The organism is Thermocrispum sp. (assembly GCF_002919275.1).
Taxonomy (GTDB): Bacteria; Actinomycetota; Actinomycetes; order Mycobacteriales; family Pseudonocardiaceae; genus Thermocrispum; species Thermocrispum agreste.
Genome location: NZ_PKFA01000020.1, coordinates 1 through 50,926 on the forward strand (window position 1 = coordinate 1; position 50,926 = coordinate 50,926).

At 69.4% G+C, this 50,926-nt stretch carries 47 protein-coding genes and 1 pseudogene; 22 read left to right on the forward strand and 26 right to left on the reverse strand.

Annotation, left to right across the window (positions count from 1 at the left end; genetic code table 11):
- Nucleotides 1–91: 91 nt before the first annotated feature.
- The 3 genes from CXP56_RS04340 to CXP56_RS04350 form a co-directional block, all read right to left on the reverse strand.
- The gene (locus CXP56_RS04340; protein ID WP_028847023.1) at nt 92–736 is read right to left on the reverse strand and encodes an MBL fold metallo-hydrolase; all 645 of its coding nucleotides are present in this window, start codon (nt 734–736) and stop codon (nt 92–94) included.
- Between the two features lie 441 nt (nt 737–1,177).
- Complete coding sequence (locus CXP56_RS04345; RefSeq protein WP_286899941.1) at nt 1,178–2,503, reverse strand: S8 family peptidase; 1,326 nt, start codon at nt 2,501–2,503, stop codon at nt 1,178–1,180.
- 224 nt (nt 2,504–2,727) lie between these two features.
- Nucleotides 2,728–3,726: an NAD-dependent epimerase/dehydratase family protein gene (locus tag CXP56_RS04350; protein WP_028847024.1), complete on the reverse strand. Its 999-nt coding sequence runs from the start codon at nt 3,724–3,726 to the stop codon at nt 2,728–2,730.
- A 164-nt stretch (nt 3,727–3,890) separates the two neighbouring features.
- Between CXP56_RS04350 and CXP56_RS04355 the strand changes: the two genes are divergently transcribed.
- The 5 genes and pseudogenes from CXP56_RS04355 to CXP56_RS18990 all read left to right on the forward strand — a co-directional run.
- The gene (locus CXP56_RS04355; RefSeq protein ID WP_051309971.1) at nt 3,891–4,361 is read left to right on the forward strand and encodes a L,D-transpeptidase; all 471 of its coding nucleotides are present in this window, start codon (nt 3,891–3,893) and stop codon (nt 4,359–4,361) included.
- Nucleotides 4,362–4,955: 594 nt separating this feature from the next.
- Entirely contained in the window at nt 4,956–5,195 is a 240-nt protein-coding gene (gene purS / locus CXP56_RS04360) for a phosphoribosylformylglycinamidine synthase subunit PurS (RefSeq protein ID WP_028847026.1), read from the forward strand.
- Nucleotides 5,192–5,872, forward strand: coding sequence for a phosphoribosylformylglycinamidine synthase subunit PurQ (gene purQ, locus CXP56_RS04365; protein ID WP_028847027.1), 681 nt, complete (start codon nt 5,192–5,194; stop codon nt 5,870–5,872). Before purS ends, purQ begins: the two co-directional genes overlap by 4 nt.
- Nucleotides 5,869–8,148 carry a phosphoribosylformylglycinamidine synthase subunit PurL gene (gene purL / locus CXP56_RS04370; RefSeq protein WP_286899947.1) on the forward strand — a complete coding sequence of 760 codons (2,280 nt, stop codon included), beginning with the start codon at nt 5,869–5,871 and terminating at the stop codon, nt 8,146–8,148. Before purQ ends, purL begins: the two co-directional genes overlap by 4 nt.
- 511 nt (nt 8,149–8,659) lie before the next feature.
- A pseudogene (locus CXP56_RS18990) lies at nt 8,660–9,289 on the forward strand (HAD family hydrolase); the annotation flags it as partial.
- Between the two features lie 102 nt (nt 9,290–9,391).
- Here CXP56_RS18990 and mgtE read toward each other — a convergent pair.
- Complete coding sequence (gene mgtE / locus CXP56_RS04375; protein WP_286899950.1) at nt 9,392–10,723, reverse strand: magnesium transporter; 1,332 nt, start codon at nt 10,721–10,723, stop codon at nt 9,392–9,394.
- 394 nt (nt 10,724–11,117) lie between these two features.
- Between mgtE and CXP56_RS04380 the strand changes: the two genes are divergently transcribed.
- Nucleotides 11,118–11,750 carry a hypothetical protein gene (locus CXP56_RS04380; protein ID WP_156899132.1) on the forward strand — a complete coding sequence of 211 codons (633 nt, stop codon included), beginning with the start codon at nt 11,118–11,120 and terminating at the stop codon, nt 11,748–11,750.
- 118 nt (nt 11,751–11,868) lie between these two features.
- On the opposite strand, the gene CXP56_RS04385 is transcribed toward CXP56_RS04380, so the two are convergent.
- The 4 genes from CXP56_RS04385 to CXP56_RS04400 all read right to left on the reverse strand — a co-directional run bounded on the left by CXP56_RS04385 (nt 11,869) and on the right by CXP56_RS04400 (nt 16,119).
- Entirely contained in the window at nt 11,869–12,342 is a 474-nt protein-coding gene (locus tag CXP56_RS04385) for a hypothetical protein (protein WP_286899992.1), read from the reverse strand.
- A 570-nt stretch (nt 12,343–12,912) separates the two neighbouring features.
- Complete coding sequence (locus CXP56_RS04390) at nt 12,913–13,905, reverse strand: hypothetical protein (RefSeq protein WP_286899953.1); 993 nt, start codon at nt 13,903–13,905, stop codon at nt 12,913–12,915.
- 465 nt (nt 13,906–14,370) lie between these two features.
- Nucleotides 14,371–15,210, reverse strand: coding sequence for a lysozyme (locus tag CXP56_RS04395; protein ID WP_028847031.1), 840 nt, complete (start codon nt 15,208–15,210; stop codon nt 14,371–14,373).
- Between the two features lie 189 nt (nt 15,211–15,399).
- Nucleotides 15,400–16,119: a lysozyme gene (locus tag CXP56_RS04400; RefSeq protein ID WP_286899955.1), complete on the reverse strand. Its 720-nt coding sequence runs from the start codon at nt 16,117–16,119 to the stop codon at nt 15,400–15,402.
- 301 nt (nt 16,120–16,420) lie between these two features.
- Between CXP56_RS04400 and CXP56_RS04405 the strand changes: the two genes are divergently transcribed.
- The 6 genes from CXP56_RS04405 to purM all read left to right on the forward strand — a co-directional run bounded on the left by CXP56_RS04405 (nt 16,421) and on the right by purM (nt 22,567).
- A complete protein-coding gene (locus CXP56_RS04405) occupies nt 16,421–16,801 on the forward strand; it encodes a sterol carrier family protein (protein WP_169725224.1) in 381 nt (126 codons plus the stop codon).
- A gap of 870 nt (nt 16,802–17,671) precedes the next feature.
- On the forward strand, nt 17,672–18,556 hold the full coding sequence (locus CXP56_RS04410; protein WP_286899957.1) for a Sco1979 family transcriptional regulator: 885 nt from the start codon (nt 17,672–17,674) through the stop codon (nt 18,554–18,556).
- 669 nt (nt 18,557–19,225) lie between these two features.
- Entirely contained in the window at nt 19,226–19,462 is a 237-nt protein-coding gene (locus CXP56_RS04415; RefSeq protein ID WP_028847035.1) for a DUF397 domain-containing protein, read from the forward strand.
- On the forward strand, nt 19,446–19,832 hold the full coding sequence (locus CXP56_RS04420; protein ID WP_028847036.1) for a hypothetical protein: 387 nt from the start codon (nt 19,446–19,448) through the stop codon (nt 19,830–19,832). The genes CXP56_RS04415 and CXP56_RS04420 overlap by 17 nt, the downstream gene beginning before the upstream one ends.
- Nucleotides 19,833–19,984: 152 nt before the next feature.
- Complete coding sequence (gene purF / locus CXP56_RS04425) at nt 19,985–21,451, forward strand: amidophosphoribosyltransferase (RefSeq protein WP_502694562.1); 1,467 nt, start codon at nt 19,985–19,987, stop codon at nt 21,449–21,451.
- A 36-nt stretch (nt 21,452–21,487) separates the two neighbouring features.
- A complete protein-coding gene (gene purM, locus CXP56_RS04430; protein WP_286899963.1) occupies nt 21,488–22,567 on the forward strand; it encodes a phosphoribosylformylglycinamidine cyclo-ligase in 1,080 nt (359 codons plus the stop codon).
- A gap of 240 nt (nt 22,568–22,807) precedes the next feature.
- Here the strand turns inward: purM and CXP56_RS04435 are convergent, their stop codons facing one another.
- The gene (locus tag CXP56_RS04435; RefSeq protein ID WP_028847039.1) at nt 22,808–22,999 is read right to left on the reverse strand and encodes a DUF3073 domain-containing protein; all 192 of its coding nucleotides are present in this window, start codon (nt 22,997–22,999) and stop codon (nt 22,808–22,810) included.
- Nucleotides 23,000–23,201: 202 nt separating this feature from the next.
- Here CXP56_RS04435 and CXP56_RS04440 point away from each other — a divergent pair, with 202 nt between their 5' ends.
- Nucleotides 23,202–24,107 carry a DUF8083 family protein gene (locus CXP56_RS04440; RefSeq protein WP_286899968.1) on the forward strand — a complete coding sequence of 302 codons (906 nt, stop codon included), beginning with the start codon at nt 23,202–23,204 and terminating at the stop codon, nt 24,105–24,107.
- Nucleotides 24,108–24,134: 27 nt separating this feature from the next.
- Here the strand turns inward: CXP56_RS04440 and CXP56_RS04445 are convergent, their stop codons facing one another.
- Both CXP56_RS04445 and ygfZ read right to left on the reverse strand, forming a co-directional pair.
- Nucleotides 24,135–24,689 (reverse strand): RsiG family protein, encoded by a 555-nt coding sequence (locus CXP56_RS04445; RefSeq protein WP_028847041.1) that lies wholly within the window; start codon nt 24,687–24,689, stop codon nt 24,135–24,137.
- A gap of 72 nt (nt 24,690–24,761) precedes the next feature.
- Nucleotides 24,762–25,913 (reverse strand): CAF17-like 4Fe-4S cluster assembly/insertion protein YgfZ, encoded by a 1,152-nt coding sequence (gene ygfZ / locus CXP56_RS04450; RefSeq protein WP_038044675.1) that lies wholly within the window; start codon nt 25,911–25,913, stop codon nt 24,762–24,764.
- A gap of 36 nt (nt 25,914–25,949) precedes the next feature.
- Here ygfZ and CXP56_RS04455 point away from each other — a divergent pair, with 36 nt between their 5' ends.
- On the forward strand, nt 25,950–26,783 hold the full coding sequence (locus tag CXP56_RS04455) for an aminodeoxychorismate lyase (RefSeq protein WP_028847089.1): 834 nt from the start codon (nt 25,950–25,952) through the stop codon (nt 26,781–26,783).
- Here the strand turns inward: CXP56_RS04455 and CXP56_RS04460 are convergent.
- The 5 genes from CXP56_RS04460 to CXP56_RS04480 all read right to left on the reverse strand — a co-directional run bounded on the left by CXP56_RS04460 (nt 26,780) and on the right by CXP56_RS04480 (nt 31,628).
- On the reverse strand, nt 26,780–27,394 hold the full coding sequence (locus CXP56_RS04460) for a heme-binding beta-barrel domain-containing protein (RefSeq protein WP_028847043.1): 615 nt from the start codon (nt 27,392–27,394) through the stop codon (nt 26,780–26,782). The genes CXP56_RS04455 and CXP56_RS04460 overlap by 4 nt on opposite strands.
- A 119-nt stretch (nt 27,395–27,513) precedes the next feature.
- Entirely contained in the window at nt 27,514–28,362 is an 849-nt protein-coding gene (locus tag CXP56_RS04465; protein WP_286899974.1) for a CAP domain-containing protein, read from the reverse strand.
- A 153-nt stretch (nt 28,363–28,515) separates the two neighbouring features.
- Nucleotides 28,516–29,832: an amidohydrolase family protein gene (locus CXP56_RS04470; protein ID WP_038044676.1), complete on the reverse strand. Its 1,317-nt coding sequence runs from the start codon at nt 29,830–29,832 to the stop codon at nt 28,516–28,518.
- A 164-nt stretch (nt 29,833–29,996) separates the two neighbouring features.
- Nucleotides 29,997–30,791, reverse strand: coding sequence for a tRNA (guanosine(46)-N7)-methyltransferase TrmB (gene trmB, locus CXP56_RS04475; RefSeq protein ID WP_425426118.1), 795 nt, complete (start codon nt 30,789–30,791; stop codon nt 29,997–29,999).
- Nucleotides 30,792–31,037: 246 nt separating this feature from the next.
- Nucleotides 31,038–31,628 (reverse strand): hypothetical protein, encoded by a 591-nt coding sequence (locus CXP56_RS04480; protein ID WP_286899980.1) that lies wholly within the window; start codon nt 31,626–31,628, stop codon nt 31,038–31,040.
- A gap of 218 nt (nt 31,629–31,846) precedes the next feature.
- Here CXP56_RS04480 and CXP56_RS04485 point away from each other — a divergent pair, with 218 nt between their 5' ends.
- From CXP56_RS04485 to CXP56_RS04515, 7 genes are all read left to right on the forward strand, one after another.
- On the forward strand, nt 31,847–33,415 hold the full coding sequence (locus CXP56_RS04485; RefSeq protein ID WP_038044679.1) for a dynamin family protein: 1,569 nt from the start codon (nt 31,847–31,849) through the stop codon (nt 33,413–33,415).
- 178 nt (nt 33,416–33,593) lie between these two features.
- Nucleotides 33,594–34,121, forward strand: coding sequence for a nucleotide exchange factor GrpE (grpE, locus tag CXP56_RS19135; RefSeq protein ID WP_502694563.1), 528 nt, complete (start codon nt 33,594–33,596; stop codon nt 34,119–34,121).
- The gene (locus tag CXP56_RS04495) at nt 34,118–35,992 is read left to right on the forward strand and encodes a dynamin family protein (RefSeq protein ID WP_286899982.1); all 1,875 of its coding nucleotides are present in this window, start codon (nt 34,118–34,120) and stop codon (nt 35,990–35,992) included. The genes grpE and CXP56_RS04495 overlap by 4 nt, the downstream gene beginning before the upstream one ends.
- Nucleotides 35,993–36,114: 122 nt before the next feature.
- Entirely contained in the window at nt 36,115–36,807 is a 693-nt protein-coding gene (locus tag CXP56_RS04500) for a DUF6802 family protein (protein WP_245566587.1), read from the forward strand.
- A gap of 398 nt (nt 36,808–37,205) precedes the next feature.
- The gene (locus CXP56_RS04505) at nt 37,206–39,029 is read left to right on the forward strand and encodes a phosphoenolpyruvate carboxykinase (GTP) (RefSeq protein ID WP_028847050.1); all 1,824 of its coding nucleotides are present in this window, start codon (nt 37,206–37,208) and stop codon (nt 39,027–39,029) included.
- A gap of 301 nt (nt 39,030–39,330) precedes the next feature.
- Nucleotides 39,331–39,516, forward strand: coding sequence for a hypothetical protein (locus tag CXP56_RS04510; RefSeq protein ID WP_286899983.1), 186 nt, complete (start codon nt 39,331–39,333; stop codon nt 39,514–39,516).
- Between the two features lie 270 nt (nt 39,517–39,786).
- Nucleotides 39,787–40,686: a hypothetical protein gene (locus CXP56_RS04515; RefSeq protein ID WP_051309983.1), complete on the forward strand. Its 900-nt coding sequence runs from the start codon at nt 39,787–39,789 to the stop codon at nt 40,684–40,686.
- A gap of 16 nt (nt 40,687–40,702) precedes the next feature.
- On the opposite strand, the gene CXP56_RS04520 is transcribed toward CXP56_RS04515, so the two are convergent.
- The 8 genes from CXP56_RS04520 to CXP56_RS04555 all read right to left on the reverse strand — a co-directional run bounded on the left by CXP56_RS04520 (nt 40,703) and on the right by CXP56_RS04555 (nt 45,554).
- Complete coding sequence (locus tag CXP56_RS04520) at nt 40,703–40,825, reverse strand: hypothetical protein (RefSeq protein WP_286899986.1); 123 nt, start codon at nt 40,823–40,825, stop codon at nt 40,703–40,705.
- Nucleotides 40,826–41,024: 199 nt separating this feature from the next.
- Nucleotides 41,025–41,486: a 50S ribosomal protein L9 gene (gene rplI, locus CXP56_RS04525; protein WP_028847053.1), complete on the reverse strand. Its 462-nt coding sequence runs from the start codon at nt 41,484–41,486 to the stop codon at nt 41,025–41,027.
- Between the two features lie 11 nt (nt 41,487–41,497).
- On the reverse strand, nt 41,498–41,746 hold the full coding sequence (rpsR, locus tag CXP56_RS04530; protein ID WP_028847054.1) for a 30S ribosomal protein S18: 249 nt from the start codon (nt 41,744–41,746) through the stop codon (nt 41,498–41,500).
- A 47-nt stretch (nt 41,747–41,793) separates the two neighbouring features.
- Complete coding sequence (locus CXP56_RS04535) at nt 41,794–42,273, reverse strand: single-stranded DNA-binding protein (protein WP_028847055.1); 480 nt, start codon at nt 42,271–42,273, stop codon at nt 41,794–41,796.
- 6 nt (nt 42,274–42,279) lie between these two features.
- Entirely contained in the window at nt 42,280–42,606 is a 327-nt protein-coding gene (gene rpsF / locus CXP56_RS04540) for a 30S ribosomal protein S6 (protein WP_084609082.1), read from the reverse strand.
- A gap of 448 nt (nt 42,607–43,054) precedes the next feature.
- Nucleotides 43,055–44,008 (reverse strand): hypothetical protein, encoded by a 954-nt coding sequence (locus CXP56_RS04545; protein ID WP_156899134.1) that lies wholly within the window; start codon nt 44,006–44,008, stop codon nt 43,055–43,057.
- A 77-nt stretch (nt 44,009–44,085) separates the two neighbouring features.
- Nucleotides 44,086–44,982: a hypothetical protein gene (locus CXP56_RS04550; protein WP_028847058.1), complete on the reverse strand. Its 897-nt coding sequence runs from the start codon at nt 44,980–44,982 to the stop codon at nt 44,086–44,088.
- A 125-nt stretch (nt 44,983–45,107) separates the two neighbouring features.
- The gene (locus CXP56_RS04555) at nt 45,108–45,554 is read right to left on the reverse strand and encodes a hypothetical protein (protein ID WP_286899989.1); all 447 of its coding nucleotides are present in this window, start codon (nt 45,552–45,554) and stop codon (nt 45,108–45,110) included.
- Between the two features lie 173 nt (nt 45,555–45,727).
- Here CXP56_RS04555 and CXP56_RS04560 point away from each other — a divergent pair, with 173 nt between their 5' ends.
- Nucleotides 45,728–46,498 (forward strand): deoxyribonuclease IV, encoded by a 771-nt coding sequence (locus CXP56_RS04560; protein WP_028847060.1) that lies wholly within the window; start codon nt 45,728–45,730, stop codon nt 46,496–46,498.
- Here the strand turns inward: CXP56_RS04560 and CXP56_RS04565 are convergent.
- Both CXP56_RS04565 and CXP56_RS04570 read right to left on the reverse strand, forming a co-directional pair.
- Entirely contained in the window at nt 46,456–48,180 is a 1,725-nt protein-coding gene (locus tag CXP56_RS04565) for a glycosyltransferase family 87 protein (RefSeq protein WP_425426120.1), read from the reverse strand. The genes CXP56_RS04560 and CXP56_RS04565 overlap by 43 nt on opposite strands.
- A 169-nt stretch (nt 48,181–48,349) precedes the next feature.
- A partial coding sequence (locus tag CXP56_RS04570) for a transglycosylase domain-containing protein (RefSeq protein ID WP_286899991.1) occupies nt 48,350–50,926 on the reverse strand: 2,577 nt, incomplete at its 5' end.

Genomic DNA, 50,926 nt, shown 5'->3' on the forward strand with positions numbered 1-50,926 from the left:
CCGCATAGCCGCACGACCCGCGAGGATGCGCAACCGACCCGGCTTTTACGCGGCAACCTTCGGCGGCAGCGCTAGGTGCCGCTCAGACCGCTCAGACTCGCTGAACCTCCAGCGCTTGGCCTGCGCCGAGGACACGAACCTCGGTGCCTTCCGGCGCGAGATTGGTGAACAGCCCATAGTGCATCGCCGGATTCACCAGCACCGCCTCGTGGATCGGCACTGCGATGCGCGGCTTGACCGCCCGCAGGAAGTCGACGGCCTCAGACGCTTTCAGCCACGGCGCAGCGGTCGGCAGGCCGAGAACGTCGATGCGATTCTGCGGGACCCGGAACGAGTCCCCCGGGTGGTAGAAGGCACCACCGTCGAAGACGTAGCCCACATTGCTGACCGTCGGGATATCCGGATGGATCACCGCGTGTTCGCCGCCGACCACGTGCACCGAGGTTTCGCCGAACTGCAGCGACTGCCCGGGATAGGCGGTCTCGCTCTCCAGCCCGAGCTTGCTGACCAGTTCCTGGGTGCCCGCGTCGGTGATCAGCCGTGCCGACGGGTTCGCCTCCAGCAGACCCGGCAGCTTCTCCGCGTCGATGTGGTCGAAGTGCTGATGGGTGATCATGACCGCGTCCAGGTCACGCAACTGCTCGAACCCGGAGGAGAACGCGCCGGGATCGATCAGCACGCGCGCCGTCTCGGTCTCCACCAGAACGCACGAGTGTCCGTAGTGAACGATGCGCATCAGGCCGTCCTCGCTGGCGGGGGCATTGCTGGCAGACCTCCAGGCTAACGGGGCACCCCGGTGGAGGCGAGCCCGCCGATTGCGTGGCAATGCCACGCCACCTCGGCGCCGTGCACCGGCCACCGAAGAGCGCGGGTGCCGCAAAGCGCCCAGCTCGCCTGTGCCGAGCGCCTTCACGAAGCGACAGCTCTTCCGATGGCCGGCGACTCAATGGGCGGCACCCACCGGACGGGACCAGGATTGCTCGTGCAGCTGCGGGCGGCTTGCGCTCCCGAAGGCCCGACCCGGACCCGTCGTGCGCGAGGCCAAGCGGGACACCTTGCTCACCATCACCGGCCGCCCCCGGGCCCGACCTGGCGCGCGAGGCCAACCAGTTCACCAGGGTGCACGGGTCGGCGCGGGTCACGGTCCCGACCCGGCGCGCGAGGCCAACCGGCCCGCCTACCGCCTGGTTCGCACTGCCTTGGCCGCGTCCACTTCCCCTTCGCCGTAGAAGGAATTGAGTTCCTTCCCGCCGGTGCAGCGGTCGTCGTCGGGACACGGGACATCCCGCGCCTGCTTGCGCAACAGGGCTGCCAGCTCGGCCGGGCCGGCGTCCGGGTGGACGCTGGCCAACAGCGCCACGACTCCCGCGACATGTGGCGACGCCATCGACGTTCCGGCTTTGTAGCCGAACCCACCACCGGGGACCGTCGAGTACACGCCGCGATCCTGGCCGCCAAACGGGTCACCACCGGGAGCAGCCACGTCGATCTTGGCCACGCCGTAGTTCGAGTACGACGCCTTCACGCCGGCATCGCCGGTGGCGGACACCGTGATCACGCCGGGGATCTCGGTCGGGATGTCCAAGCAGGAGTTGCCGATCGGGCGGTTCTTGATCGGTGTGGAGTCGTTCGGGCTGGTGCTGTCGGTCGTCTTGTTCGCCAGGTCGTAGTCGGAATTCCCGGCCGCCGCGACATGCAGGACGCCGCGGTTCTGGGCGTAGCGCACCGCGCGCCGGACGCCGTCCAAGATCGCGGCTTGGTCGACATCGTTCGGGCAGACGAACTGCCACGGGTCGGTGTAGTAGCTGTTGTTGGTGACGTCGAACCGCTGATCGCCGGCGAACATGAAGGCGCAGACGGTGTTCTCCGGGAAGAACAAGCCGGTGGGCTCCTCGGCGATGCGCACGGACGCGATGCGTACGCCGGGGGCAACGCCGACCACGCCGACGCCGTTCTTGGCCGCCGCGATGGTTCCGGCGACGTGGGTGCCGTGCGAGCCGGTGTCCCGCCAGGCGCCTTCCCGCCGGTCGAGCCTGCCGTAAGCGCAGGATGCGGACTTGCCCGCGACGAAGTTCTCCTTCAGGTCGGGGTGCTGGTCGTCGACCCCGGTGTCGAGGACGCCTACGACCACGTCACGGGAACCCGTGGTGACCTTCCACGCCTCATCCGCGCGGATCTGCTCCATGTCCCACCGCAGCCGCTCCTTCTCGGTGGGCTGCTGCTGGGTGGGCGCCTTCGGGATCGGCGGGTCGTAGGCCTGCCTGGGCACGTCGGACGTGCGGGTCGCGCCGACGGCCTGAACACCGCGGACCGCCCGCACGGCGTCGGCGAACTTCTCGCCCTTGGCGTGGGCGACCACCACGCCGATTTTGTCGTACGCCGCGAACACCGTGCCGCCGTTGTCGACCACCGCCTTCTTCGCCGCCTCGACGTCGGCTGGGTCCGCCAGCACGAAGTAGGAGCGCAGCCCCTTCTCCCAGTCGGCCTTCGTCACCTTCGCCACCGGGGTGCCGGTGAGGTGGTGTCCGGTTGCCGCGGCCGGCGCAGCGCTCACCGGAGCGGTGGCGGCCACGCACAGCGCAGCACTGAGAGCGGCAGCGGCGGCCGCGGAGCCGACGCGGCGCGCGGGGCTCGAAGCTCGCATTCGGGTCCTCCAGAACTACGGTCGGCTCACGCCTGTTCGCAGTCAGTTTTCCCGGTCACGGACGGCTGCGCGGGGACCGTGCGTCAATTACCCACGATCGAGATCAACTCTGCCTCTTCGACAGGGGTCAAGCCCGCCTTGCGATCCCGGTCCACCCCCAGCGCCCGCTCGTGATCCAAAGCAGCACGCGCGGCGTCGGCCACCGGCCGGTGCCGCAGTCCGGCTTCGGTGGCCGGCTCGGCGTCGTGGTCCAACATCCCGTACACCTCGTCCGGCGCCCAGACGGGCAACGAGCGCGGGCCTGACCAGGGCCTGACCTCGGCGGCACGCAGCTTCTCCGGCGCGGCGGGCACGAGCTCTCCCGCAAAGCCGACGGCGTCGGCGATCTCGGCCAGCAGGGAGGGCAACGGCACGGCCGGAGTGATCGCGTCGAACACCCCGCCGAGTCGCTGCTCGGCGGCGTCGACCATCCAGGCCGCCAGGTCACGCACGTCGACGTATTGCGCAGGCTGATCCGGCACGTCCGGCACCAGCACTTGACCGCCACGCGCGAAACGCATGGGCCAGTAGCCGAACCGGTCGGTGTGGTCTCCGGGGCCGCTGATCAGGCCCGGCCGCACGATGAACGCGTCCGGGAAGGCGTCCAGGACCGCGTTCTCGCTCGCCACCTTGATCCCGCCGTACAGCTGGGGATCGGCCTCGCGGTCGGCAAGCGTGGCGTGCTCGCGGCGCGGTGGCAGGAGCGGGGCTCCCGGCCGCTGCCCCCGCTTCCGGTGATCGGCATACACGTTGACGGAGGAGACGAACAGCCAATGGCCGGTCGTGCCCGCCAGCACCCGCAGCGCGTCTGCCGTCCAGGTGTAGGACAGCAGTGATGTGTCGACCACCGCGTCGAACCGCTCGCCGACCAGCTGGTCGAGGGTCGACGGGTCGTCTCGGTCGATCCGCACCAGGCGGGTGCCGTCCGGCACCGAGCCGGATTCGCCACGGGCGGCACACAGCACCTCGTGCCCACGGCGGGCCGCTTCGGCCGCCACCGCGCGGCTGAGGAACACCGTGCCGCCGAAGATCAAAAGCCGCATGACCCGAGCTTGCGCCCGGGTCCCCGGCGAAGTCCACCGAATGTCGCTGACAGCAGATCGAACTGCTGACAGCAGATCGCTCTGTACGCTACGCGTCCGTAAGACTACGCTGTGACGCACAGATGCTGTGATCGACTCGGAGGGCGCGGAGGGGAGGCCCCGTCATGATCTCCACGGTGCGGAGGGCAGCGGCTGCGGTGGCCGCTGTGCTGGTCGGCTTCGCGACGATGCTCGCCGTGGCGCCGTCCGCAGCCGCGAAGGGCACCGATTACGGCAGCTGGCCGTGCAGCAGGGTGTGGGCTTCCCGGGCGTGCGTCGATCTCAGCGCCAAGCGGGCGTGGCTGAAGTACAAGAACTCGAGCACGATCTACGGCCCGGTGCGCATCTCGTCCGGAAAGCCGGGCTATCGCACGCCGACCGGCACGTTCACGGTCAAGTACAAGCGGAAGAACTACTGGAGCAAGCAGTACAACGGGCCGATGCCCTACTCGGTGTTCTTCACCTGGCAAGGGCATGCATTCCACTACGGCAGCGTGCAATCCCAGTCGCACGGCTGCGTTCGCCTTACCCAGACACCCGCGCGCAAGTTCTTCTACCACTTGCAGGTCGGCGACAAGATCCAGATCGTCCCGTAGGCACCCGGCGGCAAGACAAATTGGTGCTGGTCGTTGCGTCCAGCGGTCGAGATGCCCCACGGTCAGTGCGCGTGCATGGGCGGTTATGACCTGACAACGGATCGACGGCCGTCACCAGCGGTGAAGATCGGAGGTGGTCACCGAACTTCGAAGCATTGGGATCAGTGGTGAACGTCGCATATTGATTGGCGGCGAACGTCGCGCATTGTGGGTTGTCTCCGACAAGTAGGGCTGGTAGCTGTCACCGAGCTGCGTGACCTGCCAATGCGATGAGCCAGGAACCGGCGCGGTGCGAATCGGCCGCACCGGCCGAGCTCACCTTCACCACGCCGAACAGGGAGAGTCCAGCGCCGCCGATGTGGACGCTGTCACTGCTCCAATTGCGGGACCGATGCCACCATCACCCGGTCGCGGCTGGCAGCAGGCGTGCACGGCTCGCGAGTCGCGCGACCGACGCCGGGTCGGCCGCGGGAGCAGCTCGCGTGCCGGCGCGGCAGCGGTCCGCCTCACACCCGTGGGCGGCGAGCTCGATCCGAACCGCCCAGGTCGGCTAGGCTCGAGCCGTCCCCTTCCCCGCCATTCTCGGGAGTTCGTGTGGCTCGGGTCGTTGTCGACGTCATTCCCAAACCGGAGATCCTCGACCCTCAGGGTCAAGCCATCGTCAAGGCACTGCCGCGCCTCGGCTTCACCGGTGTGCGCGACGTACGGCAGGGCAAGCACTTCGAATTGGAAGTGGATGACGAGGTGGACGACGCCACCTTGGAGAAGATCGCCGAAGGATTCCTGTCCAACCCCGTCATCGAGGATTACGTGGTGCGGCGGGTGGAATCGTGAAGATCGGCGTCATCACTTTCCCCGGAACACTGGACGATGTCGACGCCGCCCGTGCGGCGCGGGCCGTCGAAGCGGAGGCGGTGCCGCTGTGGCACGCCGATGACGATCTGCGCGGCGTGGATGCCGTCGTCGTGCCTGGCGGCTTCTCCTACGGCGACTACCTGCGCGCCGGGGCGATCGCACGGTTCGCGCCGATCATGCAGTCGGTCGTGGACGCGGCCCGCCGCGGCATGCCGGTGCTGGGCATCTGCAACGGCTTCCAGATCCTCTGCGAGGCCGGCCTGCTGCCCGGCGTGATGCTCCGCAACGTCGGCCTGCACTTCGTCTGCAAGGACCAGTGGCTGCGGGTGGAGAACACCGAGACCGCGTGGACCACGCGGTTCGAGCCGGGCGCCGAGATCCTGATCCCGATCAAGAACATCGACGGCCGTTACACCGCGTCCGCCGAAACCGTGCGCGAGCTGGAAGCCGAGGGCCGGGTGGTGTTCCGCTACGTGGAGGGCAACCCCAACGGCTCGATCAACGACATCGCGGGCATCTGCAGCCCGGACGGCCGCGTGGTCGGCCTGATGCCGCACCCGGAGCACGCCATCGACGCGCTGACCGGCCCGTCGGACGACGGCCTGGGTGTCTTCTACTCCGTGCTGGACGCGACCCGCTCACTGGTGACGGCATGACCGAGATCGACACCGTCGACAAGGCGGCCACCGACCCCGACCGCCCGCAGCCGTACGCCGAGCTCGGGCTCAAGGACGACGAGTACGCCCGCATCCGCGAGATCCTCGGCCGCCGGCCCACCGAGGCCGAGCTGGCCATGTACTCGGTGATGTGGAGCGAGCACTGCAGCTACAAGTCGTCGAAGGTGCACTGGCGGCACTGGAAGGAGAACACCACACCGGAGATGCAGGCCAAGCTGCTGGCCGGCATCGGCGAGAACGCGGGCGTGGTCGACATCGGCGACGGCTGGGCGGTCACGTTCAAGGTCGAATCGCACAATCACCCGTCCTATGTCGAGCCGTATCAGGGCGCGGCCACCGGCGTCGGCGGCATCGTGCGCGACATCCTCGCCATGGGCGCCCGCCCGCTGGCGGTGATGGACCCGCTGCGGTTCGGCGCGGCCGACCACCCGGACACCAAGCGCGTGCTGCCCGGCGTGGTGGCGGGCATCGGCGGCTACGGCAACTGCCTCGGCCTGCCCAACATCGGCGGCGAGGTCGTGTTCGACCCGTCCTACCAGGGCAACCCGCTGGTCAACGCCATGTGCATCGGCGCGATGCGGGTGGAGGACCTGCAGCTGGCCAAGGCCTCCGGGGTGGGCAACAAGGTCATCCTGTTCGGCGCCCGCACCGGCCTGGACGGCATCGGCGGGGTGTCCGTGCTGGCCTCGGAGTCGTTCTCCGACGACGAGGACGTCGCCTCGCGAAAGAAGCTGCCGTCGGTGCAGGTCGGCGACCCGTTCACGGAGAAGGTGCTGATCGAGTGCTGCATGGAGCTGTTCGCCCAGCGGCTGGTGGTCGGCATCCAGGACCTGGGCGGCGCCGGGCTGTCCTGCGCCACGTCGGAGCTGGCCTCCGCCGGTGAAGGCGGCATGCACATCGAACTGGACAAGGTGCCGCTGCGCGCCAAGGGAATGACCCCGGCCGAGGTGTTGTCGTCGGAGTCGCAGGAGCGCATGTGCGCGATCGTGCGGCCCGAGGACGTCGACGCGTTCATGCGCGTGTGCCAGAAATGGGACGTGCTGGCCACGGTGATCGGCGAGGTCACCGACACCGGCAGGCTGGTCATCACCTGGCACGGCGAGACCGTGGTGGACGTTCCGCCACGGACGGTGGCGCACGAGGGCCCGGAGTACCACCGGCCGATCGCCCGCCCGGCCGACCAGGACGAGCTGCAAGCGGACGACCCGGCGAAGCTGCCGCGCCCGTCGACCCCCGAAGAGTTGCGCGAAACGCTGCTGCGCCTGATCTCGTCGCCGAACCTGGCGTCGAAGGAGTGGGTCACCTCGCAGTACGACCGCTACGTGCGCGGCAACACCGTGCTTGCGCAGCCCTCGGACAGCGGCATGATCCGCATCGACGAAGAGACCGGCCGCGGGGTGGCGGCGTCCACCGACTGCAACGGCCGGTACGTCAAGCTCGACCCGTACGTGGGCACGCAGCTCGCGCTGGCCGAGGCGTACCGGAACGTGGCGACCACCGGCGCGACACCGCTGGCGGTGACGAACTGCCTGAACTTCGGCTCGCCGGAGGACCCGGGCGTGATGTGGCAGTTCGAGCAGGCCGTCAAAGGCCTGGCGGAAGGCTGCCGCGAGCTGGGCATCCCGGTGACCGGTGGGAACGTGAGCTTCTACAACCAGACCGGTTCCACCGCGATCCTGCCGACCCCGGTCGTCGGCGTGCTCGGCGTGATCGACGACGTGCGGCGGCGCATCCCCACCGGGATCGGTGCCGAGCCGGGCGAAACGCTGATCCTGCTCGGCGAGACGCGCGACGAGTTCGGCGGCTCCGAGTGGGCGCACGTCGTCCACGGACATCTCGGCGGCCGCCCGCCACAGGTCGACCTGGCCAGGGAGAAGCTGTTGGCGGAGATCCTCGTCGCGGGCTCCCGCGACGGCATGCTGTCGGCCGCGCACGACCTCTCCGAAGGAGGCCTGGCGCAGGCTCTGGTGGAGGCGGCGCTGATCGGGCAGACCGGTGCGCGGATCATCCTGGACGAAGACCAGGATCCGTTCGTTCAGCTGTTCTCCGAGTCGGCGGGCCGGGTGCTGGTCGCGGTGCCACGCACCGAGGAACTGCGGTTCACCGAGATGTGCACCGCGCGCGGGCTGCCGTGGCGGCGCATCGGCGTCGTCGACCCGGAGTCGAACGCCCTGGAGATCCAGGACGTGGCGACCTTCCCGCTGGACGAGCTGCGGCAAGCCTGGGAAGGCACGCTTCCGGCCCTGTTCGACTGACGCGAAGGCACAAGCGAAACCTCGGCGGCCCGGCCGTGGGGCTCAGCCTCGCGGCCGGGTGTCGTGTGTCGGCTTGCAGGCGCTCCAGCTCCAGGGCGAGCATCGAGCGGTCATGTGTCGGATTCGTGTTCACCTCCGAGGCCCAGCCTCTCGTTACGCCCTTGGCGTGACGTACCAGCGATGCCGTGTCCGCCAGCAGCACAGCCAGTTCTGCAGCGCGGTCGGCCGTCAAAGTCCTCACGTCACGGGCCGTGCCGTCCAACGCCCACTGCCTCTGACGGAACACGACGGCCAGCACCACGTCCTGTCCGCGGAGCATGCTCCTGGTGCACGCCAAGCGCCCGGCCACATTCCGGATCTGGCACACCCATGTGGGGCTTGATGGGCAAAGACGCCGTGCTGTCGCACCTCGCCATCCACCCCGATGACGACGACGTCGGGTCACAGTTCGTCAAGCAGTCGCGCACCTGGTTCGACAGTGTGTGGAACACCGTTGCACGGGGCTGTCCGAATGACCGCCGCGGCTCGACTGATCAGGTCGGCCAACTGCGTGCTGCTCGACTTCGACGGTCCGGTGTGCTCGGTGTTCAGCGGCATACCGGCTCCCGATGTCGCCCGCCGACTGCGTGCCGAGCTGACCGGCCCGCTGCCGCCCGCCGTGACGGAGGCGTCTGATCCGTTCGTCGTCCTTCGATACGCGGCCACCCAGGGGCGAGCCGACGACATCGACGCCTTGCTCACCTCGCTCGAGGTGCGATCGGTACAGGCGGCCAAACCGACCGACGGCATTGCTCACCTGCTTTCCGCACTCGCGACCGTGGGTGTCCCCGTCTGCCTCGTGACGAACAATTCCACGGCAGCAGCTCGGACCTTTCTGGACAAGCACGATCTCGGTCGTCATGTCGACACTGTGGTCGGGCGGGTGCCCGGCCGGCCTGATCTGCTGAAGCCGCATCCACACCTCGTGCGTACCGCGATGGCACGCCACGGGATGCGGCCCGGACAATGCGTGTTGGTAGGCGACTCCGTCAGCGACGTCCAGGCCGCTCGAAACGCCGGAACACGGGTGATCGCCTACATCAACAAACCCCACAAACGCGCTCGGCTACATGCCGCAGGCCCGGACGCGACCGTGGCCTCCATCGCCGAACTGACCCGAAGTCTGCCCACCCCGACCTGGGTTCCAGCGCGGCCCGCACGCGGCAACGTCCTGCCCGGCGAAGTCGGCCGAGCGTGCGGCGACTCAAATACCCAGCACCGCTCGGGCGATCAAGAAGTAGATGATCAGCCCGGTGGCGTCGACCAGGGTGGTCACCAGCGGCGCGGAAACCACCGCCGGGTCGATGCCGACGCGCTTGGCCAGCAGCGGCATCGTCCCGCCGATCATGGCCGCCCAGACACAGATCACCACCAGGGACAGCGCCACCGCGACGGCGATGGACGTGCTGGCGACCAGCGCAGCGAAGGCGAAGGCCACCGCGGCGAGCGCAACCCCTACCAGGAGCCCGACGCGCGATTCGCGGAACGCCACTCGGATGACGTCGCCGCTGCGAAGCTCACCGACGGCGAGCGCGCGCACGGCAGCCGTTGCCGCCTGCGCGCCGCTGTTGCCGCCAGTGCCGACGAGCAGCGGTATGAAGGCGGCGAGCTGAACGACCTGGGACAACGTCGATTCGAACGCTTCGAGCACGCCGACCGTCAGCGTGGCCGCGATGATCAGCAGCAACAGCCAGACAACACGTGAGCGGGCGAGCGAGAGCACGCTGACCGCCATGTAGTGGCCGGACCACGGCGTGGTCCCTGATTGGCGGGCGACGTCCTCGGTGTCCGCGGCCTCGATCACCTCGAGCGCGTCGTCGACCGTCAGCACGCCGACCACCCTGTTCTCGCTGTCGACCACGGTCAGCGCGAGAACGTTCAACTCCTGGATGAGGCGGGCCGCGTCCTCGGCACTGTCCGTGGTGTGCGCGCCCGGTTCGTCCTCGTGGGCGAGTTCGCTGACGGTCTGGTTCGGATCGGCGAGCACGAGCTCCCGCAGCGTCACATATCCCAGATAGCGCCGGCTGTCGTCGACCACCGGAAGCGTGTAGATGGTCTCCACCTCGGGTCCTCGCCGGCGCACCAGCTCGAGCGCCTGCCGCACCGTCAAGCCCTGGCGCAGCACCAGCACCTCCGGGCTCATGATGCGGCCGACCGTGCCGTCCTCGTAGCCGAGCAGGGCCGCGGTCATCTCCCGTTCCCGCGGCGACAACCCGGCAAGCACCCGGCGGGTGAACTTGGCGGGCGCCTCGCCGAGCAGGATGGCCCGGTCGTCCGGAGCCATCGCCTCGACCAGTTCGCGGAACGTCTTGTCCCGGAGGCCCTCCAGGATCTTCTGCTGGTCCACCGGCTCCAGTTCTTCGAAGACCGCGAGGGCCTTGTCCTTGTCCAGCAACCGGAACAGCAGGACCGCATCAATGGCGTCCCGGCGAGCCAGTTCGTCCGCGACGACGTGCGGCGGGTGCTGCTTCAGCCACCGCTGCATGCCCGCGACGTCGTTGCCGGCCACCAGCTGCTGCAGCTCGTCCACACCCATGGTTCCTCCGCGTGCCTCGCGGTGCCGACATTACGGCGGTCTTCGCCGATCCGCCCGGCGCCTGTCCCGGGATGTGATCAACACAGAGCACTGCTTCACGCGCAGGAGTGCACCGCCGCACCTGCGACGCAGCATTGCCTCACGCACAGGGATGGCGTTGCGGCGGCACCCCACCGGACGGCGGCCCGGCAAGCACTGCTTCACGCACCGGGTGGCGTACTTCGCGGCGCAGTGATGCCCGCGCTTCCCGTCCCGGGGGAAGGCGTCCGGCGAGGGGACGACGCACTCGATCGTGATCCGCCCTCCCCATTCCGGGGGGCGTGCCCTGCCGTCGGCGATCACGCGTGATTCACTCATAACTCGCAAAGGGAACAAACATCATAGGAGAGCACGCATGCGGTATTCGACCCGGTTCGTTGCCGCCGCTGCCCTGTCTGCGGCTTTGACCTTGCTGACCGGCTGTGAAGACCGGCCCGCGGCCGGCTCAGGCGCGGAGATCGTCGACGGCAAAGCCTCCGGCGGCAGCGGGAACCACGAGGCACCAGCCGTCGATCCCGGGCAGGCCGAAGACGGCGAAGCAGCACCGGGTACCCGCGACAACCCCCTCGAACCGGGCACCAAGATCAAAGTCGGCGACTGGACCGTCGCGGTCACGGACGTCACGCTCGACGCGACCGACAGAGTGCTCAAGGAGAACGAGTTCAACGAGCCTCCGGCCAAGGGCCGTCAACTCGTCATGTTCACCGTGCAAGCCACCTACGAGGGCAACGACTCGGGTACCGCGATCGTCGATTTCCGCTGGGCGATCGTCGGAGGCAAGGGCAACACTTTCGGCACCGGCGCGGAAGACTACTGTGGCGTCATTCCGAAGCCGCTCGACGAGACCGGGGAGACCTTCCCGGGCGGCACGGTCACCGGGAACGTCTGCATCTCCGTCCCCACCGAGCAATTGGACGGGGCGACCATCCTCGTCGAGCCGACGTTCAGCCTCCGCGAAGGCCGGACCTTCTACGCGCTGAAGGAATGACCGCCCCCGTGATCGACGCTCGCGCGTAGCGAAACAAAGTGATGCCCGCGTCGCCCGGTCGGCGACGCGGGCATCACCGAATCTCCGGTTTTTCAGTTGAACGAAAATTCTCCTGTTGTCAGCCGAACTCGAATTCGCTCACACACCACTCGCCGTCGGCGTCCGGGAGCCGGAGCGTGATCAATCCAGTCGCATCCTGCGCACCGAGCTTGCCTGTCAAGTTCGTCTGGATGCGCTCCGGATCCACGATCGCCCGGCCCAAGACGATGTAGTGCTGCATCCCGGCCACCCGGTCGGCGATCACCCTGGCCCACCTCAGCGTCGATGTATTCGCCTTGGCGGCCGCGGCGTTGCCATTGCTGATCTCTGACAGGAATCTCCCGCGGGTCTCCTTGGCGACCTCAGGAACCTCGTCCTCCTCACTCGGTATCGTCCCCTCGGCTGCACGTTTCTGGCCAACCGGCTCCTTGGCCGAGCCGCCCGATTGGCCAGAGCTGGTCTGCCCGCTCTCACCGTCGCTGCTGCCACCGGACAAGAAGAAGCCGGGCGCAACGAACCCGGTGATACCCAGTGCCGCCAGCGCTACCACCACGGCAACGACAGTGACGATCAGCGGTGCTTTGGACTTCTTCGGCGGCTGAGGCGGATAGCCACCGGAAGCCCCGCCGCGGGAAAGCCGCCAGCCGGGGGACAGTGCTGCCCATGGGGCGCACCCTGACTTCGGCAAGCCGCCCTGGCCCTGCGGATACGGCTGCTACGCCGGCCCCCGAGGCTGGTTGTGCGGACCGTACGGATTGGTCATGACATTCCTCCGCGTGCGCCGGAGACGAAAAGGAAACCACCGCGACCAGCCCTGGGACCACCGGCTTTCTCGGTGTCCTCTGGTGTGCTCGTGGCCTGCCGAGGATTCAGCGGATTCGATTCCACCGACGTCAGAGCAGTTCCCCAGTTCATGCCGAGCTTGCGTGCGCGTGGCAGGTTGTCTGGCAGTCCGGCACCCGGCGACGGGCGAGCGCCCGGCCGTCGGAAAGCACGGCAACACCCGAGCCAAGGGAAAGGCACGGCAAACACCCGGCCTTCGCGGAAGGCACGGCAAAACGAATGCCCGCACCGCCTCGTCGGCGGCACGGGCATTCGCTGATCGTGGCCGGAGCGCAGCGACCTATCCGATCGTGGCGTAGAACAACATGCTCACGCACCACGTGGCGCCGTCGTCCGGGCTCATCATGGAGAGGACGCCGCTCGCCTTCTTGCCGCTCATCGTTCCCCCCAGGTCCGCGCGGACACCCGAGTCGATGTCCTGCGTCGCTTCGAGAACGATGTTGGCCCCGTTGTCCACCACCTTCTGCACGTCCTCCTTCAGGTATTCGGCGGCCGCGCAGAGCATCGCACTGGCACCTTCGGCGTCCCCGGCGTTCACCTTGTTCACGAACTCGGACATCGCGGCCTTGCCGACCGGCGGCGCCTCGTCGAATCCCCCTTGCGGACCGTCCGGCATCCTCGCGGGCGGCGCGGGACTTTGCCCCGGGTTCATCGCGGGCCCTTCGGCATGACCGCTGAGCCGGGCGTCGCTCCAGCACCACTTGTCACCCTGCTTGGTCATGATGCCGGTGACGTTCGCCGCACCCTTGGCCGTCACCGCGTGCACCTCGGCCATCGCTTCGGTAGGACCGGTTTCCCGGGCCTGGCCGGTCAGCTCCACGGACTGGATCTGCGGCACCATCTTGATGACGTCGTCCACGTTCGGTCCGGTCTGCTGGCACTTCAGGCCGAACAGCGCGTCCACGTTCTTGTTGTTGATCTCCGCCACGATGCGCTCGGCCAGCGCCTGCGGGCTGGATGTGGGGTCGGTCTGCTGGCCACCGCCGCCACTGTCCTTGTTGCCGTCGGACTTCTCGTCGTCGTCGGAGAGGAAGAAGCCGGGGGCCACGAACCCGGTGATGCCGAGTGCGCCCAAGGCGATGACCACGACGGCGACGATGGTCACGATCACCGCCGTGTTGGACTTCTTCGGTGGCTGGGGTGGATAGCCGCCACCTGCGGGGAAGCCGCCGGTGGCGGGGTACTGCTGCTGGCCGTAGGGCTGTTGGCCCTGCCCTTGTGGGTAGGCGCTCTGCGGCTGGCCCTGGCCGTATGGAGCATTCGGTTGTGTCATCTCGTTCCGATCAGTCGATCCGATGAACTCGCGAACCGTGCGCTTGGCGATGGCACGAGCTCGCCGAACGTGACCGCGAACCGGCCAGGGACTATCCGGTGACTGCCCTGGCCGTCGGCACCGGGAGGCAGGCCCCGGTCGCCGGCGCGCGGGCACCGGGGGTCGTCACATGGTCCTCCACGTGCTTGCGCCACGAACTGTGCTGGCGGGTCAAGGAACGAATCTGTTCCTGATACCGCCGTGTCGGATTCTGCCTGGCGGCCGCGAGCGGCGAATCACGGACAGGCGAAACGTGTGCGCTTGCGAAGCGGCGGCGGTGATGAGCGGAACGCCCCGGGAGTGACCACGACGGCATCCACGGCGGGCGCCACCAGCGAGGCCGCTGCTGCGCGAGGGAGGCAAGCGCCGAGCAGCAAAAGGCCCGCTGGGTGCAGGGAACCCAGCGGGCCGTGCGTCGCGCGGAGATCAGCCGTTGTTGGCCAGCACCCGCAGACGCTCGATGGACCCGTTCCACCGGTCCTGGTCGATCGGGCTCGAGGTGTACTGCCAGAACGACCACACCGACCATCCCGACGGCAGCGTGCCGACCGAGCTGCTGTAGCGCGCCACCCACAGCGGCACCGTCTTCTCCAGGCCGTGACCGCTGCCCACGCACTGGTTCCACCAGCTGGTCGAGGTGTAGATCACCGGCCACCGCCCGGTGCGCTGGTAGTACGTGTCGTGGAACTCCTTGATCCACTTCTGCATCTGCGCCTTCGTCAGGCCGTAGCACGTCGAACCGTAGGGGTTGTATTCCATGTCCAACGCGGCAGGCAGCGTTTGGTTGTCACGCGACCAGGCGCCCCCGTTGTCGGCCAGGAAGTTCGCCTGCGCTTTCCCGCTCGAACGGTCCGGCAATGCGAAGTGATAGGCGCCGCGGATGAATCCGCGGTTGTACGAGCCCACGTATTGCTGGGCGAAGTACGGGTTCTTGTAGGTGGTGCCTTCCGTGGCCTTGACGTAGGCGAACCGCTTGCCCTGGTTCCACCAGTAGTTCCAGTCCACGTTGCCCTGCCAGCCGCTGACGTCGATTCCGTAGACGGTGGCCGCCGCGGAGACGTCCTTCGGCGTCATCGGGCCGGCGTCCACCCGTTCGTGCTTGCGGATCTGCGAGCCCATCGGGTGGTCGTACTTGGCCACGTACCGGTCGATGTCGGCGGAGGTGGTCGGTGTCGCGGTGGCCGGTCCGCTGAACGCCACCGCAACTGCCACACAGCCCGCCGCGACGGCGGCAATACGCAGCCGTCGGGATGTGATTGTCTTCATTGGAGTGTCCTCCGTGCCCTCGTCTTGTGGCGGTAGCAGGCCCGCCGAAAGTGATTCTCGGCGATAATCTTCCGCTTGTCAGCAGTTGCCGCAAATTTCTACTGCGCGATGACAGAGCGGCAGAAAAATTAATGGTGAATTACCATTTCTACACCCGGATGGAGTAGAACCGTGCGCGGTGCGTGGCGATCACCACCCGGTGGCGAGTCTGCGCAACGTGCGCATCGAAGAGTGGAAGTAGTTCTGATCCCCCGGCAGCGAACCGGAATCGGAGAACTGCCAGAACGTGTGCCGTTCCCATCCCTTGGGCAGCGCGCCGATGTAGGTGTTGTACCGGGCGATCCACAACGGACTGTGCGCGAACGCACCGGAGTTGCCGGTGCACAGCTTCCACCAGCTGGTAGAGGTGTAGATGACCGGCAGCCGCCCGGTCCGGTCGGCGTAGACCCGGACGAACGCCCGGATCCACGAACGCATCTGCCGTTGGGTCAGGCCGTAGCACTTGTCCGTGCCGTAGGGGTTGTATTCCATGTCCAGCGCGCCCGGCAGGGTGCGGCCGTCGTTGCGCCACTGGCCGCCGTGCCGGACGAAGAACTTCGCCTGGGTACCACCACCGCTGAGGTCGGGCCGGGCGAAGTGGTAGGCGCCGCGGATCAGGCCGGCTCTGGCCGCACCGTCGTACTGCTGGGAGAAGTGGGGATTGCGATAGCCGGTGCCTTCGGTCGCCTTGACGTAGCTGAACTTCGCGCCCTTCTCCGAGACCAGGTACCAGTTGACCTCTCCTTGCCAGCCGCTGACGTCGTTGCCGAGCGGCCGGTGCAGCTTCGGCGGTTTTCCGTGCAACCCGCCCTCGTACTTGGCGATCTGGGATCCCGCGTAGTGCTCGTCGGCGTTCGCGTAGGGATCCATCGGATGGGCGGTACGGTGCCCGTCCGCAGTGGACGGCCGTGCAGACACCGGCGCGATCGGTTCCCGAGGAGCCGACGACACCGCATCACCGGCAGCAGCCGTCGCGGCCGGGGCGAGAGCGGTGGCGATCAGCGAGCAACTTGCCACAGCGGCAAGGGCGCGTCGGACGGGCAGCAGCACGGGCCCTCCCCTCGGTGCAGCGGTTGCACGAATCCTTTTCACGATGAATCCGCTGCCCTGATCCGGCGACTCGAGGTCACCTGAAGGACTGACGGTCGGGCCGGCCAGGCATGCTGGGGCCATGGCAGTGACTTCGGATCCAGTGCGCTTGCGGCAAGCCATGCAGGCCGTGGTGGAGTGGCTGGACGCCGACCCGGACGCGCCCGCGCCGCCCCGTGCCCAGCTGGCCGAAGCCGTGCGGCTGAGCCTGCGTGCCTTGGCCGCGGACGCGCCGGGGCGGTCGGTCGAGGTGCGCGTCCCGCCATTTGCGGCCGTGCAGTGCATCGAAGGCCCCCGGCACAGCAGGGGCACGCCGCCGAACGTGGTGGAGATGGCGCCGCGAACCTGGCTCGAGCTGGCACTCGGCCGAGTCCGGTGGCAGGAAGCGGTGGCCAGCGGTGCAGTGACCGCGTCCGGTACCCGCGCGGATCTGAGCGCGTGGTTGCCGCTGGTGCGGCTGTGACGCGGCGGGTCGCCGCGACCGCGTTCTTTCGGACCGCTGCTGACCACGTGCGACGCAATGTCGGGTGCCGGTGAGCGGCTTGAGTCGCGGACCGTCCGCCCACAGTCGACGCACCGAGTCCCGGCCTGACCAAGCTCCCCGTCCGTCGGTTCGGCTGCTCCAGATCGCGCATCGGGCGGAACGATCCCGCGTGAGGCTGTTCGCCATGACGTGCTGGATCCGTTCGGCAGCCGCGTGTTCGTTCGCCGGGGCTGGAAAGTTCGCCGGGGCTGGAAAGTCCGTGATCCCCACGCAGGGGCCGGATTCGTGGCCATCGAGGTCGACCGCAAGCCAGCAACCCCGTGATCCCCGCGCAAGAGCCGGATCCTCCGCGACCGCCTCGGCCAGCTCGCGGGTCGCCCCGTGATCCTCGCGCAGGAGCTGGATCTGCATCATCACCGGCCAGCTGTCCACCGGTACGCGTGATCCCCGGCGCAGGACCCGGATGCCACCACCGACCACCGCCTCCGGCTGTCTGCCCCTGCGTGATCCCGCACACGACCCGGATGCCACCTTCGAGGCGGCCAGGGTGTCGCACCTGGCGCGATCGGCGTACAGGACCCGGATGGCCGGGCGACTTCCACCCTGCCTGATCGCGGCGGGACGGAGGTGCGTCGCCAGTGCCCGGCCACGGCGGACAGCGACCCGCAGGCGGCACGGGGGTGGGAGCGGTGGCCGGCATCCTGCGACCGTCACACTGTTCAGCGGTCCAGGTCACGCGAAGGGTCTTCGGTCGAGCTCGCTGCGTGACGAGTCGGCTCCCTTGACCGAAATGCCCGCTGCGGTACGCTGAGTTGTCTGTCAACCGCATGCTGCGACGAAAGGATGGCAATGCCACCGCAGCTCGGAGACGATGCCGAGCCGCCCCAAGGTGGTGGACCGACCGTCCGTCGGATGGTTCTCGGCGCGCAGTTACGCCGCCTTCGCGAGGCCGCCGGCATCACCAGGGCGCAGGCCGGTTACGCCATTCGTGGTTCCGAGTCGAAGATGAGCAGACTCGAGCTGGGCCGCGTCGGATTCAAGAAGCGCGACGTCGCAGACCTGCTGACGCTGTACGGCGTGCACGACGAGAAGGACCGCGAGCAGCTGCTGGCGATGGCCGCGGAGGCCAACAAGCCGGGCTGGTGGCACCGGTACAACGACCTGCTGCCCTCCTGGTTCACCGACTACGTGGGCCTGGAGGAGTCGGCGAGCCGGATTCAGACGCTGGAGATGCAGTTCGTGCCCGGCTTGCTGCAGACAGAGGAGTACGCGCGGGTCATCGCCTGCCACGGCCGCAAGGAGTGGATCAACGAGGAGGTCGAGCGCCGCATCGCGCTGCGCATGCAGCGGCAGCGCATCCTGTCCAGGCCGAACCCGCCCAAGGTGTGGGCGTTCCTCGACGAATCGGTGCTGCATCGGCCGATCGGCGGGCCGAAGGTGCTGAAGAAGCAACTGGAAGTGTTGCTGGAGTGGACCAGCCAGCCGCACGTGACGGTGCAGATCCTGCCGTACGAGCGCAGCGGGCACGCCGCCGAGTGCGCGTTCACCATGCTGCGGTTCGCCGAGGCGGAACTGCCGGACGTGGTCTACATCGAGCACCTCACCGGCGCGCTGTACCTGGACAAGCCCGAAGAACGCGAGCCGTACAGCAGGGCGATCGACCGCCTCGCCGTGGACTGCGAGACCCCGGCAGCGAGCAGGGCGATGATCGAGAAGGCACTCGCCGCCCTCTGACACCCACCCCGCAGATCACCGTGATTCAGCGCCGAATGGCTGGCGCGAACCGCTCCGTTCGACAGACCTCGTGAGGGTCACTGCGGTCCCACGCCGAATGACCTGGTGCGCGGTCCTTCCACCGACCAGCTGGTGAAGGCAACCGGCCGAACAGCTGCGCAGGCAACCCGGCACCACGATCACCGGCCGACCCGCATCCCGGCCCGTCTAGGCGCCTTCCATGGTGAAGTGGATGTTGCGGTGCAATCCGTGGTGCGTGCGCCGGGCACTGCCAAACAGCCGCGACCGGCACCACGTACCGCCGCCCGAACGGCCGAATGACTCGGACCTGCCGTGCGGACATCCCGCCGTGGGGCCGATCCGCCCGCTTACCGGCCGCACCGACTGTCCGCAGAGACGCTGATCGTTGTCCCGATCACCCCGCCGTCCGAGCCACTCGCCCCCACCGACATCGAGCCCGATTTGCCGGATTTTCGGCAGGCGGATGGCCTTTGCCTGGTGCTTGTGGGTACGCCGGCGGTGAACGACCGGGCAGGTTTATCAAAAAGTAGTGAAACTCCCCCGCATATCGTCTGTCGCTCTCCGGGTCGATCATGTTACTGTGCGCTCGCACAGCCAGATGCACGTGCATCTGCAACCTCCGAACGTGAGTCGGGAAGGTAGGGGATCATGGCGAAGAGGGTGTACAACGGCATGCCGGCCACCGAGCTCGACGTGCAGTGGCGGAAGAGCAGCCGTAGCGGCGCACTGGGCAACTGTGTCGAGGTGGCGCGGCTCGACTCGGGTGCGATCGCGGTGCGGAACTCTCGTTTCCCCGACGGCCCCGCCCTCATCTACACCCCGGCCGAGATCGCTGCGTTCGTCCAAGGAGCCAAGGACGGCGAGTTCGATGACCTCGTCAGCTGAGGAACCCGAGTACTCGACGCAGTTACGACAGCTCGTTGCGCGGGGCTTCCGCTTCGTCCACCCCACCGACGCCTCCGGTCAGCTGGCCGCGGTGGTCGGCGTCCGGGTGCACGACGGGGTGATCGACGTCGTGCGGCTGGAAGCCGAGGACGACGTCAGCGCCATGCGGATACCCGCCGACGAGGACGACGTGATGGCCCCGCGCCGGGTGTTGTGGCAGTCATCCGGCGCGGTGACCCGGGTGCTCGCCGATGTGCTCGAGCTTCCGGACGATCCCGGTGACCAGGACGACGACCAGGGGAACGTGGTCCGCGGTTGCTGGGTTCCGGTGGACCACCGGACGTCCAAGTGGGTCCCGGCCAGCGCGTGACATGCACGACTGACGCCGCTCGAACGGCTCCTGCGCGGACGGAACGCCCGTACACTGGCCTGGACCGGTCGCCTCCGTTCGCGCAGGAGCTGTGAGAGGTGTCGAGCACAGACGCTAACCATCTTGAGCCCGAGCCGCGGGAGGAATGCGGCGTGTTCGGTGTCTGGGCTCGGGGTGAAGAAGTCGCCAAACTGGCCTACTACGGCCTCTACGCATTGCAGCATCGCGGCCAGGAAGCCGCGGGCATCGCGGTGAGCGACGGCTCGCAGATCGTGGTCTTCAAGGACCTCGGGCTGGTCTCCCAGGTCTTCGACGAGAAGGTGTTGTCCTCGCTGGAAGGCCACATCGCCGTCGGTCACTGTCGCTACTCCACCACCGGTGGCGGCCGGTGGGAGAACGCCCAGCCGTCGTTCCAGACCACGCACGCGGGCAGCGGCATCGCGCTCGGCCACAACGGCAACCTGGTCAACACCGCCGAGCTGGCGGAGCGGGTGCGCGAGCAGGGCCTCGAGTCCGGCAGCCGGGCGACCACCGATTCCGACCTACTGACCACGCTGCTGGCGGGCGCCGCGGCGGACAAGGGTGTCGAGGCCGCCGCACTGGACCTGCTGCCGACCGTGCGCGGCGCCTTCTGCCTGGTGTTCGCCGACGAGAACACTCTCTACGCCGCGCGCGACCCGTACGGTATCCGGCCGCTGGTGCTCGGCCGCCTGGAGCGCGGCTGGGTGGTCGCCTCGGAAACCGCGGCACTGGACATCGTCGGCGCCTCGTTCGTGCGCGAGGTGGAACCGGGCGAGCTGCTGGCCATCGATTCCGACGGGCTCCGCTCCAACCGCTTCGCCAACCCGAACCCGAAGGGCTGCTTGTTCGAGTACGTCTACCTGGCCAGGCCGGACACCACCATCGCAGGCCGCAGCGTGCACGCCGCCCGGGTGGAGATCGGCAGGCGACTGGCCAAAGAAGCACCCGCCGACGCCGACCTGGTCATCCCGGTGCCGGAGTCCGGCACCCCCGCCGCCATCGGCTACGCGCAGGCCAGCGGCATCCCGTACGGGCAGGGGCTGGTGAAGAACGGCTACGTCGGCCGCACGTTCATCCAGCCGTCGCAGACCATCCGGCAGCTGGGCATCCGGCTCAAGCTCAACCCGCTGCGGGACGTCATCCGCGGCAAGCGCCTGGTGGTGGTGGACGACTCCATCGTGCGCGGCAACACGCAGCGCGCCCTGGTGCGCATGCTGCGCGAGGCGGGCGCGATCGAGGTGCACGTGCGGATCGCCGCGCCGCCGGTACGCTGGCCGTGCTTCTACGGCATCGACTTCGCCTCCCGTGCCGAACTGATCGCCAACGGCACGGACCTGGAAGGCATCCGGCGGTCCATCGGAGCCGACTCGCTCGGCTACGTCTCGCTGGAAGGCCTGGTGGCCGCCAGCGAGCAGCCGCGCAGCAGGCTGTGCGCCGCGTGCTTCGACGGCGACTACCCGATCCCGCTGCCGGACGAGGCGAAGATCGGCAAGCATCTGCTCGAGGACATCGAGAAGGGCGTGCGTGGACCGGACGGCGCCTCGTCTTCGGCGGTGTCGAGCGGGTACGGTGCCGAGGACGCCCTCCAGCGTCCCTGAGACCGCCAGATGAAGTCCCATGACGGAAGGCCATCGGTGAGCACACCGACCGACGCATCACGATCCACGTACGCAGCCGCAGGTGTCGACATCGCCGCGGGGGAAGAAGCCGTCGAACGCATCAAGCCCTACGCGCAGCGGGCGACCAGGCCCGAGGTACTCGGCGGGCTCGGCGGGTTCGCCGGCCTGTTCCAGCTGAAGCTGGACCGGTGGACCGAGCCGGTGCTGGCGTCCTCCACCGACGGGGTGGGCACCAAGATCGCGATCGCCCAGGCCATGGACGTCCACGACACGGTCGGCGTCGACCTGGTCGCGATGGTGGTGGACGACCTGGTGGTGTGCGGGGCCGAGCCGCTGTTCCTGCAGGACTACATCGCGATCGGCAAAGTGGTGCCGGAGAAGGTCGCGGCCCTGGTGAAAGGCATCGCCGACGGGTGCAAGCAGGCCGGTGCGGCGCTGCTCGGCGGCGAGACGGCCGAGCACCCCGGCCTGATGGAGCCGCATGCCTACGACCTGTCCGCGACCGGTGTCGGCGTGGTGGAAGCCGCGGACATCCTCGGCCCGGAGCGGGTCCGCCCCGGTGACGTGGTGATCGGCATGGGCTCCAGCGGCCTGCACTCCAACGGCTATTCACTCGCCCGCAAGGTGCTGCTGGACGACGCCCGCCTGCCGCTGACCGGCTACGTGGAGGAGTTCGGTCGGACGCTCGGGGAAGAGCTGCTCGAGCCGACCATGATCTACGCCAAGCACTGCCTTGCCCTGGTAGCCGAGACGGAGATCCGCACGTTCGCCCACGTCACCGGGGGTGGGCTGGCGGCCAACCTGGAACGGGTCATGCCGCGCGGCCTCACCGCGGTGCTGGAGCGGGCGACCTGGACACCGCAGCCGATCTTCAAGATGATCGCCCAGCGCGGCAAGGTCGACACCGCCGAGATGGAGCGGACCTTCAACATGGGGGTGGGCATGGTCGCGGTCGTCGCACCGGACGACGCCGAGCGTGCACTGGCTGTGCTGACCGCGAGGCACGTGCCCGCGTGGATTCTCGGCCAGGTGCAGCGTGCCGAGGACCCGGACGACCCGCGCGCCGAACTGCGCGGCGCTCATCCGCGCTACTGACGCGCGCAGCCCATACGGTCCGAATTCACTGGACGACGGTGACGAGGGATGTGCCGTCGTGCGCTCCGCGAGCACACGACGGCACATCCGATGGCCCCGATGCATCCCACGGGCGACGTCCGTGGTGGGGTGCCCCGCCGCTGTCGCCCTTCGGGTGCGCCGAAGGGCGCCATCCCGCTACCGGCTGCCCGGCTGCGCGGGACGCCCGGTACGGATGACGCGCGGTGCTACCACTACCCGTCAGCGGCGGTACTCGTCCTCGTAGTCGTAGTCGTAGTCATAGTCGTACTCCGACTCACGACCGCTGTCGGATTCCTTGGACGCCTTCCCGGAAAGCTCCCGCTTGAGGGCCTCCAGGTCCGTGGGGGGAGTGCTGTACTTGAGCTTCCGGGCCACCTTCGTCTGCTTGGCCTTGGCACGGCCGCGCCCCATGGCTCGACCCCCTCACACAGGGGCGGGGCGGCCGGGGGAGTCGGCGGCCCCGCATCGTCTCAACATTTTCCTCTACACACCGTACCGTGTCCTGCCCGTCGCTCGCGACGCGGCTCGGCGGGTAAATCGTCACATGTGACGAAATGGCCGCCGCGGCGCCGGGCGTCGCGGCCTGGCGGGCGGTCCATGACACGATGAACACGTGCTCCGCCCTCATGCCGCGTACCTGCGAGTCTATGAGCCCCTCGAGGCCTTCGGCGACCCGGCCGACCCGCACTTGCATGCGGCGGTACGTGCTGCCCAGCTGACGAAGACCTCGGCGGGCGAGCGCGAACGCACACTGTGGTTCACCTCACAGCGGGTCACGCCGCCGCGCTTGCTGCCCGTCGAGCCCACCGACCGCGGCGCTTCGGGCAACGACATGGCGGACGTTCTGGTGCTCTCGCCGGACGAGGTGCCCTCCGGCCGCGGGGTCACCGTCGGTCCCGGCCCGCTGGTGTGCCCGCTGGAGCTGCGCGTGCGGTCGGCCGCCGCGCTGATGGCCTTCCTCAACGAGTCGCACCCGGTGGTGCGCGCGCACGTCCTGGACGCCAGCGGCGCCACCATCGAGACGGCCCGCGCCCGGGCGACGTCCGTCCTGCGCCAAGCCGACCACACCGCCCTGCACGTGGTCTCGTCGACGTGGAGCGTTCCGCTGCCCTGGTTCACCATGGTCGACCCGGCCCAGCGGCGGCTGGTGCTCGGCACCGGACAGCACGACCCCAACCGGGAGGTGTCCTGGCGGGTGGCCATGGCCGACGCCCGCCGGCGGGTGGCCCAGGCGCGCGAGCTGGCCGAGACGGTGCTCGGCGACGAGGGACCCACGCGCGTGCTCGTCGACACCGACCGCTGGCTGGCGAACTTCCACCCGAACTCCGCGGTGGAGCTGGACTACGGCGGGCTGGTGCAGCTGATTCCGGACGAGAAGCTTTCCACGGACACGACCGCGGAGAAGGTGCATGCCGTGCTGGCGGCGCTGCGAGACGGTGACGTGGAGAAGCTAACCGATCTGTTCGCCGAGCTGCAGGACTTCTGGGGTGAGCTGGCCGCGCGGGAGCGGTGCAACTGATCGGCCGCGTCCGCCGCGGCCGGAAGCTCACTCGCGCTCGCGCTGTTCGGCCAGCAGGTCGTCCACCGACGCGGTGCCCCGCGCGTAGCGGGACGCGATCTCGGCGTTGATGGTGTCCACGACCTTCTGCACCTCGCGGCGGAACTGCGAGACCGTGGCCTCCTGCTCGGTGTACCGGCGCAGGCTGTCGTCCAGCTCCTCGTCGGACAACGCGCCGACGTCGGTCAGGCCGGCATCGGCCAGCAGGGCATCGATCTGCCGCCTGCTGCGCTCGGTGACCCTGGACGGCTCCAGCGGCTGGTACCGGCCGCGCTGGCCGACCGACTCGTCGGCCAGGATGGTGCGCAGCTGGTCGATCAGGTTGGTCTGGTCACCGGTGCGACGCCGACGCTGCTCGGCCTTGACGATGTCGATCCGTGCGTGCAGCAAGCGCCGCAGGTAGGACAGATCGGTCTCCTCCTGCGCCGCTTCGTCCCTGCGCCGCCGCAGGTCGGCCAGCGGCAGCCGGTCCAGGTCGGTGGCGAACCCTGGCCCGAGCACCCGGTCGATGCGCCGCCTGCCACCGATACGCACTTCGATCACGGCGTCATCTTGCTCCAGCCGTCCGTGCACTGCCAAGGCGGGTGGGGTGCTGTCACGCGGATGGCCGCAGCCTCAGCGGATTTTGAACCGTTCGAGTGTCCGACGACCGGGGCCGACGTGCTCCCCCGGTTCGGAGTCCGGGTCGATGGCGGCCTGCACCACCCGGTCGTCCACCCCGGTGAGCAGCTCGGCGTCGGTCGGCACCGAGCGCTTGACGAGCGCCAGCGCGATCGGGCCGAGCTCGTGGTGCTGGATCACCGTGCCGACCCGTCCCACGGTGCGCCCGTCGAGCACCACCGGGTCACCGGTCTCCGGCAGCACGTCGATCGACCCGTCCAGGTGCAGCAGCACCATCCGGCGGGGCGGCCTGCCCACGTTGTGCACCTTGGCCACGGTCTCCTGCCCGCGGTAGCAGCCCTTGGCCACGTGGGCCGCGGTGCCGATCCAATTCACCTCGTGCGGGATGGCACGCTCGTCGGTGTCCACGCCCAGCCGTGGGCGCAGCGCCTCCACCCGCAGTGCGTCGAAGGCCCAGCTGCCCGCGGGCCGGGCGCCCGCTTCCACCAGCCGGTCGAACCACTCGACGAGCTCGTCGCGCGGCACCAGGAGGTCGTACGAGCCGCGCCCGGGCCACGGCATTCGCCGGACCACGACACCACGAGCGGCGGCCGAGGCATAGTCCTGGGCGTCCGCCGTGCCGGTGGGGAGCCCGGTCTTGGCGAGCACGTCACGGGCGTCCGGCCCGAGGACGCTCAATACGGCACGCTCGGCGGTCGCGTCGGTGATCGTGACCTTCGACCAGAACCGCATGGCGTCCAGGTACTCCAGCAACGGCTGTTTGCCGCCTTTGGGCAGCGCGTTGGTCACCTGTACGCCGGGGTCGGCGTCCAGCCACACGGCCGGCTCCTCGTCGCCGTCCGGTTCCGGGTAGGCCAGCGTCATGTGCGCCTCGATGCGGCCGTGCGCATCGAGCACCAGAGCCTCGGTGCCGCTGCCCATCGGCAGCTCGCTGACGTGCTGGGAAATCACCAGGTGCAGCCAGGACAGCCGGTCGTCGCCCCGGACGGCCAGCACCTGCCGGTGCGACCGGTCCACCACGGCCGCGCTCCTGGCGGCCGCGCGCTGTTCGGCGAACGGGTCGCCGAAGTGCCACGGGACGCCGGCCTCGGGATGGTCGTCCGGCGGCTCGACGGCCCGCGGGCGGGTCAGGTTCGGTGAGTTCACGGGCCTCCTCGTGCCGATGCCTCTACCCTGACGATTATGCGCTCGCTGGTATTCCTCGATGGACGCACCGCCGACCCGGACACCGCGCAGATCAGGGTGGACGACCAAGTCGTCCAGCGCGGCGACGGGGTGTTCGAGACCATCCTCGTGGTCGACGGCAAGGCCAGGGAGCTCGGCCCGCACCTGCAGCGGCTGGCCCGCTCTGCGGCGATGCTGGACCTGCCGGAGCCGGACCTGGCCGCGTGGGAGCGGCTCAGCCAGGCGGTGATCGACGGCTACCACGGCGGGCGGGAGATGGCGCTGAAGCTCGTCTACACCCGCGGGGTGAACGGGGTGCCCACCGGTTTCGGGCTCGGTTCACCGGTGGAGGAGAAGATCGTGCGGCAACGGCAGGAAGGCGTTGCCGTGGTGACCTTGGAGCGCGGGCTGGACCCGTCGCTGGTGGACACCGCCCCGTGGCTGTTGCTCGGCGCCAAGACGCTGTCGTACGCGGTCAACATGGCCGCGGTGCGCGAGGCGGAGCGCCGTGGTGCGGACGACGCCGTGTTCGTTTCCGGTGAGCGCGTTCTGGAAGGGCCGACCTCGTCGGTGGTCGCAGTGAAGGACCGCACCCTGTACACCCCGCCTGCCGCGCTGGGCATCCTGCCGGGGACGACGCAAGCAGCGGTGTTCCGGGCCGCCGAGCGCGCCGGCTGGGGCACGAAGGTGGAGCAGCTGCGGGTGGCCGACCTGCTCGCCGCCGACGCGGTGTTCCTGACCTCCTCGGTGCGGCTGATCACCCGCGTGCACACGATCGACGGGCAGCGGCTGCCGGATGCGACCGCGCTGCACCGCGAGCTGACCGAGCTGTACGAAGCGCAGTACGCCTAGCCGACGATCCGCTCGAGGCGCGCGGAGGTGTGCGGCTGGAGCGGCTGGCCGGCCATGGCCCGCTCCTCGACGTAACCGAGGTCGCCGTCGCCGATGATCCCGTACAGCCGCTTGGCCCCGGTGACCTGCTTGGCGGACACGGTGCGCATCACCGCGTCCGTGCCCATTTCCCACGACGTCTGGGTGCGGGGCTTGCCGTAGAAGACTTCGAGAATGCCGGTGCTGTGCGCCAGCAGCAGCTCGAACGAGCCGTCCGGCTGCGGCCGCCACCAGCCGGTCTCCCTGGCGGCCGTGTGCACCACGTTGCCGTCCGCGTCGAGCAGCCAGGACCGTGCCTCGTGGAAGAGGAACGGCCTGCCGTCGTGCGCGATGACGATCTGCTGGGCGAACGAGCGAGGGCCGTCCATGGTCGGGTAGTCGACCTGGCCCTCACCCCGCCAGACACCGACCAACGGCAGCAGCGGCTGGCACGCCTCGTGCAGTGGCGGCCCCTCGCGCAGGTTGGCCGTGTCCCCGTCGATGGGCAGGCCGTCCAGCTGCGGGATGTTCCGCCACCGGGTCAGCTTGGCGCGCTCCGCGGCGGCTTGGATCGCTTCGTTGCCGTCGGACATCGGTGCCGGCTTCAGTCCTGGTACAGCCGGTACACGACGTAGCCGGCGAACCACGTGACGGCCACGATGGCCAGGATCAGCAGCGAGGTGAACAGAATCTCCACGCTGCCGATCCTAGGTCAGTAGCCGAACACCTGCGTCCACACCCAGCCGTCTTTGCTCAATCCCACACCGATGGTGCGCAGATCGCAGTTGAGGATGTTCGCCCGGTGCCTGTCGGATGCCATCCAGCCGCGCACCACGCTCTGCGCGCTGCGGTGGTCCTTGGCGATGTTCTCCGCGCCCGGGTTGGGGTACCCCTCGGCCCTGGCCCGGTCGACGAACGAGGCACCCTCCGGGGTGGTGTGGTCGAAGTAGCCGCGTGCGACCATGTCCGCGCTGTGCTTGCGGGCGGCGCGCGCGAGCCGGTCGTCGACGGTCAGCGGCTGGCAGCCCGCGGCTGCCCGTTCCTTGTTCACCAGGTCCACGACGGCCTGCTCCTCGGGCAGCGGCGCGTCCGACGGCCGGAGGTCCTGGCTGGGCGGTGCCTGGCGCTCCTCCGCGGTGTCCGATCGGAGCGACCTGGCCGGTGCGGGGATCCGGACGGCCATGGCGGCGGTGTGGCCCGTGGCGCGCAAGTTCTCGAACACCTGCGCCAGCCAGGTCAGGTCGATGAAGCGCGGGAGTCGCCATTGCAGGGGAGCGTCGCCGGGCACCCTGACGGCGAGGGCGTGCCTGGTCCGTTCGGCCGGCTCGAAGTGCCGCCCGTCCACCGAATCGCGGTGCCGGTCCGGGCTCGATCCCGGGTGACGACCGTCCAGGACCTCCGGATGACGTCCGTCGTCATGGACGGAGACCGCCACCCGGTGGCCGGCCGCCGACGCGCCGGGGCAGTCGGCGGCGTACGCGACGCCCGCTCCCGCACCGCCGAGCATGATCGCCATCAGTCCTGCTGCCACGTACTTCCGTCTCGCATGTGGATCGATCATGGGTGCGATGGTGCGTCGCGAAGGGCACCGGCGAACGATCACGACGAAGCGGTGACGAGCGCAGGAGCACACAGTCGACCCGCAGGGACATTTCCCGTCCGCACGGTGATCCGGCGGACCGGTCGAATGCGTGTAGGAGTCTGTTGCGCCCGGTCAGACCCGGACCCGTGCCGTGGCCGCTGCGACGTCGGCCTGCGCCTGTTGACGGTCGACGCGGGTCGGCTCCCCTTCCGCGACCACCAGCTCACCGGCCACCCAGACGTCGCTGACCCGCCGCGAGCCCGCCGCCCAGACCAGGTTGGCCAGCAGCTGCTCATCCGGCACGTCGATGCCTGCCGCGAACGCCGGGTCGTCCGGGTCGATGTGCACCAGGTCGGCCCACCGGCCGGTTGCGATCGCGCCGATGTCGTCCCGGCCGAGCGCGGCGGCACCGCCCCTGGTGGCCAGCAGCAGCGCGGCATCCGCGGGCAGGGCGGTGGAGTCCTCGGTGGCCAGCCGGGACAGGAACGCGGCCAGCTGCATCTCGTGCCACAGGTCGAGGTCGTCGTTGGACGCCGGCCCGTCGGTGCCCAGCCCCACCCGGACGCCCGCTCTCCGCAGGTCGGCCAGCCGGGCGATGCCGGAGGCGAGCTTGGCGTTCGACCCGGGGCAGTGCGCCACGCCGGTCCCCCGCTCGGCGAACAACGCGATGTCGTCGTCGTCCAGATGGACGCAGTGCGCGGCCAGCACCCGGCCGTCGAGCATGCCCAGCTTGTCCAGCAGGCGCGGCACCGAGCCGTGCTCGGCCCGCTGCTCGGTGTCCTCGTTGCGGGCTTCGGCCACGTGGATCTGCACCAGGGCGTCGCGCTGCCGCGCCGACTCGGTGACCAACCGCAGCGCCTCCTCCGGCAGCAGGTAGGCCGAGTGGGCGCCGTAGCTGAGCTCGACGCGGTCGTGCGGGCCGAACCGCAGCCCGTCGCTGTCGATCCACTTGCCGACCTCGTCCACCACCGGCCGCCACGGTAGGCCCGGCAGGTCGATGATCGACACCCCGAGCACCACGCGGGCCCCGGTGGCCAGCACGGCCTCGGCGATCTGTTCGGCGTGGAAGTACATCTCGGCGCTGGTCGTCACGCCGTACCGGAGCATCTCCACCGAGCCGAGCACCATGCCTGCCCGCACGTCCTCCGGCCGCATCCTGGCTTCGGCCGGGAAGATCACCTCGTGCAGCCAGCGCAGCAGCGGCAGGTCGCCGCCCATGCCGCGGAGCACGGTCATCGGGCTGTGCGCATGCGTGTTGATCAGCCCGGGCAGCAGGATCCCGCTGAGCCTGCTGACCGGCACACCGGGGTCGAGCGCGGGCGCATCGGCAGCAGGGCCGCAGTAGCCGATCCGGCCGTCCGCGGTGATGTCGACGGCGGCATCCCGCACGACGCTGCACTCCGGGTCACAGGGCAGCAGCACGGGCGCGGTGAGACGACGAGCAACCATGACCGCGATCCTAGGCCGCCCGCCGAGCGAGCCGGATTCCCGAGCCCGCCAGGTGTGGGCCGTCGCTCGTCACCGGGACCGATCGGCGGCAGTGGTCGATCGGTTCGCCGCATCGCCCGGGCATCCACCGGGGACGAACGAAGGATGCGGGCACCCGCCTGGCGTCAGTTCGACGCCTCGGCGCGCACGTCGGCGGCGGCACCGCCATCACCGGCAGGTAGGCCGCCCCCTTCGGTTCCGGCCCGCTCCCCGCCGGCCGGCCCGTCGTCATCGGACGCCTCGGCGACCCGCTCGAAGATGAGGTCGCGGGACACCCGGCCTTCCCGCTCCGCCCGGGCTTCGAACTTGGTCACCGGCCGCCACTCCGGCCGCGGCGCCCACCCCTCGCCGGGATATCGGTTGCGCAGCAGCGGCTCGTTCGAGCAGACCTCGAGCATCTGCTCCGCGTAGTTCTCCCAGTCGGTGGCCAGGTGCAGCGTGCCGCCCGGCACGAGCCGTTCGGCCACCAGGCGCACGAACGGCGGTTGGATCAGCCGCCGCTTGTGGTGCCGCTTCTTCGGCCACGGGTCCGGGTAGAAGATGCGCACGCCGTGCAGCGAGCCGGGCGCAATGTGGTGCTTCAGCAGTTCGACCGCGTCACCGTGGATCAACCGGAGGTTGGTCAGCGCCAGCCGGTCCGCGCGCAGCATCAGCTGACCGAGGCCCGCCTCGTAGACCTCGACGGCGACGTAGTTCAGCTCCGGCGCGGCATGCGCCAGCTGCGCGGTGGTCTCCCCCATGCCGGAGCCGATCTCCAGCATCACCGGGGCCTCGCGGCCGAACCAGGCGGCGAAATCGAGCGGGCCCTCCGGCAGATCGTGCACCGAGCGGCCGTAGAACGGCCACCGTTCGTCCCATGCCCGTTGCTGGCCGACCGTCATCCGGCCGCCGCGCCGCACATAGCTGACCACGCTGCGCATGCGGGGTTGCTGCTCACTACGCACGGGAATCGACCCTACTGAGCGCGCCCGCCGCGGCGCTGACCAGGGCTTGCCGGCACCGTCGGCGGCTGGCACGGCGATGCCGCCCGGCCCGACCGTACGGCGGGTGCGGACGCGAGGGAAAGGGGATCCGCCTTCCGGGGGGGCTCGCGCCGGACGCTGCTGCGGTGATCCCCTGGGAGGACGGTGCGCTGACCCTCGGTGCGAGGACAACCCGAGGGGTGCTCAGCGCAAAGCTTCGATGTTGCCCAGCTGGGCGCGCAGCCCGGCAAGGCCCTCGATGGCGATCGGTTCCGGGGTGGGGCCGCTGTGCGCAGGCAGCACGTCGATCCAGCCGTCGTGCCGGTCGGTCAGCAGCAACGTGGTGGGCACCCGGTAGCCGGACGGGCCGTGCTCGGACGGCACGAACTCCCAGTACCCGGATTCCCCGTCGGCCGCCCACGGCACGAACTCCCAGCCGGTGCGGGGCTGCAGCAGCTGCGCCACCCGGTCCTCGATGCGGAACGCGGTCACCCGGGAATCGATCGCCCCGCGGTGCAGCGCGCGCAGCCACCACGGCGCGGGCACGCTGCTTGCGGCATCCCCGGCCGCCCGGCACGCCTGCCGGTACAGCGCGAGCACCTCGGTCTGCGGGGCGCGGTGCAAGAAGGCGCGGCGGATTCCCGCTGGGGTCGTCGCACTGGCCGCACTGCTCGGTACTTCGACTGCCTGAAGCCATTGCAGTGCCGCGGTCGGCTCCACGTGCAGTCGTGGGTCGGAAAATTCTTTGCTGTCTGTCTCAGCAGGCGGCAATCGGGACACCTCCAGCGGGCTCATGTCACGCCCGTAAGTCCATTTGACCTGGTCAGAGGCGGTACAGCCGCACTTCGTGAGAGGTATCACAGACGCTTTACGCAGACTTAACACCACTCGCGCGCGGCGCGCCCCCCTACCGCTGTCGGGCCGACCCGTTAATCAGTTACCGGGACACATGGCATGCTGCTGTCTGGCAGGCGCCCAGCCACGGTCGAACGGGATGGGGGACACCACACGTGATGGAGCAGGGCACCCTCGCAGGGCCGCTGTCGACGTCGGTGGCGAACCTGTGCAGGCGGCTGCAGCCGCAGGTCGGGCCGCGCACTGCCGCCGGCTTCACCGAGGTGTTGCGCAGGCTGGGAGCTCCGCTGCAGGTCGCCGTGGCCGGCCGGATCAAGTCGGGCAAGTCGACGCTGGTCAACGCGCTGATCGGGCGCCGGGTGGCACCGACGGACGTAGGCGAGTGCACCCGTCTGGTCACCCGCTTCCAGTACGGCACGGTGGACCGCATCGAAGTGGTGATGCGGGACGGCAGCAAGGAGGTCCTGCCGTTCTCCTCCGACGGGATGATCCCGTCCACGCTGGGCATCGACGTCGAGAAGGTCTCGCACATCGAGGCGTACTTGACCAACGCCGTGCTCCAGGACATGACCGTCATCGACACCCCGGGGCTCGGGTCGCTCGATGCCGCGTCGGTGCGCAGGACGGAGAACCTGCTGGGAGCCACGGGCAAGCACCGCAGGCCCGGCGACGACGAGGACGATGCCGAGCCCGCCGTCACCGAGCTGGACGACGTGTCCCGGCACGCCGTCGCGGGAGCCGAGGCGGTGCTGTACGTGGTGACCCAGAGCGTGCGCGCCGACGACCAGCAGGCTTTGGCCGCCTTCACCGCGGCGACCGCATCCAGGGAGGCCGGGCCGGTGAACGCCATCGCGGTGTTGAACAAGGCCGACACCATCGCGGCCGAGTCCGTCGCAGGAGCCGACGGCGACGTGTGGAAGGCGGCGTCGATCCTGGCCGAGCGGCAGGCCGCCACGCTCAAGCCCCGGGTGGCCGACGTCCTGCCGGTGATCGGACTGCTCGCCGAATCGGCCGAAACGGGCGTGTTCACCTCCACCGACGCCGACGCCCTGCGCGAGCTGGCCGAGCTGCCCGACGACGTGCTCGAGACGATGCTGCTGTCGGCGGACATGTTCACGTCGTGGGAGTGCGACGTCTCGGCGAGCACCCGCGCGCGGCTGCTGGAACGGCTGGACCTGTACGGGATCCGGGCCAGTGTCCGGGCCATCCGGGCGAATCCGTCGATCACCGCAGGTGGACTGCGGCGCACGATCCTGGACGCGTCCGGGCTGGACGCGGTCCGGGCCCGGCTGAACACCGTGTTCGCCGCGCGCGCCGACGGCATCAAGGCGGCCGCCGCGCTGGCGTCGATCACCGCGCTCGCGCATGCCGCGGAGGACCCGACCGAGCGAGCGAAGGTGCGGGACGCGATCGAGGTGCTGCTGGCCAAACCGGAAGCCCACCAGCTCCGCCTGCTCGAGGCGCTGACGCTCATCACCAGCGGCGCCGTGGACCTGCCGCCCGATCTCACCGAGGAGGTGCTGCGCGTCGGCAGCAACGCGGACGTACGCCAGCAGCTGGGCATGCCGGACGCGGACCGGGCCGCGCTGGCCGAGCGTGCCCTGGAACGGGCGGGCTGGTGGCGGTCGTTCGCCTCGTTCGGCGCCACGCCCGCGCAGAGCCGAGTAGCGCACGTGGTGCATCGCGCGTACTTCCTGATTTGGCAGCAGCTGCGCGAAGGCAAGTGAGGAGGGGGCCATGGCCTGGTTCGGTAGGAAGCGCGACACCGTCGAACACGACGACGTAGCCGGAGACGACAGCCCGACCGGGCAGATCGCCGCGCAGGTGATCAGCAACGCCGATGCGGCTGCGCAAGCGGCCTCAGACGCGCCTGCCGGGCAAGCGGTGCCGGAGCATGCCACCCAGGTGACACCGGTGCCGAACGCGGCCGAGACGGCACCGGCCGAAAGCGCCGCGAACGTGGCACCGGCGGAACACGCCAGCCACGCCGCACCGGCGGAACACGCAGGCCACGCGGCATCGCCGGAACACGCAGGCCACGCGACATCGCCGGAACACGCCACCCACGCCGCGCCGGCGGAGCAAGGCACTCCGGCCGCCGACACCGCGCAGAACGCGGAGATCGACCGCCTCCGAGCGGAGCGAGCCGAGCTCATCAGGCTGTGCCTGTACGCGCTGGACCGGGCGCGCAGCGGCGGTGTGGTGGAACGGCTGGAGGAGGGCCTGGCCGGCGTCGGGGTGACCGCGCTGCGGCCGGACGGCGAGAAGTTCGATCCCGCCGTGCACGAAGCGGGCGGCACGGTCCCGACCACTGATCCGGACCTGGACGGCACCATCGCCGAGACCGAGCTGGTCGGCTTCCGCGACGGCGACAAGGTGCTGCGCGCCCCGATCGTCACGGTGTACTCGGTGAAAGCGGGAGAGACCGGATGACGATCCCGGATTTCCTGGCCGCCAAGGTCAAGGACGCGCTTCCGGACGCGCTGCGCAAGACCACCGACACGCTGCTGGGCAAGCTCAGGGAGATCGACCCGGAAGCCGCCACCTGGGTCGCCGGCGTGCGGAGCAAGCAGGAGACCAAGCCGTCCGTCGTGGTCGTCGGGGAGACCAAGCGGGGCAAGAGCTCCCTGATCAACGCGCTGCTCGCCATGCCGGGCCTGTCTCCGGTGGACGCCGACGTGGCGACCGCGACCTATCTGATCTTCGACCACGCCGACGAGTGGCGGGCGCAGGCGTGCTACCCGGGGCGGCAGCCGGTGCCGTTCGAGCTCGCCGAGCTGCCCATGTGGACCTCGGCCACCCACGAGCTCCCGGTGGGCCAGACCCCACCGCGCTACGTGGAGGTCGCCGGCCCGTGCCCGTTGTTGCAGCGCATCTGCGTGGTGGACACCCCGGGGGTCGGCGGCCTGGATTCCCAGCATGGTGAGCTCGCCCTGGAGGCGGCGTCGTCGGCCACCGCGCTGCTGTTCGTCGTCGACGCCTCGGCGCCGCTGACCTCCAGCGAGCTGCACTTCCTGACAAAGACGAGTGACAGCGTGGAGACGGTGCTGTTCGCGCTGTCCAAGGTGGACGCCTTCCGCGGCTGGGAGCAGATCAGGGACGCCAATCGCGAGCTGTTGCGGCAGCACGCGCCCCGGTTCGCCGACGCGGAGTTCCACCCCGTCTCGGCGCGCCTGTTCGAGATGGCGGGCAAGGCGCCCAACGAGCAGGCGGCGGCCATGCTGCGGGAGAAGTCCGGGATCATCGCGTTGCAGGAAGTGCTGCAGGAGCAGCTGATCGGCAAGGCGGAACTGCTCACCGGCGCCAACACCATGCGCACGCTGATCACGGCGTTCGACGAGCAGGAAGCGAAGCTGCAGGCCGAGCGGCGCACGCTCACCTCCGGCGAGTCCGAAGCCGATGCGCTGCGCGCCAGGCGGGACGAGCTGAACGCGGAACGCAAGTCCTCCACCCGCGGCTGGGTGCTGAAGCTGCGCAGCGAGGTGCAGCACGCCCGGGTCGACCTCAACCACGAGGTCGCCCGGCAGATGCGGGACGTGCAGGCCTGGTTCCGGCATCAGATCGACGGGGCCGACGCGGACCGCCTCGAGCAGCTGCCCGCCGAGGTCGACTCGGCGCTGCAGGTGGTCTCGGCCCGGCTGACCGCGCTGCTGTCGCAGCGGCTGAACGAGGTGGCGGGCAACGTGCTCGCCGAACTGTTCACACCGGAGGAGCTGCAGCAGTTCCGGGCTCAGGTGGCTCGCACCGGCCGCCCGCACGTGGTCATCCGGCCCCCGGACCGCAAACCGTCCACGGCCGAGGACAAGCTGATGATCGGCATGGGCGCCTACATGGGGATCGGCGCCAGCAGCATGGGGCTGAGCCTGGCCACGGGTGGCGCGGTCACCCTCGCCACGGCGGGCCTGGTGGCCGCGCCGGTGCTGGCGATCGGCCTCGGGGCCGGCTGGTGGATCGGCCGGACCCGCAGACACGCGGCGAACAAACAGCACGTCAAGACGTGGCTGGCCGACGCCATCGCCGACGCCCGCTCCACGATGGATCAGCTGGTGCAGGAACAGATCATCGAGGCGGAACACCAGCTGCACATGGCGCTGGACGAGGCGCTGAGCAAACGGGTGGAGGCGATCGAGGCCGAGCTGGCCAAGGTCGACGAGGCGCTGAAGATGACTGCGGTGGAGAAGTCCAAGAAGCTCGGCGCCGTCGGCAAGAAGCTGACGCTGGCCGGTGACGGACGGGCTCAGGCGGCGGCGATGCTGGAGAAAGTCCGTGCCCGGCTGGGGGGAAGCAGGGCGAGCAAGTTGTGATGGGGAACCGAACCGGCCTACGGTGAGTCAGATCTGGTGTTGACACCGAGCGGACGGATGCGCCGGCACTAAGGGGATTGAGGGCTATGTACGTCGATGAGACTGGCGGTACCGAACCGACCGTGACCAGCAACGAGGAGATGACGGTCACCGTCGACGGCACCGAGTACGCCACCGAGATGAACATCGACCTCGACCATGACGGGACCCCGGACGCTGCGGTCGTCAACAACGCGGACGGTTCCAAGAGCGTCTACGTCGACACCGACGGCGACCGGGTGGCGGACGAGTACGCCGAGGTCAGCGCGACGGGTGAGCTGGTGGCCGAGGCCCGGTTCGACGAGACCACCGGCGAATGGGTGGCGGTCGACCCCAGCTTGCCAGGACCCGCACCGGAGCCGACGGACGGTGCCGAGCCCGCGCCCGCCCCGGAGCCCGCCGACGAGACGTCGACGGTGGGCGGCGGCGTCTTGAAGGCCGAGCTGCCCGACGGGCAAGAAGTCGAGGTCGGCACGCCGACGATCGACACCAACTCCGACGGCGTCAACGACACCGCGGTGAGCGAGGACCAGGCGGGCAACACCTACTACTTCACCGACGTGGACAACGACGGCGAAGCCGACTACGTGGTGATCGTCGGCCAGGACGGCAGCACGCAGGCGCTGGAGCACCAGGGCGGCGGCCAGTGGACGAAGGTCGACGGCGTGGACGGCACGCCGGGCGGGGCACCGGCCGACACGGGCGGGCCCAGCGGCTTCACCGAAGGCGTGGTCAAGATCGACGCGAACACCGGCCTGTGGGTGAACATGAACTGACGCTCCTGGTGAGCACGAGGCCCGGCACGGTTGGGGGAGGTGTCGGGCCTCGTTACGTTCTCCCGCCGGGCGCACCGGCCGAGCGATCGATCGCAAGAGGCTTCCGCCGGGTACGACAGGCCCTGCGCAGCACCGAAAATCCTCCACCGAAGAGGGGATTTCGACCCAACTGAATCGATTCCCTGATCGTTCTTGTGAGAGATCCGACAGGTCGGCCCGCTCGCCTGCGCGCGCGTCGCGGTTACTCTCGAGGCAACCCCACACCGCAGCCGCTGGCGGCAGCGTCGCCGTCAGCGGCATTGAGTTTTTCGGTCACCGGCAAACCGCGAGCCCGCCGAGGGGGGTCCGTGCTTGTTCCGCGCGCGGACCGCCCGGTTGGAGTCAGGAGATACGAAGAGATGACCGCAGTAGCCATCCCTGGACTGGACGCCGCGCCGACAACGCACAGCAAGGTGCTTGCCTGGGTGCGGGAGGTCGCCGAGCTGACGACGCCGGACCGAGTGGTATGGGTCGACGGCTCCGAGGAGGAGTCGGCACGCATCAACCAGAAGCTCGTCGAGGCGGGGACGTTCGTGCCGCTGAAGTCCAAGCCCAACTCCTACTGGGCGGCCTCCGACCCCAACGACGTCGCTCGCGTCGAGGAGCGGACGTTCATCTGCTCCCAGCGCGAGGAGGACGCCGGCCCCACCAACAACTGGATGCACCCGGACGAAATGAAGGCCACGCTGACCGAGCTGTTCCGCGGCTCGATGCGCGGCCGCACCATGTACGTCATCCCGTTCTGCATGGGGCCGCTGGGGTCCGACGACCCGAAGCTGGGCATCGAGATCACCGACTCCGAGTACGTGGTGGCCTCGATGCGGATCATGACCAGGATGGGCAAGGCGGCGCTGGACAAGTTCATCGCTCCCGACGGCACCGAGCGGGAGTTCGTGCCGGCACTGCACTCGGTCGGCGCGCCGCTCGAGCCCGGCCAGAAGGACGTGCCGTGGCCGTGCAACGAGACCAAGTACATCTCGCACTTCCCGGAGGAGCGGGCGATCTGGAGCTACGGCTCCGGCTACGGCGGCAACGCGCTGCTCGGCAAGAAGTGCTACTCGCTGCGCATCGCCTCGGTGATCGCGCGCGACGAGGGCTGGCTCGCCGAGCACATGCTGATCCTGAAGCTGATCAGCCCCGAGGACAAGGTCTACTACATCGCGGCCGCGTTCCCGAGCGCGTGCGGCAAGACCAACCTGGCCATGCTGCGGCCGACCATCCCCGGCTGGCGGGTGCAGACCCTGGGCGACGACATCGCGTGGATGCGGTTCGGTGAGGACGGCAGGCTGTACGCGGTCAACCCGGAGGCCGGGTTCTTCGGCGTGGCGCCCGGCACCAACCGCAAGACCAACCCGCACGCGATGGAGACGATCGACCAGGGCAACTCGATCTTCACCAACGTCGCGCTGACCGACGACGGCGACGTCTGGTGGGAAGGCCTGGAGAACACGCCCGCGCACGCCACGTCGTGGAAGGGCAAGGACTGGACGCCGGATTCCGACGAGCCGGCCGCGCACCCGAACTCGCGGTACTGCACGCCGATGTCGCAGTGCCCGATCCTGGCTCCCGAGTGGGACGACCCGAAGGGGGTGCCGATCTCGGCGATCTTCTTCGGCGGCCGCCGCAAGACCACGGTTCCGTTGGTCGCCGAGGCGCGCGACTGGCAGCACGGCACGTTCCTGGGTGCGACGCTGTCGTCGGAGAAGACCGCCGCGGCCGCGGGCAAGGTCGGCGAAGTGCGGCGTGACCCGATGGCCATGCTGCCGTTCCTCGGCTACCACGTCGGTGACTACTTCCAGCACTGGCTGGACACCGGCAAGCGGGCCGACGCGGGCAAGCTGCCGCGCATCTTCTACGTGAACTGGTTCCGCCGGGGCGAGGACGGCCGGTTCCTGTGGCCGGGCTTCGGCGAGAACTCGCGCGTGCTGAAGTGGGCCATCGAGCGGATCGAAGGCAAGGCCGCGGCGCACGAGACCCCGATCGGCTGGGTGCCCAGCGCGGACGACCTGGACCTGGACGGCCTGGACGTGTCGCGCGAGGACGTCGAGGCGGCACTGCGCGTCGACCCCGAGGAATGGAAGGCCGAGATCCCGCTCATCGAGGAGTGGTTCGCCAAGATCGGTGACAAGCTGCCGTCGGCGCTGCGCGACGAGCTGGAGGCGCTCAAGCAGCGGCTCGGCTGACGGTGACGAGGCCTGTCAGGACCTGACAGGACCTGGCTGCGGCGAAGCCCGGGAGTGCGTGGCGCTCCCGGGCTTCTTGGCGTGTCCGGCCATGCACCCACGGTTGCGCATGGGTTGCGGAAAGTTACCCCCAGCTGGGGACAACCCTGTGGATAACCTGTGGAGGCAATGCTCCGTTCGGTGGATTACTGGTGGCGGATGCCGGGTAGGGCCCCAACCACTGCAACGGGTACGCGGTCTTGGTCGTCGAAAGTGTGATCGGCTGCACAGCCGGTGATCCGAGGGAAGAAGGTGAGACGCCATGACCGCAGGTGTCGCGATGTTGTTGCTCGCCCTCGGGGTCCTGGTCGTCGTTCTCATCGTCGGGTTCGAGGACGACGACACTGGGGGTAACGGAGCCGGCGGCTCCGCGGACGGTCGGACCGACAACGACATGACGGACCTCGACATCGTCACCACCAGGATTGGCGCGAGCGACCAAGTGTGAACGGTGTGCCGCGCGCGGCACGCCGGGTCGTTCGCGTTCCCGGATGATTCGGCCCGCGGCCTCGAGGCCGCGGGCTTCTTCTTGGTCGTGACCAGTCAGCGCGAACGAGCCTCTACCTGGTCGCGACCAGTCAGCCCGAACAAACCCCTTCCAGGTCGCGACCAGCCAGCCCGAACAAAGCCGACGGCATGGCCTGGGGCGCGGCGGATTCGTCCGAGCGCCCGTTGTGTCCGGCCTGCCAAGGGGTCTCTACGCTGGTCGTTCGTGGGGATGACGACTGTCGCAGACCTGTCGGTGCTGCCGGCCGAGCGGTGGCGGGAACGCGCCGCCGCCCACGCCGCGCGCGTCGACCGCTACCTGCAACCCCACCTGGCCAGGCGCAAGGCGGGCGTGAAGCACCCGGTCTACGACTTCCTCTTCACCTACTACTCCTACCGGCCGGGACAGCTGCGCCGCTGGCACCCGGGGTTCGGCGTCGCGCTCGCCGAGGCCAAGGAATACACCGGGCTGAAGGGGTACGCGCCGGTCGCGGCGGGCTCTTCGGTTCCGAGGCACACGGTCACCATCTCGCGCGACTACGTCACCTCCCAACGACCGCTCGTCGAGTCGCTGCACCGGCTGCTGACCGCAACGGCCCGGCGGCCGGGCAACTTCGGCTGCTTCGGCCTGCACGAGTGGGCGATGGTCTACCGGCTGTCCGAAGACCAGACCCGGCACTCCGCCTGGCCGCTGCGGCTTGGCTCGGCAGGCACCGACGCGGTCGTCGAGCAGCACCGCATCGCCTGCTCCCACTTCGACGCCTACCGCTTCTTCACCCCGGCCGCGCGTCCGTTGAACACCCTCTCCCCGGGCCGCGACGACCGTGCCGAGTTCGAGCAGCCCGGCTGCCTGCACGCCGGCATGGACCTGTACAAGCACGCCTTCCGGCTGTCCCCGATGGTCTCGTCGGACCTGGTCGCCGACTGCTTCGAGCTGGCCTGGGACATTCGCGTGCTGGACATGCGGGCGTCACCGTACGACCTCAGCGACCTCGGGTTCGAACCGGTCCGCATCGAGACCCCGGAGGGCAAGCGGGAGTACGTCCAGGCCCAGCGGACTTTCACCGAACGCGCCGCTCCGCTCCGGCAGCGGCTGATCGCCGAATGCGAGCGGCTACTGGACGTGGCCTGACCGTTCGCAGTCCGTGTCACTGCGGCTTCTTCTGCAATTCAGCCGGCCTCGGCTTCTTGGCACGCCGGTGATCGCGCAGGTAGGCCTTGGTGTGTGCGCTCAGCAGCCCAAGCGCGAAGCCGTACCGGTAATCGTGCACGTACGCCTTGGCACGCTCAGCAGCCCGAGCGGGAAACAAAATCGATGTCCCGGCCTGCTGCCCGGCGGATCCGCTCCACGATGGCCTTGACTTCGCTCCGCAAGCAAGTCGTGGCAACCTCGACCTCGGCGCGGGCTCGAAACGACGAAGGCTCCCTCCCGAGGGAGAGAGCCTTCGATCGTGAGCCGAAGCGTGGGCGTCACTGCGCCTGTCCGGTCACCTCGACCTTGATGTTCGCCGTGACCTCCGGGTGCAGCCGGATGGTCACCGGGTGCTTGCCGACGGTCTTGATGTGGCCGCCGAGGTCGATCGTGCGCTTGTCCAGCACCGGACCGCCCGCCTGCTTGATCGCGGCGGCGACGTCGGCAGCCTTCACCGAGCCGAACAGCTTCTTCGACCCTTCGGCCGCCTTGGCGGTCAGCGTGACGGTGCCGAGCTTCTCCAGCGTCTCCTTGACCTCCTTGGCGTGGTCGAGGTCGCGGATGCGGCGCAGCTCCTGCGAGCGGCGGATCGTGGCGATGTTCTTCTCCGCACCCTTGGTGGCACGGATGGCGTACCCGCGCGGCAGCAGGTAGTTGCGGGCGTAGCCGTCCTTGACCTCGACGATCTCGCCGGGGCCGCCCAGGTTCGCCACGTCGGTGGTCAGGATTACCTTGGCCATGACGTCTCCTCTTAGCGGGCGGTGGAGGTGTAGGGCAGCAGGGCCATCTCGCGGGAGTTCTTCACCGCGGTGGCCACGTCACGCTGGTGCTGGCTGCAGTTGCCGGTGACGCGGCGGGCGCGGATCTTGCCCCGGTCCGAGATGAACTTGCGCAGCAGGGCGGTGTCCTTGTAGTCGATCGGCTCCGGGCGGCCTTGCTTCTCCGCCTTGCAGAACACGCAGACCTTCTTCTTCGGTTTGCGAACAGGTGGCTTGGCCACGATGAATCTCCTGATGTGTGTGAAGTCAACCGGTCACGAGGGGTTGGCTAGAACGGGGGCTCGTCGGAGTAGCCGCCGCCTCCAGCCGGGGGCGCGGAACCCCACGGGTCGTCCGGGGGAGGACCGGCCGGTGCACCGCCGTAGCCGCCGCCACCCGAGCCGCGACTGACCTTGTTCACCTTCGCGGTGGCGTAGCGCAGCGACGGCCCGATCTCGTCCACCTCGAGCTCGTACACCGTGCGCTTCTCGCCTTCCTTGGTCTCGTAGGAGCGCTGCTTGAGCCTCCCCTGGACCAGCACGCGGGTGCCACGGGTCAGCGACTCCGCGACGTTCTCCGCCGCCTGACGCCAGATGTTGCAGCGCAGGAAGAGCGCTTCGCCGTCCTTCCACTCGCCGGTCTGCCGGTCGAACACGCGCGGCGTCGACGCGACGGTGAAGTTGGCGACCGCGGCACCGGACGGGGTGAACCGCAGTTCCGGGTCGGCGGTCAGGTTGCCGACTACGGTGATGATGGTGTCACCGGCCATGGGGCATCACGCCTTTGCTTTTGCTCTGACGGCTGCGATGAACTTCTCGTCGCGCCGCAGCACCTTGGTGCGCAGCACGCTCTCCTGCAGCGACAGCTGGCGGTCCAGCTCCTTGACCGCCTCCGGCTCGCAGAAGAGCTCCAGCACCGCGTAGATCCCCTCGCTGTGCTTGGCGATCTCGTAGGCCAGCCGACGGCGACCCCAGACGTCGACGTTCTCCACCTCGCCGCCGGAGTCCCGGACGACCTTGAGGAAGTTGTCCAGCGTCGGCGCGACGGTGCGCTCGTCCAATCTGGGATCGAGGATGATCATGACCTCGTAATGACGTGCCACAACCACTCACCTCCTGTGGTCTCGAGCGGCCACGGACCATCCGTGGCAGGAGGGTTGTCAGCTACCACAGGCTACCTGGCCGGGCCGACAAGCTCAGCGCGGCCCTCCGCAAAGCCGCTGGAAATCCCCCTGCGCGGCGGTCGAAGATCACGTGCCCGGCCCCGGCGGCCGGGCGCACGGGCGGTTCGGGCGGGGCGGTCTCGGGAAGCAACGCAGGCCTCGACCAATCCACACCCGCCCGCCGGAATCGACGGACACACCCCGCCCGCCCGGCGCATCAGCGGCGGAACCGTACCTCGGCGACCGAGTCCGGCTGATCACGGCAATGGACCCGGATGCCGGCCTGGCAGCCCGCCGAACCGGCCACCCGCACGCAGTCAGGCCGGCGTCGGACCAGCGCGGCCAGGCAGCCAGCCGAGCACGGCATAGACCTGGCCCACCCGGTCACTCAAACGCGCCGCAGCACCCACGTGCGGACCAGCGCCGCCGCAACGCACGCCAGCGAGACCACGGCGAGCAGCATGGGCAGCTGGAGCGCCCGGTCGTGCCCCTCGGCCGCGTGAATCTGCTCGGCGTTGCCCGCGTTGCTCACCTCGGGCCCGTCACCGTCGGCGCCCAGGATGCCGATGTCGCCTGCCCCCGGTGCGGAGCCATACGGGGCGGCATCGGGAACGTCGGGCACCTTGTCCGAGCCGATACCGGGCAGCTGGTAGGGCACCTGCCCGTAATCACGCTGCGGGGCGCGCGCGGTGCCGCTTCCGGTGGCCGGAAGCGCGCCGTCCGGCTCCGCACCGGCGCCTTCGGACGCGCTGGACGAGGAACTCGAACCGCTGTCGGCTCCGGACGAATCCGGCCGGGCCGCACCGCTGCTGTTCTCCTTGCCCTGCGACTGCTCCCCGCTGCCGCCCTGCTTCGGCGGCACGTAGTCGGACGCCCGCACGGTCAGGTCCGAGCAGTGCGCCTCCACCGCCTTCAGCACCTCGGCCCGGTTGTTCTTCGCGTCGAGGATCTTCTTGCCGTTCTTGTCGGCGTCGATCGTCCGCACCACGGCCTCGGCGATCTTCTCGTCGCTGAACACACCGGCAGGCGCGTGCGGCACGGTGGTCAGGCTGATCGGCTCGAACCGACCTGCCTCGAACAGCTCGCGCAGCTTGGCCTTGTTGTTCTTGATGCCGAGCAGCGGCAAGTGGACACCCCCGCTGACGGCATCGACCGCCGCCTGTTGCACCGCGGAGGACTTCAGGGTGACGGTCTCGCCCATCTTGCCGGTCACCGTGCCCCCGCACGAGTCGGCGGCCGTGACCGCGACGGCGTCACCCATGCCGAGGAGAATCGTGCTGCCCGCCAGCACGCCGCCGACGGCGAACGCCGCCACCGTCCTGCGCGCAGTCCACCTAGCCACCAACGTCTCCTAACCTGAGTAGAGCGAGGCTACTCGGTAGTAACGAACAATCCTGCCACAGGGTACGCGACAGCTGGTCAGTATCCAGCCCCCGAAGCGGACCGGACGACCCAGGTCCGCACCAGGCCGGCGCTCACCCCGGCCAGCGCCAGCACCGCCAGCAGGACGGGCAGCCCGACCTCACCCTCGGCCGCTCCGAGCGCCCTGGCGCTCCCGGCGTTGCGGATGTCCGGGCCGCCCTGGTCGCCCAGCCCGTCATCGCCGAGCTGCCCGAACTGCGGTGCGTATTCCGGCTCGTTGCCGTAGCGCAGCCCCGGGACGGCGAACGACGACGGATCGCCGCCGTGGAAACCCAGCGGGCTGGTGTAAGGCAGCGCGCTGCCCGGAACACCGCCACCGGTCCCCCGGGTCGCCTGCTCGGACGGCCGGACCGTCTGCACGGTTCCGGCACGTGCGGACTTCCCTCCGCCGGACGTGGCGGCTGGTCCGCTCGCCGGAGGCGCAGCCGGGTTCTCGGCCGGGCGCTGCGGAACGGTCGGGGACTCCGCCGACGGCGCCTGCCGGGCGCCGGCCGCCGTGCGCAACGTCTCGGTCGTCCCGGTCACCGCACCGGTCACCGGTTCGGTGACCCGCTTCAGCGGCTCCGGCGTCGCCTTGTCGACACCCTTGACCACCTCGTCGGCGGCCCCGGTCACGGTCACCGTCACGCGGCACAGCAACTTCTGCACCAGGCCGACCGTCTTGCTGAGCACGGTGGTGCCTTCCTGGATGACGCCCAGGTCGACGGTGCCCAGGTTGAGGCCGAGCACCGACGTGCTCGCCTTGACGGTGTCTCCGGGCTTGCCGGTGACCGATCCGCCGCAGTGCGTGCTGATCGTCTCCGCTGCCGCGACGGCAGGCATGCCGAAGGCCGCCGAGGCCGTCGCGATGGCCGTCGCCGCCCCGAGCGCTGCCGCTCTCCGCCAGACCCGCATCCGTCTCGCCCCTGCTCGCCGTCGAGTCCTCCCGCATGGGAAGTCCCGGTCGTGTGCGTTGCCGTTACACCTGTGCCAACGATCCAACTCGCTGGTCGTGACGTGATTCGGACATTACGGCCTGGTCATGGCGCGAGCAACACGTTCCCAGCGAATGGCCGAGAGCCGGCAGGCACGGCCGCGCGGGTGGAACGGCCCACCGCGTTCACCGCCGCGGCAACGTCGTCGACCGCTGCGCAAAGGGCCGCCGACGGCGCGGCGAGGGGGCCTTCGTTCAGCCGGAGCAGCTCGACCGCGTCACCGACCGGCAGATACAGCGCCGGGGTGTCGCCCACGCGCACGGTGGACGACCCCAGCCGGGCGCCGGGCAGGCCGCACTCCACCAGGAGCGCGTCCGCGTCGACCACCAGCGGCGCGCCGCGCCCGTTCAACAGGGTGGCCGCGCACCTGCCGTGGACCACGTCGGTGTTGCTGTGCCACGCCATCGGCTTCTCCTCGGCATGGGCGGTGCCCCCGATCATGACCACAGCCGACAGCACCGCCAGCGCCGTGCCGAAAAGTCGTCTCACCATGCCTTCCTCACTGACGGTGTACGCACGCGTACTTACCGTGCGTCGTCCTATTCGGCCGGGCCTGCGCCCCGCGGGCGGACCGGCCGGTGCCTGCCGAATTCACTCGAGCGTGTCGTGCCCGGTCCTTCGCATGCAGGTCTCGGACGGTCAGCTGCGAGGGCTAGCCTGCACACATGCGCATCGGTGCTCACGCCAAGGACGACGACCCGTTGAAGGCCATCCGCGAGCGCGGTGCCGAGGTGGTGCAGTTCTTCCTCGCCGACCCGCAGGGCTGGGCGGCCCCCAAGCCGCACCCGCAGGCGGACGAACTGCGCGCCTCGGATGCCGACGTGGTCATCCACGCGCGCTACCTGGTCAATGTCGCCTCGACGAACAACCGCATCCGCATCCCGTCACGCAAGCTCGTCGCGCAGGACGCCAAGATGGCCGCGGAACTCGGGGCTTTCGGGCTGGTCGTGCACGGCGGGCACGTGCCACGGGGTACCGACCCGCAAGTCGGCATCGACAACTGGCGCAAGCTGTTCGAGCGGGCCGCCGACGCGCCGTTCGAGGTGCCGATCCTGGTGGAGAACACCGCGGGCGGCGACGGCGCGCTGGCCAAGGACTTCGACATGCTGGCCAGGCTGTGGGATGCGATCGGGGAGTTCGGCGCCGGGTTCTGCCTGGACACCTGCCACGCGTACGCGGCGGGCTGGGACCTGGAGACCGCCGTCGACAAGGTCAAATCCATCACCGGCCGGATCGACCTGGTGCATCTGAACAACTCGCGCGACGAGTTCGGCTCCGGCCGCGACCGGCATGCCAACGTGGTCGGCGGCGACGGAACCATCGACCCCGAGGTGCTGGCCGGGGTGGCGAAGGAGGCGGGCGCCCCGGTCGTGGTCGAGACGCCAGCCGAGGGTCAGGCCGACGACATCGCGTTCCTGCGCGAGTCCCTGCGCTGACGGCGCCGACCGCCGCGCGGGCGCTCCCGCGAGTTCCCCACCGGCAGCACGCGCACGTCCCGCGCCCCGTCGAGCACACCACCCGCCGGGTCGTCGTCCCCGTTGCGGCGAACCAGATCCCGGTGCGGGTGGTAGATCTGGTAGACGATCACCGCACACAACCCCAGCACCGCCAGATCCCGCACCACCACGGCGCCGAGGAACCATTCCTGCGGCAGGCCCTTGTTGTCGGTGCCGAGGTAGTAGAACATGCGCGGTACCCACACCGCCGCGTCGATCGCCATCCACCCGAGCAGCAACCGCCAGTGCGGCACGGCCAGCGCGGCCAGCGGCACCAGCCACAACGAGTACTGCGGGCTCCACACCTTGGTGGTGAGCAGGAACGCCGCCACCACCAAGAAGCACAGCTGAGCCAGCCGTGGCCGCTTCGGTGCCGACAACGCCACGTAGGCGATCGCCGCGCAGCAGAGCACGAAGACGATCCCGGTGAAGGCGTTGAGCTTCACCGGCACCTCGCCGGCGGCCAGCTGCCCGTCGAACCCCGGCCAGCCGGTCAGCGAGCTGATCACGTTGTAGATCGAGTCGGGGTCCATGCCCCGTTCGATGTTGAGCCGCAGAAACTCGCGCCAGCCGCGCGGGTAGAGCAGCGCCAGCGGCAGGTTGATCAGCACCACGGTGAACGCGGCGGTCAGACCGGTCGCGCGCCAGGTGCGAAGCTTCCCGGTCCGGATGCACAGCACCAGCAGCGGCCCGAGCACAAGCAGCGGGTACAGCTTGATCGCCCCGCCCACGCCGATGAGCACCCCGGCCAGCATCGGACGCCGCCGCGACCAGGCCAGGATCGCCGCCGCGGTGGCCGCCGTGGCCAGCGCGTCGAAGCTCGTGTACGCGTGCACGAGCACCAGCGGCGAGATGGCCACCAGCACCGCGTCCCACGGTCGCCTCCGCGCGGTCTGCGCCACCGCCCACACCGTGGTCAGCCACGCGAACGCCAGGAACAGCGCGCTGATGTTGAAGTACACCGCGACCGGGATGGCCCCGGGCAGGAACCCGGCATCGGCTCCGGACAGCCACAGGTCGGTAAGCTGGGCGTTGACCCACTGGAACAACCCGGTCAACGGCGGGTACTCCATGAACCGCAACTCGTCGCCCGGGCTCAAGCTCACCGTGCGCCCGCCGGGCAACCGCAGCTGGTCGTCCGGCAGCACCTGGATGCGCTCGCCCGGCTGGAGCTGGAACATCTCGCCCGCCGCATCCAGCGCGGTCACCGGACCGTCGGTGCCCGCGATCCGGTACGTGTCCGCACCGTCGGCCAGCAGGGTCAGACTCGCCTGGCTGCCGCCCGGCGTGCTCAGCTCCAGCCAGCCGTCACGGTAGACGAAGAAGTCGTCCCGGTTGAGCCGCTCCGCCCCGTAGAGCGGAACGATGTCGGAGTAGCACATCGCCACGTAGGGCCTGCCGGACCGCCAGTCCAGCCCGAGCGTGCCGTCCTCGCGCTCCAGCTGCTGGATGCACGCGGCCTTGCCGAACCAGCCGAACATCAACGCCACCACGGCCAGCAGCAACGCCACCCGCAGCGGGCTGAAGAACCAGTGCGTGCCGACCGCGGCGTGCCTGCCGAGCGGGCCACCGATCGGCCTGCTCGCCTTCGCCGCCAGCGGATCGGTCCAGGTCGGTATCACCCGCCTGGTGCCTTCCAGCGACACCTGACGTGGTCGTTCCGGCGGCAAGCCCGCCGCCCTGGCGCGGGCACGCTGCCTCCGCTTGCTGCCGAGCCCCGACTCCTCGCGCACTCCCGCACCCTAAAGCCTGCGGGATCGACCTGCCGTCAACGTCCCGGCAACACCGGCGTCACGCGGCGTTCAGTCCCCGCTCGGATTCGGGGTTGTCCCCACCGGGCGGCGGCGGGTCGTCCGGCTGGCAGAACGGCGGCCGGCACGGCACCGTGGGATCCGTCGGCGAGGGCTCCGGGCTGGAGGGCGGAGGCTCCTGCTGCGACGGCGGCCCCTGCGGCGGCCTCGGCCGCTCCGGACGGCTGTGCTCCGGCTTCTCCTGCTCCGGCTCTTCCTCTTCCTCCTCGTCCGGCGTGTTCTCCGGCTCCGGAGGAGGAGGCGCCGCCTCGCCGATCACCTCGACCTCGTCGAACGGCAGGTTCTCCAGCTTCTCGTGGTAGGCGTCCATGAACTTCTGCCAGATCTCGCCGGGCAGGCCCCGCCCGTAGATGATCCTGCCGTCCTTGTTCTTGATCGGGTTCAGCGCCGAGTCACCGACCCACACCGCGGTGGACAGCTGGCGCGAGTAGCCGACCATCCACGCCTGCGAGTTCTGGTCCGAGTACGGCTCCCTGGCCTCGTGGGTGCCGGTCTTGCCCGCGCACGCCCGGCCGTTGGCACACTCCAGGCCGGAGTAGGACAGCACCGGCTCCAGCGTCATGGTGACGTTGCCCGCGATCTGCTTGCTCTTCTCCTCGTTCGGGTCGAACGCGGGCTTGCCCTTGGACTTGTCGTGCGCCTGGTACACCACTTCGCCGTCCGCCGTGGTGATCTTCGAGACGAAGTGCGCGTCGCGCTGGATCCCCTGCGCGGCGAACGTCGCGTACGCGGCCGCCATGTCCTTCGGGCTGATCATGTTGTCCCCACCGCCGATGGCGATGTTGACCGACGTCTCGCTCAGCTTCGAGGTGTTCTGCACCCCGGCTTCCTTGAGCGCCTGGACCACCCCGGACGGCTTCACCTCGTTGACGACGATGTCGTAGAAGACCGTGTTGATCGACCTCTCCATCGCCTCCTTGACCGTGCACGGCATCGGGCACTGCACGTTCTCGGAGTTGCGGATCTCCACCCCGACGCCGGGGAAGGTCCGCGGCGAGCTGCCGTCGTAGGCGGCGTAGGGGCCCTTGCCCTGCTTCAGCAGCGGAACGAAGTCGAACGGCTTGATCGCCGACCCGGGGTTGCGCGGCGTGTTGGCCCAGTCCACCTGGTCGGACTTGTCGTTCTCACCGCCGTAGTAGGCCTTCACCCCGCCTGTGTTCGGGTCGATGGCCACCAGCGCTTCGCGCAGGTTCTTCGGCTGGTCCTTCATCACCTCGCGCACGGTCTGCTCGGCCAGCGCCTGCGCGCGCTTGTTGATCGTGGTGTAGATCTTGTAGCCCTCGAGCCGAACCTTGTCCTCGGTGAAGCCGAGCGCGTTCAGCTCCTGTCGGATGCGCTCCTTGATGAAGAACCGCGGGCCAGTGAAGCCCTTGATCCGCCGCTCGCCGGAGACGATCTTCGGGAACTCGGCCTCGGCCGCCTGCTCCGGCGTCAGCCAGCCGTTCTCCTTCATCTGGCCGATGACGTAGTTCCACCGCCGCTCGGCGTACTCCCGGTTGTCGCCCCGGCTGGGCGCCTGGATGATGCCCGCCAGGTACGCGGCCTGGGACGGATTGAGCTTGTCCACGTCCTTGCCGAAGTAGGCCTGGGCGGCCGCCTGGACGCCGTACGCACCGCGCCCGAAGTAGATCGTGTTCAGGTAGGCGGTGATGATCTCGGACTTGGAGAGCTCGTTGCTCATCTTGAAGGCCTTGACGAGCTCCGTCCATTTCCGGGTCAGCGAGTAGTCGTCGTACCCGGTGGCCTGCTTGATGTACTGCTGGGTGATCGTCGACCCGCCGCCGACACCGCCGGTCAGCTGGTTACGCACGGCGCGCAGGATGCCCATGATGTCGAAACCCGAGTTGGTCTCGAACGTCTCGTCCTCCGCGGCGTAGACGGCCTTCTTCACCACTTCCGGGATCTGCTCCGGCTTGAGGATGACCCGGTTGCCGTCCTGCGAGTCGCGGCCCAGCAACGTGGTGCCGTCGGAGAAGTAGTAGTTGACCGTCTTCGACTGCGCGGCGATGATCTCCGCCGGCTTCGGGATGTCCACCAGGAAATAGGTGATGGCGAACGCCACGATGGGCACCACGACGAACACGCCGACGAAGCCGAACGCGAGCCTTTTGATCAACCGCCGCCTGCGCTGCTTGCGGGTCAGCTGCGGCTTGCCGTCACCCTCGTCGGCGTCGTCGGCGTCCGGCTCTGCACCGTCGGACTCGGCGACCATGGCGTTGATTCTGTCCTCGCCCGCCGGATCGTGCTGCTCGAAACCGCTGTCGTGATAGCGGTGGGTGAGCAGTTCCGGCTCCCTGGACGGGGCGATCCGGTAGTCCGCCTCGTCGATCGGCGGCAGCGTCTCGGTGGGACCGTCCGGATGAGCAGGCGACGGCCTGCGGGACGCGGCGGCGTAACCGGCCGCGGCACCGGCGGCAGCCCCTGCGGCAGCGGGACCTGCTTGCCGCGCGGGCGCTCCTTGTGGCTTGCGCGTGGCGTCGTCACGGCGCGGCGGCCTGCGCCGCATCGCGTTCGGGTCACGCGGCCGCTCCTGCCGCGGCGCGCTCGGCTCTCCCGC

Coding starts and splice junctions, on each gene's coding strand:
- CXP56_RS04340 (WP_028847023.1), bottom strand. CDS start 736: ATGCGCATCGTTCACTACGGACACTCGTGCGTTCTGGTGGAGACCGAG.
- CXP56_RS04350 (WP_028847024.1), bottom strand. CDS start 3,726: ATGCGGCTTTTGATCTTCGGCGGCACGGTGTTCCTCAGCCGCGCGGTG.
- CXP56_RS04355 (WP_051309971.1), top strand. CDS start 3,891: ATGATCTCCACGGTGCGGAGGGCAGCGGCTGCGGTGGCCGCTGTGCTG.
- purL (WP_286899947.1), top strand. CDS start 5,869: ATGACCGAGATCGACACCGTCGACAAGGCGGCCACCGACCCCGACCGC.
- mgtE (WP_286899950.1), bottom strand. CDS start 10,723: ATGGGTGTGGACGAGCTGCAGCAGCTGGTGGCCGGCAACGACGTCGCG.
- CXP56_RS04380 (WP_156899132.1), top strand. CDS start 11,118: ATGCGGTATTCGACCCGGTTCGTTGCCGCCGCTGCCCTGTCTGCGGCT.
- CXP56_RS04390 (WP_286899953.1), bottom strand. CDS start 13,905: ATGACACAACCGAATGCTCCATACGGCCAGGGCCAGCCGCAGAGCGCC.
- CXP56_RS04395 (WP_028847031.1), bottom strand. CDS start 15,210: ATGAAGACAATCACATCCCGACGGCTGCGTATTGCCGCCGTCGCGGCG.
- CXP56_RS04400 (WP_286899955.1), bottom strand. CDS start 16,119: ATGGATCCCTACGCGAACGCCGACGAGCACTACGCGGGATCCCAGATC.
- CXP56_RS04405 (WP_169725224.1), top strand. CDS start 16,421: ATGGCAGTGACTTCGGATCCAGTGCGCTTGCGGCAAGCCATGCAGGCC.
- CXP56_RS04410 (WP_286899957.1), top strand. CDS start 17,672: ATGCCACCGCAGCTCGGAGACGATGCCGAGCCGCCCCAAGGTGGTGGA.
- CXP56_RS04415 (WP_028847035.1), top strand. CDS start 19,226: ATGGCGAAGAGGGTGTACAACGGCATGCCGGCCACCGAGCTCGACGTG.
- CXP56_RS04420 (WP_028847036.1), top strand. CDS start 19,446: ATGACCTCGTCAGCTGAGGAACCCGAGTACTCGACGCAGTTACGACAG.
- CXP56_RS04435 (WP_028847039.1), bottom strand. CDS start 22,999: ATGGGGCGCGGCCGTGCCAAGGCCAAGCAGACGAAGGTGGCCCGGAAG.
- CXP56_RS04455 (WP_028847089.1), top strand. CDS start 25,950: ATGCGCTCGCTGGTATTCCTCGATGGACGCACCGCCGACCCGGACACC.
- CXP56_RS04460 (WP_028847043.1), bottom strand. CDS start 27,394: ATGTCCGACGGCAACGAAGCGATCCAAGCCGCCGCGGAGCGCGCCAAG.
- CXP56_RS04465 (WP_286899974.1), bottom strand. CDS start 28,362: ATGATCGATCCACATGCGAGACGGAAGTACGTGGCAGCAGGACTGATG.
- CXP56_RS04470 (WP_038044676.1), bottom strand. CDS start 29,832: ATGGTTGCTCGTCGTCTCACCGCGCCCGTGCTGCTGCCCTGTGACCCG.
- trmB (WP_425426118.1), bottom strand. CDS start 30,791: ATGCGCAGCGTGGTCAGCTATGTGCGGCGCGGCGGCCGGATGACGGTC.
- CXP56_RS04480 (WP_286899980.1), bottom strand. CDS start 31,628: ATGAGCCCGCTGGAGGTGTCCCGATTGCCGCCTGCTGAGACAGACAGC.
- CXP56_RS04485 (WP_038044679.1), top strand. CDS start 31,847: ATGGAGCAGGGCACCCTCGCAGGGCCGCTGTCGACGTCGGTGGCGAAC.
- CXP56_RS04495 (WP_286899982.1), top strand. CDS start 34,118: ATGACGATCCCGGATTTCCTGGCCGCCAAGGTCAAGGACGCGCTTCCG.
- CXP56_RS04505 (WP_028847050.1), top strand. CDS start 37,206: ATGACCGCAGTAGCCATCCCTGGACTGGACGCCGCGCCGACAACGCAC.
- CXP56_RS04510 (WP_286899983.1), top strand. CDS start 39,331: ATGACCGCAGGTGTCGCGATGTTGTTGCTCGCCCTCGGGGTCCTGGTC.
- CXP56_RS04515 (WP_051309983.1), top strand. CDS start 39,787: ATGACGACTGTCGCAGACCTGTCGGTGCTGCCGGCCGAGCGGTGGCGG.
- rplI (WP_028847053.1), bottom strand. CDS start 41,486: ATGGCCAAGGTAATCCTGACCACCGACGTGGCGAACCTGGGCGGCCCC.
- CXP56_RS04535 (WP_028847055.1), bottom strand. CDS start 42,273: ATGGCCGGTGACACCATCATCACCGTAGTCGGCAACCTGACCGCCGAC.
- CXP56_RS04550 (WP_028847058.1), bottom strand. CDS start 44,982: ATGCGGGTCTGGCGGAGAGCGGCAGCGCTCGGGGCGGCGACGGCCATC.
- CXP56_RS04555 (WP_286899989.1), bottom strand. CDS start 45,554: ATGGTGAGACGACTTTTCGGCACGGCGCTGGCGGTGCTGTCGGCTGTG.
- CXP56_RS04560 (WP_028847060.1), top strand. CDS start 45,728: ATGCGCATCGGTGCTCACGCCAAGGACGACGACCCGTTGAAGGCCATC.